The 56,382-nt window shown below is 44.4% G+C and carries 60 protein-coding genes and 1 pseudogene (2 of these 61 running past the window's edge); 33 read left to right on the top strand and 28 right to left on the bottom strand.

Annotated features, from left to right (window positions below):
- On the bottom strand, positions 1 to 384 hold the 5' portion of the coding sequence (locus tag KO537_RS12355) for a diguanylate cyclase (protein WP_028760435.1). The gene continues 126 nt to the left of window position 1, outside the view; the window shows 384 of its 510 coding nt (coding positions 1–384); the start codon lies at positions 382 to 384; its stop codon lies beyond the left edge, outside the window.
- Positions 385 to 463: 79 nt separating this feature from the next.
- On the opposite strand from KO537_RS12355, the gene KO537_RS12350 reads away from it, so the two are divergent.
- The 5 genes from KO537_RS12350 to KO537_RS12330 all read left to right on the top strand — a co-directional run bounded on the left by KO537_RS12350 (position 464) and on the right by KO537_RS12330 (position 4,080).
- Positions 464 to 2,293, top strand: coding sequence for a DUF885 domain-containing protein (locus KO537_RS12350; RefSeq protein ID WP_173496515.1), 1,830 nt, complete (start codon positions 464 to 466; stop codon positions 2,291 to 2,293).
- 171 nt (positions 2,294 to 2,464) lie between these two features.
- On the top strand, positions 2,465 to 2,743 hold the full coding sequence (locus tag KO537_RS12345) for a peptidylprolyl isomerase (protein ID WP_028760433.1): 279 nt from the start codon (positions 2,465 to 2,467) through the stop codon (positions 2,741 to 2,743).
- Between the two features lie 83 nt (positions 2,744 to 2,826).
- The gene (locus tag KO537_RS12340) at positions 2,827 to 3,363 is read left to right on the top strand and encodes a GNAT family N-acetyltransferase (protein ID WP_173496516.1); all 537 of its coding nucleotides are present in this window, start codon (positions 2,827 to 2,829) and stop codon (positions 3,361 to 3,363) included.
- Between the two features lie 74 nt (positions 3,364 to 3,437).
- The gene (locus KO537_RS12335) at positions 3,438 to 3,668 is read left to right on the top strand and encodes an RNA-binding S4 domain-containing protein (protein ID WP_028760431.1); all 231 of its coding nucleotides are present in this window, start codon (positions 3,438 to 3,440) and stop codon (positions 3,666 to 3,668) included.
- Positions 3,669 to 3,690: 22 nt separating this feature from the next.
- Entirely contained in the window at positions 3,691 to 4,080 is a 390-nt protein-coding gene (locus tag KO537_RS12330) for a ribonuclease E inhibitor RraB (RefSeq protein WP_113938831.1), read from the top strand.
- Positions 4,081 to 4,233: 153 nt separating this feature from the next.
- Here KO537_RS12330 and KO537_RS12325 read toward each other — a convergent pair whose 3' ends face one another.
- Positions 4,234 to 5,121, bottom strand: a complete 888-nt coding sequence (locus tag KO537_RS12325; RefSeq protein WP_219234571.1) for a LysR family transcriptional regulator — start codon at positions 5,119 to 5,121, stop codon at positions 4,234 to 4,236.
- Between the two features lie 156 nt (positions 5,122 to 5,277).
- Between KO537_RS12325 and KO537_RS12320 the strand changes: the two genes are divergently transcribed.
- From KO537_RS12320 to KO537_RS12305, 4 genes are all read left to right on the top strand, one after another.
- On the top strand, positions 5,278 to 6,051 hold the full coding sequence (locus tag KO537_RS12320) for a TSUP family transporter (RefSeq protein WP_028760428.1): 774 nt from the start codon (positions 5,278 to 5,280) through the stop codon (positions 6,049 to 6,051).
- A 383-nt stretch (positions 6,052 to 6,434) separates the two neighbouring features.
- On the top strand, positions 6,435 to 7,580 hold the full coding sequence (locus tag KO537_RS12315; protein WP_173245580.1) for an exonuclease SbcCD subunit D: 1,146 nt from the start codon (positions 6,435 to 6,437) through the stop codon (positions 7,578 to 7,580).
- Positions 7,577 to 10,633 (top strand): SMC family ATPase, encoded by a 3,057-nt coding sequence (locus tag KO537_RS12310; RefSeq protein ID WP_219234570.1) that lies wholly within the window; start codon positions 7,577 to 7,579, stop codon positions 10,631 to 10,633. Before KO537_RS12315 ends, KO537_RS12310 begins: the two co-directional genes overlap by 4 nt.
- Positions 10,634 to 10,897: 264 nt before the next feature.
- Complete coding sequence (locus tag KO537_RS12305; protein ID WP_028760425.1) at positions 10,898 to 12,199, top strand: peptidoglycan DD-metalloendopeptidase family protein; 1,302 nt, start codon at positions 10,898 to 10,900, stop codon at positions 12,197 to 12,199.
- Positions 12,200 to 12,571: 372 nt separating this feature from the next.
- Here the strand turns inward: KO537_RS12305 and KO537_RS12300 are convergent, their stop codons facing one another.
- The 4 genes from KO537_RS12300 to KO537_RS12285 form a co-directional block, all read right to left on the bottom strand.
- Positions 12,572 to 13,027 (bottom strand): hypothetical protein, encoded by a 456-nt coding sequence (locus KO537_RS12300; protein WP_219234605.1) that lies wholly within the window; start codon positions 13,025 to 13,027, stop codon positions 12,572 to 12,574.
- A 90-nt stretch (positions 13,028 to 13,117) separates the two neighbouring features.
- Positions 13,118 to 13,642, bottom strand: a complete 525-nt coding sequence (locus KO537_RS12295; RefSeq protein ID WP_105252910.1) for a M48 family metallopeptidase — start codon at positions 13,640 to 13,642, stop codon at positions 13,118 to 13,120.
- Positions 13,643 to 13,690: 48 nt separating this feature from the next.
- On the bottom strand, positions 13,691 to 14,128 hold the full coding sequence (locus KO537_RS12290) for a DUF3010 family protein (RefSeq protein WP_028760422.1): 438 nt from the start codon (positions 14,126 to 14,128) through the stop codon (positions 13,691 to 13,693).
- A 203-nt stretch (positions 14,129 to 14,331) separates the two neighbouring features.
- Positions 14,332 to 15,687, bottom strand: a complete 1,356-nt coding sequence (locus KO537_RS12285) for a DEAD/DEAH box helicase (RefSeq protein WP_173496518.1) — start codon at positions 15,685 to 15,687, stop codon at positions 14,332 to 14,334.
- A gap of 250 nt (positions 15,688 to 15,937) precedes the next feature.
- Between KO537_RS12285 and rssA the strand changes: the two genes are divergently transcribed.
- Complete coding sequence (gene rssA / locus KO537_RS12280) at positions 15,938 to 16,885, top strand: patatin-like phospholipase RssA (protein WP_105252908.1); 948 nt, start codon at positions 15,938 to 15,940, stop codon at positions 16,883 to 16,885.
- 135 nt (positions 16,886 to 17,020) lie between these two features.
- Here the strand turns inward: rssA and KO537_RS12275 are convergent, their stop codons facing one another.
- Positions 17,021 to 18,031: an NADP-dependent oxidoreductase gene (locus tag KO537_RS12275; RefSeq protein WP_219234569.1), complete on the bottom strand. Its 1,011-nt coding sequence runs from the start codon at positions 18,029 to 18,031 to the stop codon at positions 17,021 to 17,023.
- 146 nt (positions 18,032 to 18,177) lie between these two features.
- Between KO537_RS12275 and KO537_RS12270 the strand changes: the two genes are divergently transcribed.
- The 7 genes from KO537_RS12270 (at position 18,178) to KO537_RS12240 (ending at position 24,784) form a co-directional block, all read left to right on the top strand.
- Positions 18,178 to 18,666: a MarR family transcriptional regulator gene (locus KO537_RS12270; RefSeq protein ID WP_105252906.1), complete on the top strand. Its 489-nt coding sequence runs from the start codon at positions 18,178 to 18,180 to the stop codon at positions 18,664 to 18,666.
- 119 nt (positions 18,667 to 18,785) lie between these two features.
- Positions 18,786 to 19,475: a hypothetical protein gene (locus tag KO537_RS12265; RefSeq protein WP_219234568.1), complete on the top strand. Its 690-nt coding sequence runs from the start codon at positions 18,786 to 18,788 to the stop codon at positions 19,473 to 19,475.
- A gap of 261 nt (positions 19,476 to 19,736) precedes the next feature.
- The gene (gene nrdD / locus KO537_RS12260; RefSeq protein ID WP_173245562.1) at positions 19,737 to 21,854 is read left to right on the top strand and encodes an anaerobic ribonucleoside-triphosphate reductase; all 2,118 of its coding nucleotides are present in this window, start codon (positions 19,737 to 19,739) and stop codon (positions 21,852 to 21,854) included.
- Positions 21,855 to 21,958: 104 nt separating this feature from the next.
- On the top strand, positions 21,959 to 22,420 hold the full coding sequence (gene nrdG / locus KO537_RS12255) for an anaerobic ribonucleoside-triphosphate reductase-activating protein (RefSeq protein WP_219234567.1): 462 nt from the start codon (positions 21,959 to 21,961) through the stop codon (positions 22,418 to 22,420).
- A 114-nt stretch (positions 22,421 to 22,534) separates the two neighbouring features.
- On the top strand, positions 22,535 to 22,891 hold the full coding sequence (locus tag KO537_RS12250) for a YibL family ribosome-associated protein (protein WP_028760414.1): 357 nt from the start codon (positions 22,535 to 22,537) through the stop codon (positions 22,889 to 22,891).
- 273 nt (positions 22,892 to 23,164) lie between these two features.
- Positions 23,165 to 23,779 (top strand): GTP cyclohydrolase II, encoded by a 615-nt coding sequence (ribA, locus tag KO537_RS12245; protein ID WP_006087423.1) that lies wholly within the window; start codon positions 23,165 to 23,167, stop codon positions 23,777 to 23,779.
- A 57-nt stretch (positions 23,780 to 23,836) separates the two neighbouring features.
- Entirely contained in the window at positions 23,837 to 24,784 is a 948-nt protein-coding gene (locus KO537_RS12240) for a hypothetical protein (RefSeq protein ID WP_219234566.1), read from the top strand.
- A gap of 52 nt (positions 24,785 to 24,836) precedes the next feature.
- On the opposite strand, the gene KO537_RS12235 is transcribed toward KO537_RS12240, so the two are convergent.
- The 5 genes from KO537_RS12235 to KO537_RS12215 all read right to left on the bottom strand — a co-directional run bounded on the left by KO537_RS12235 (position 24,837) and on the right by KO537_RS12215 (position 30,092).
- Positions 24,837 to 25,292: a FlxA-like family protein gene (locus KO537_RS12235; RefSeq protein WP_219234565.1), complete on the bottom strand. Its 456-nt coding sequence runs from the start codon at positions 25,290 to 25,292 to the stop codon at positions 24,837 to 24,839.
- Positions 25,293 to 25,461: 169 nt separating this feature from the next.
- Positions 25,462 to 25,845, bottom strand: a complete 384-nt coding sequence (locus KO537_RS12230) for a VF530 family protein (RefSeq protein WP_219234564.1) — start codon at positions 25,843 to 25,845, stop codon at positions 25,462 to 25,464.
- A gap of 182 nt (positions 25,846 to 26,027) precedes the next feature.
- Positions 26,028 to 27,488 (bottom strand): carbon starvation protein A, encoded by a 1,461-nt coding sequence (locus tag KO537_RS12225; protein ID WP_219234563.1) that lies wholly within the window; start codon positions 27,486 to 27,488, stop codon positions 26,028 to 26,030.
- A 199-nt stretch (positions 27,489 to 27,687) separates the two neighbouring features.
- A complete protein-coding gene (gene btsR / locus KO537_RS12220; RefSeq protein WP_028760409.1) occupies positions 27,688 to 28,398 on the bottom strand; it encodes a two-component system response regulator BtsR in 711 nt (236 codons plus the stop codon).
- Positions 28,395 to 30,092 (bottom strand): sensor histidine kinase, encoded by a 1,698-nt coding sequence (locus KO537_RS12215; RefSeq protein WP_028760408.1) that lies wholly within the window; start codon positions 30,090 to 30,092, stop codon positions 28,395 to 28,397. The genes btsR and KO537_RS12215 overlap by 4 nt, the downstream gene beginning before the upstream one ends.
- Positions 30,093 to 30,220: 128 nt before the next feature.
- Between KO537_RS12215 and KO537_RS12210 the strand changes: the two genes are divergently transcribed.
- On the top strand, positions 30,221 to 30,463 hold the full coding sequence (locus tag KO537_RS12210) for a YecH family metal-binding protein (RefSeq protein ID WP_028760407.1): 243 nt from the start codon (positions 30,221 to 30,223) through the stop codon (positions 30,461 to 30,463).
- Here the strand turns inward: KO537_RS12210 and KO537_RS23165 are convergent.
- The 6 genes from KO537_RS23165 to KO537_RS12185 form a co-directional block, all read right to left on the bottom strand.
- Complete coding sequence (locus KO537_RS23165) at positions 30,390 to 30,587, bottom strand: hypothetical protein (protein WP_113938982.1); 198 nt, start codon at positions 30,585 to 30,587, stop codon at positions 30,390 to 30,392. The two genes, KO537_RS12210 and KO537_RS23165, sit on opposite strands and share 74 nt — an antisense overlap.
- 239 nt (positions 30,588 to 30,826) lie before the next feature.
- Entirely contained in the window at positions 30,827 to 31,171 is a 345-nt protein-coding gene (locus KO537_RS12205; RefSeq protein WP_105252895.1) for a replication protein RepA, read from the bottom strand.
- Entirely contained in the window at positions 31,158 to 31,826 is a 669-nt protein-coding gene (locus KO537_RS12200; protein WP_028760405.1) for an AAA family ATPase, read from the bottom strand. Before KO537_RS12200 ends, KO537_RS12205 begins: the two co-directional genes overlap by 14 nt.
- A 76-nt stretch (positions 31,827 to 31,902) precedes the next feature.
- Positions 31,903 to 32,205: a PilZ domain-containing protein gene (locus KO537_RS12195; RefSeq protein WP_028760404.1), complete on the bottom strand. Its 303-nt coding sequence runs from the start codon at positions 32,203 to 32,205 to the stop codon at positions 31,903 to 31,905.
- Positions 32,206 to 32,363: 158 nt separating this feature from the next.
- On the bottom strand, positions 32,364 to 32,768 hold the full coding sequence (locus KO537_RS12190; RefSeq protein WP_028760403.1) for a phosphate-starvation-inducible PsiE family protein: 405 nt from the start codon (positions 32,766 to 32,768) through the stop codon (positions 32,364 to 32,366).
- A gap of 258 nt (positions 32,769 to 33,026) precedes the next feature.
- Positions 33,027 to 33,536, bottom strand: a complete 510-nt coding sequence (locus tag KO537_RS12185) for a DUF2062 domain-containing protein (RefSeq protein ID WP_028760402.1) — start codon at positions 33,534 to 33,536, stop codon at positions 33,027 to 33,029.
- 32 nt (positions 33,537 to 33,568) lie between these two features.
- Here KO537_RS12185 and KO537_RS12180 point away from each other — a divergent pair, with 32 nt between their 5' ends.
- From KO537_RS12180 to KO537_RS12165, 4 genes are read left to right on the top strand one after another with little or no spacing between them, the layout of a single operon-like run.
- Positions 33,569 to 35,887: a DNA internalization-related competence protein ComEC/Rec2 gene (locus tag KO537_RS12180; RefSeq protein ID WP_219234562.1), complete on the top strand. Its 2,319-nt coding sequence runs from the start codon at positions 33,569 to 33,571 to the stop codon at positions 35,885 to 35,887.
- A gap of 32 nt (positions 35,888 to 35,919) precedes the next feature.
- The gene (msbA, locus tag KO537_RS12175; protein WP_105252892.1) at positions 35,920 to 37,728 is read left to right on the top strand and encodes a lipid A export permease/ATP-binding protein MsbA; all 1,809 of its coding nucleotides are present in this window, start codon (positions 35,920 to 35,922) and stop codon (positions 37,726 to 37,728) included.
- Positions 37,729 to 38,724, top strand: coding sequence for a tetraacyldisaccharide 4'-kinase (gene lpxK, locus KO537_RS12170; protein WP_173245532.1), 996 nt, complete (start codon positions 37,729 to 37,731; stop codon positions 38,722 to 38,724).
- A 10-nt stretch (positions 38,725 to 38,734) separates the two neighbouring features.
- Complete coding sequence (locus tag KO537_RS12165; protein WP_006081200.1) at positions 38,735 to 38,914, top strand: Trm112 family protein; 180 nt, start codon at positions 38,735 to 38,737, stop codon at positions 38,912 to 38,914.
- Between the two features lie 137 nt (positions 38,915 to 39,051).
- Here KO537_RS12165 and KO537_RS12160 read toward each other — a convergent pair whose 3' ends face one another.
- Complete coding sequence (locus tag KO537_RS12160) at positions 39,052 to 39,513, bottom strand: hypothetical protein (protein WP_028760398.1); 462 nt, start codon at positions 39,511 to 39,513, stop codon at positions 39,052 to 39,054.
- A gap of 131 nt (positions 39,514 to 39,644) precedes the next feature.
- Here KO537_RS12160 and KO537_RS12155 point away from each other — a divergent pair, with 131 nt between their 5' ends.
- Positions 39,645 to 40,334 carry an energy-coupling factor ABC transporter permease gene (locus KO537_RS12155; protein ID WP_219234561.1) on the top strand — a complete coding sequence of 230 codons (690 nt, stop codon included), beginning with the start codon at positions 39,645 to 39,647 and terminating at the stop codon, positions 40,332 to 40,334.
- A gap of 161 nt (positions 40,335 to 40,495) precedes the next feature.
- On the opposite strand, the gene KO537_RS12150 is transcribed toward KO537_RS12155, so the two are convergent.
- From KO537_RS12150 to KO537_RS12140, 3 genes are all read right to left on the bottom strand, one after another.
- Entirely contained in the window at positions 40,496 to 40,852 is a 357-nt protein-coding gene (locus KO537_RS12150) for a glutathione S-transferase N-terminal domain-containing protein (RefSeq protein WP_028760396.1), read from the bottom strand.
- 302 nt (positions 40,853 to 41,154) lie between these two features.
- The gene (locus KO537_RS12145; protein WP_219234560.1) at positions 41,155 to 44,535 is read right to left on the bottom strand and encodes a DUF748 domain-containing protein; all 3,381 of its coding nucleotides are present in this window, start codon (positions 44,533 to 44,535) and stop codon (positions 41,155 to 41,157) included.
- 255 nt (positions 44,536 to 44,790) lie between these two features.
- Positions 44,791 to 45,171: a VOC family protein gene (locus KO537_RS12140; RefSeq protein WP_028760394.1), complete on the bottom strand. Its 381-nt coding sequence runs from the start codon at positions 45,169 to 45,171 to the stop codon at positions 44,791 to 44,793.
- 435 nt (positions 45,172 to 45,606) lie between these two features.
- Here KO537_RS12140 and KO537_RS12135 point away from each other — a divergent pair, with 435 nt between their 5' ends.
- From KO537_RS12135 to KO537_RS12125, 3 genes are all read left to right on the top strand, one after another.
- On the top strand, positions 45,607 to 46,311 hold the full coding sequence (locus tag KO537_RS12135) for a DUF445 domain-containing protein (RefSeq protein ID WP_105253144.1): 705 nt from the start codon (positions 45,607 to 45,609) through the stop codon (positions 46,309 to 46,311).
- Positions 46,312 to 46,413: 102 nt separating this feature from the next.
- Positions 46,414 to 46,764, top strand: coding sequence for a VOC family protein (locus KO537_RS12130; RefSeq protein ID WP_105252887.1), 351 nt, complete (start codon positions 46,414 to 46,416; stop codon positions 46,762 to 46,764).
- Positions 46,739 to 46,972 (top strand): DUF1289 domain-containing protein, encoded by a 234-nt coding sequence (locus KO537_RS12125; RefSeq protein ID WP_173497886.1) that lies wholly within the window; start codon positions 46,739 to 46,741, stop codon positions 46,970 to 46,972. The genes KO537_RS12130 and KO537_RS12125 overlap by 26 nt, the downstream gene beginning before the upstream one ends.
- Positions 46,973 to 47,097: 125 nt before the next feature.
- On the opposite strand, the gene cdd is transcribed toward KO537_RS12125, so the two are convergent.
- Both cdd and sbcB read right to left on the bottom strand, forming a co-directional pair.
- Positions 47,098 to 47,988, bottom strand: a complete 891-nt coding sequence (cdd, locus tag KO537_RS12120) for a cytidine deaminase (RefSeq protein ID WP_219234559.1) — start codon at positions 47,986 to 47,988, stop codon at positions 47,098 to 47,100.
- A 210-nt stretch (positions 47,989 to 48,198) separates the two neighbouring features.
- On the bottom strand, positions 48,199 to 49,617 hold the full coding sequence (gene sbcB, locus KO537_RS12115; RefSeq protein WP_173496525.1) for an exodeoxyribonuclease I: 1,419 nt from the start codon (positions 49,615 to 49,617) through the stop codon (positions 48,199 to 48,201).
- Between the two features lie 176 nt (positions 49,618 to 49,793).
- Between sbcB and KO537_RS12110 the strand changes: the two genes are divergently transcribed.
- The 4 genes from KO537_RS12110 to KO537_RS12100 all read left to right on the top strand — a co-directional run bounded on the left by KO537_RS12110 (position 49,794) and on the right by KO537_RS12100 (position 52,285).
- Positions 49,794 to 50,669, top strand: a complete 876-nt coding sequence (locus tag KO537_RS12110; RefSeq protein ID WP_251071094.1) for an integrase family protein — start codon at positions 49,794 to 49,796, stop codon at positions 50,667 to 50,669.
- Between the two features lie 184 nt (positions 50,670 to 50,853).
- The gene (locus KO537_RS23160; RefSeq protein ID WP_251071093.1) at positions 50,854 to 51,006 is read left to right on the top strand and encodes a hypothetical protein; all 153 of its coding nucleotides are present in this window, start codon (positions 50,854 to 50,856) and stop codon (positions 51,004 to 51,006) included.
- Between the two features lie 227 nt (positions 51,007 to 51,233).
- Positions 51,234 to 51,848, top strand: coding sequence for a hypothetical protein (locus KO537_RS12105; protein WP_173245509.1), 615 nt, complete (start codon positions 51,234 to 51,236; stop codon positions 51,846 to 51,848).
- Positions 51,849 to 52,108: 260 nt separating this feature from the next.
- On the top strand, positions 52,109 to 52,285 hold the full coding sequence (locus KO537_RS12100; RefSeq protein ID WP_173496526.1) for a hypothetical protein: 177 nt from the start codon (positions 52,109 to 52,111) through the stop codon (positions 52,283 to 52,285).
- A 70-nt stretch (positions 52,286 to 52,355) separates the two neighbouring features.
- Here KO537_RS12100 and KO537_RS12095 read toward each other — a convergent pair whose 3' ends face one another.
- Positions 52,356 to 52,571 (bottom strand): helix-turn-helix domain-containing protein, encoded by a 216-nt coding sequence (locus KO537_RS12095; protein WP_173245503.1) that lies wholly within the window; start codon positions 52,569 to 52,571, stop codon positions 52,356 to 52,358.
- Positions 52,572 to 52,865: 294 nt separating this feature from the next.
- Here KO537_RS12095 and KO537_RS12090 point away from each other — a divergent pair.
- The 3 genes and pseudogenes from KO537_RS12090 to KO537_RS12080 all read left to right on the top strand — a co-directional run.
- Positions 52,866 to 53,072, top strand: a pseudogene (locus KO537_RS12090) (integrase); the annotation flags it as partial.
- Between the two features lie 54 nt (positions 53,073 to 53,126).
- The gene (locus KO537_RS12085; RefSeq protein WP_168823718.1) at positions 53,127 to 53,342 is read left to right on the top strand and encodes a helix-turn-helix transcriptional regulator; all 216 of its coding nucleotides are present in this window, start codon (positions 53,127 to 53,129) and stop codon (positions 53,340 to 53,342) included.
- Positions 53,332 to 53,691, top strand: a complete 360-nt coding sequence (locus tag KO537_RS12080) for a hypothetical protein (RefSeq protein ID WP_173245500.1) — start codon at positions 53,332 to 53,334, stop codon at positions 53,689 to 53,691. The genes KO537_RS12085 and KO537_RS12080 overlap by 11 nt, the downstream gene beginning before the upstream one ends.
- A 196-nt stretch (positions 53,692 to 53,887) precedes the next feature.
- On the opposite strand, the gene KO537_RS12075 is transcribed toward KO537_RS12080, so the two are convergent.
- From KO537_RS12075 to KO537_RS12065, 3 genes are all read right to left on the bottom strand, one after another.
- On the bottom strand, positions 53,888 to 55,609 hold the full coding sequence (locus KO537_RS12075; protein ID WP_131524348.1) for a potassium/proton antiporter: 1,722 nt from the start codon (positions 55,607 to 55,609) through the stop codon (positions 53,888 to 53,890).
- 242 nt (positions 55,610 to 55,851) lie between these two features.
- Positions 55,852 to 56,244 (bottom strand): diguanylate cyclase, encoded by a 393-nt coding sequence (locus KO537_RS12070; protein WP_173245497.1) that lies wholly within the window; start codon positions 56,242 to 56,244, stop codon positions 55,852 to 55,854.
- Positions 56,245 to 56,336: 92 nt separating this feature from the next.
- A protein-coding gene (locus KO537_RS12065) for a hypothetical protein (protein WP_219234558.1) crosses the window boundary here: on the bottom strand, positions 56,337 to 56,382 show its 3' portion. Its footprint extends 956 nt past the window's final position; 46 of the gene's 1,002 nt are visible here — the last part of the coding sequence; its start codon lies off the right edge, out of view — the gene reads right to left on this strand; the stop codon is at positions 56,337 to 56,339.

The following is a 56,382-nucleotide window of genomic DNA, read 5'->3' as shown; positions in this document are numbered from 1 at the left end:
CAGTTTATAGTCGATTGTCAGTTTATGATGTTTACCAAAATCTTGATTAAAGTCAGATATTTGTTGTTCTATTCGTTTTAACACTACTTCCGTCCCCACCTCATCTATATTGAACAAACCCAACGCAAAGTGATTGTGATCTAGCCTAGCAATCATATCTGTTGCTCTTAATAGCGCTTCTTGCACTTGTTTAGTAAAGAATTCGAGTAAATGGGGTTGTTTGACGGTTTCATGAATGTGAGGGCACAGATACAATAGTGCCAAGCTTTGGTGGTCTCTCATGTGACGATGCCATTCTCGGTTGAATACTTCCATGAAATAGGTTTGGTTATAGACTCCAGTTTCTGGATCCCTGAAACCTGAGTTGCGGAACGAGTAGATCATAGATTAACTCCGATAGCAGACCTTGAACTAAGTATAGAAACAGTTCTGCAATAGCGGGCCAAAAAGGAGAAATATTAAAATGAAATTGGGTTTATTGGCAGGTTCGATAGCGTTAATCTTCACCCTTCAAGGTTGTTCTAAACCTGAAGTCACTGCAGTTCAAGAAAATAGCTCGGCTAATATGACAGCAGTGCAGGGCGAAACACAAACGGCCGAGCAGCGTTATTTAGCGCTTGTGGATGCTTATTTTAAAGATTACCTAAAGCTTGAGCCCATCTACGCCACTTTTGTCGGCGTTAATGACTATAACGCCGATTTCGGCGGAGATTTAACTGAGGATTACCTTAAGGCTCGTCATGATCTTAACACTCACTATTTAGCTCAGGTGCGTGCGATAGATCCAAAGCAACTGCCTGCGGATTTACAGTTGAGTTATGACCTGTTCGTCTATGACCGTGATATGGCGTTAGTGGACGAAACTTTCCCTTCACGCTTTATGCCGATAAGCCAGTTCTATAGCACTGTCATTACTATGGTGCAGCTGGGAAGTGGCGAAAGTGCACAACCTTTTAAGACTGTCCAAGATTACCGTAATTGGGAACAGAGAGTCGATGGTTTCATCAAGTGGGTCGCACTTGCTGAAAATCGTATGAATCAAGGCATTGAAAGTAAAGTGGTACTACCTCGAGTGTTGGTAGAGCGCATTATTCCTCAGTTAGATGCTATGTTAACGACAGATGCGACTCAGAGCATTTTTTACTCGCCAATCCAGCATTTTCCCGAAAGTTTTTCAGAGCAAGATAAAGCGGAATTGACCACCCGTTATCAAGCTATGATAGCCGAGCGTATCGTGCCAGCGTTAACGAACTTACGCGATTACTTTAAGCAAACCTATTTACCTAAATCGCGGGCGACTGATGGTTGGTCAGGTTTGCCTAACGGTAAAGCTTGGTATCAGCATCTGGCGAACTCACATACGACCACCACTATGTCTGTGGATGAAATTCATCAAATTGGTTTAAGTGAAGTGGCGCGAATTTTATCTGAGATGGATAAGGTGCGTGAGCAGGTCGGTTTTAAGGGCGATTTGAAGGCGTTTTTTGCGTCTTTATCTTCAGAGCCGCAGTATTTCTATAGCGATCGCCAAGGTTTGATTGATGGTTATATGGTGTTGAAAGATAAAATCAATCATGTCTTACCTAACTACTTTAATGTGATGCCAAAGGCTGATTACGTGGTTAAGCCGGTTGAAAGTTTTAGAGAACAATCAGCAGCGGGAGCCTCTTATGAAGCGCCAGCGGTGGATGGCAGCCGTCCAGGGGTGTTTTATATCAACACTTATAACCTCAAAGCACAGCCTAAGTGGGGGATGACGACTTTATCTTTGCACGAGGCCGCTCCTGGGCATCACTTCCAAATCGCGATCAAACAAGAGCTGACCGGTGTGCCTGAGTTTCAGCGTTTTAGCGGTTATACCGCTTTCGAGGAAGGTTGGGCACTTTATGCTGAATACTTAGGTATTGAGATGGGGCTATTTACCGATCCTTACCAGTATTTTGGTAAGCTTTCCGATGAAATGCTGCGTGCAATGCGCTTAGTGGTTGATACTGGCCTTCATTCTAAAGGTTGGAGTCGTGAACAGGCGATTCAGTACATGAAAGACAACTCGCCTATGGCTGAGAGTGACATAGTCGCTGAAGTGGAGCGCTATATGGCGATCCCTGGTCAAGCTTTGTCTTACAAGGTCGGTCAGTTGAAGATTTTGGCACTGCGTGCCCGCGCAGAAAAAGCCTTGGGTGATAAATTTGATTTAAAAGCATTCCACGATCAAATCCTCACCTCAGGTTCATTACCCATGGCGGTCATGGAAAACAAGATCGATCGTTGGATTGCGTCGAAACAAGCTTAGCCGTGTAAGGTGCCGTTACTTGACTTTGTTGTCAGTGACGGCATTTTAAGACTTTTTTATTCAACAGAAAGTTTTTATACTGTTGATTCAAAACCTGTTAAAACGAATGTTTTAGTGGGAACTCAATGATATTTGGGGCAAATGTCTCATGATCCTTACAGGAGTTTTACTATGGTCCAGGCAACAGCAAGACATTTGTTAGTCAGCAGTGAAGAGCAGTGTCAAGCGCTGAAACAGCAAATAATGGAAGGCGCAGATTTTGCTCAAATTGCTCGCGCGCACTCTTCTTGCCCATCAGGTGCCCAAGGCGGCGAATTGGGGTCATTTGGTCCTGGCATGATGGTCAGAGAGTTTGATGAAGTGGTTTTTAGTGCACCATTAAATGAAGTACAAGGACCCGTGAAAACGCAATTTGGCTTTCATTTACTTGAAGTGACCAGCCGCGCGTAAGTTTTGCCGCTTATCTAATACAGCTTGTTTGATACGGCAGCGTTTGCTGCCGTTTTGTTTTATATGCTCATCACGGAGTCACTATGCTGGAACTCTACACTGATAGATTGAAACTCAGGAGCTTACAAGATAGTGATTGGGAACATTTTTATGCACTGCATAATGATCCTGAGATTAATCGTTTTGTACGCGTTCCAGAGTCGCAAGAGGTGATCCGCAGTAAGTTTCAGCAGCGTTCTGATACTTGGTTCTACGGTTCTGGCGATTGGCTGACCTTAGTGATTGAGACAGTTGATACTGGGCAGTTTATCGGTTTAACGGGCCTCTATTGTCAAAGTTTCGAGGAACAGCGTGCCGAAGTGGGTTATTTACTGGCGGTAGAGGGCCATGGTAAAGGTTATGCGACTGAGAGCTTAATGGCGGTCATTGATTGGGCTTGTTTAAGTTTTAATGTACATAAATTTGTCGGTCATTGTGCTAAAGATAATCACGCATCGGCACGAGTTCTCGAAAAGTGTGGTTTTCGGCTTGAAGGTTTACTCAGGCAGCAATTCAAAATAGGTGAAAACTGGCTCGATGAATCAGCCTTTGGCCTACTCGCCGATGAAAGACGTCTCTAGCCAAATTATCTTCAGCGAATTTTGTACTGTGCTGGTATAATGTCGCAGGTTTATTTTTAGAAGGCGTGTATTAAGTGGCGCAAATTAATCAATTGGCTTTGCATTCTGGCGAAGATTTCATTGAATTGTACAAAGTATTAAAAGTGCAAGGCATGAGCAATGCAGGTGGTGAAGCCAAACATTTTATCGACGAAGGTCAAGTCACTGTGAACGGTGAAGTTGAAACTCGTAAACGTAAAAAAATTATCGCGGGCGACATCGTCAGCTTTAATGGTGAATCAGTTCAAATCATTGCGGCAGAATAAGCCTGAAACAGTGGAGCAAGAAATGCAATTTCCAGATGATGACAATGGTAAAATGCTGGCCGCAATGGCTGAAGCGGGAATCGATTTAACTAAAGAGTTAGATGTTGATTTCTTTTTGGTTTTTGATGACCAACGTGATGCTGAAACTGCGTTAGAAGAATTAACAAATTCTGACTTGGAAGGTGAGCTTGAGCTGAATCTGAATGATGAGCTTGGTAAGTGGGAAATCATTGTTTGTCTCAATATGGTGCCTGAGTACGATACATTGGTTGAACAAGAAGTCATGCTAAATGATTTTGCTGCCGAATTCGGCGGCATGACCGACGGTTGGGGTGTAATGCAACATCAAGACGGTGACGATGAGTTTATGGACGATGATGACCATGTTCACGGTGAGCATTGCAATCACTAATTCTGATGCGCTTTAAGCCTTGAATCTAATAAACCACCTTTTGGGTGGTTTTTTATTGATGTTTTTCTGCGCTCCGTTAGTGATCTCAATAGCCTCGTTTGGCACTTATAGCGTTATTGTGCCTCGCTTGAACTGAGATATGCTTAATGCAGATTAATGACGATAGGGCGCAAAAATCTCTAATAACCAGTCGATAAAAGCTTGAGCTTTTAACGGCAGGCTTGGGGATTTGGGGGTGAGTAAATAATATCGATAGGGACTGGTAAAGGGGGCGTCGAAGGGGATGACTAAGCTGCCATTTGCCAGTTGTTCTTCGATGAAGAATCGCGGAATAAGTGCTGCACCCATGCCACTCGCAGCCGCTTGACTCAACATATAAAAATGCTCGACACCAAAGGTTTGTGCTTGGGTGAGTGTTAAACCCACCTTTTCCGCCCAATACTCCCAAAGTTCGGGTCTTGTGGTGTGTTTCAGTAACGTGACGTGATTAATGTCCTCGATATTTTGCAGTTTAGGCGCTAGTGAAGGCGCGCAAACTAAGCATAAATCCTCATCCATCAGTTTGATATAATTCGCGCCCTTAGGGATGACTGTGCTACTACGGATCGCAATATCATAACGACCTTGGCTAAAATCCACGGCAAAGTCGCCAATGGATAAGTCGACATACAAGTGTGGATGGCGGGATTTAAACTGCTCCATTCTTGGAATGAGCCAATTGATGGTTAAGCTTGGCAGCACATTGATGGCTAAGGTTTGCGGCTTAGTGGGTTGACGGCGCAAGTCACTGGTAGCACTAGATAATGTTTGCAGAGCGGCTTGAACATGGGGTAAATAGCGTTTGGCTTCATCGGTTAAACCGACTTTTTTGTGTAAGCGTACAAAGAGCTCAAAACCTAAATAATCCTCCAATACTCTGATTTGTTTGCTGACTGCGCCATGGGTGACATGCAACTCCTTGCTGGCTAATGTCATGCTCTGTAAACGTGCTGCGGCTTCGAAGGCACGGAGAGAATTGAGGGGCGGTAGTTCGGTAAACATTTTATTTCCTACTGCTGGAAAATCAGAACAGGACTCGGGATTTTGTGTGAGTTTATCTCACGCTGTGGCGACAATAACTCCTTTGCGTTTATTTGGCAAACGCAGTCTAATGTTCGGCAATCACTCTCTTTTTTATCAGAAGAATAATAAATCATCATGGAATTTGAACTGACTCTACAAATCGCAGCGATACTTTTTGCCGTCGCTATGGTGGCTGGTTTTATTGACTCAATCGCCGGTGGCGGAGGCTTGCTGACCATTCCTGCACTTATGTGGGCAGGCTTGCCGCCTGCGGTTGCCTTAGGGACAAATAAGCTGCAGGCCTGTGGCGGCAGTTTTTTTGCGAGTTTGTACTTTGTCCGTAAAGGGCTGGTTGATCTTAAATCCGTTAAGTTAGCTTTGATTTGTGCATTTATCGGTGCGGCATTGGGTACGATTCTAGTTCAACTCGTCGATACTGAAGTGCTGGAGTTGATGTTACCTTTTTTGATTTTGGCTATTGGTTGTTACTTTTTATTTTCGAAAAAGATTTCTGAAGATGATAAACATCAAGTGCTGACTCCTACCGCATTTGCCTTTACTGCAGCATTGGGCGTGGGATTATACGATGGCTTTTTTGGCCCTGGCACTGGGAGTTTTTTTGCGCTGGCCTTTGTATCGCTAGCGGGGTTTGGTTTGGCGAAGGCAACTGCCCACGCAAAACTACTTAATTTCTCCACTAACATTGCTTCGCTGATCTTCTTTGCCTTGGGCGGAAAAGTGATTTGGTTATTAGGATTAGTCATGCTGGCAGGGCAAGCGATTGGCGCAACCTTGGGTTCTCGTCTCGTGGTCACTAAAGGAACAAAGATTATCAAGCCATTGGTGGTGACTATGTCCCTTGCTATGAGTTTTAAACTTTTGGCGAGCCAATATAATTTATTTTCGTAAACTCTTTGATATTTAGCATTTTATAAAACTCACTCATCAATAGACGCTCTTTAAGCTGCGCATGAGTGTATCTTAGTGGCGTCCATCTTGGCTCAAAAGTTAAGCCGAGGTGGATATCACCCAAAAGATCCGCCAAATGACGACTTAAAACGTCTCATCCTACTTTGAGTTAGGTGTACTCTTTCAAGTTTTTTGAATAGTATTACCTGTCATTTTTAATACACTTTTTAGGCTTCTTATTGTTTTGGTGTGTATTTTAAATATTGTGTACATATTTAATCCGATTGATTTAAGTGCAGTGTCTATCTTGCCAGTCTTATTTTGCATCGACGGGCGGCATGTGCGCTCGGGTTTAGCGCCACCACTTCTTTAAAAGAGCGATTATGAAATTTATCCACACCTCGGACTGGCACATAGGTCGTCAATTACACAATCAATCACTACTGGATGATCAAGCCTTTGTGCTCGAGCAAATTATTGCTCTAGCGGATGAACACAAGGTGGATGCCGTGATTGTGGCGGGGGATATTTATGACAGATCGATTCCGCCTGCGAATGCGGTTGCGCTGTTAGATGATGTGCTTAACCGCTTAGTGCATGATTTAGGCCTGCAAGTCATTATAATTGCAGGTAACCACGATGGTCACGAGCGCTTAGGTTTTGCAGCAAAACAAATGGCGGCAAGTGGGTTACATATTATTGGCCCTTTGAGTGCTGATATTTATCCCATTACTTTGTCGAGTTCAAGCGGTGATGCGGTGTTTTATGCCTTGCCCTATGCCGAACCTGCCACAGTGCGCCAAGTTTTTGAGTGTGAGGCGGCAAGCCATGAGGCCGCAATGACGCTATTGCTTGAACAAGTACGCCAGCACGATAGCCAAGGTTTGCCGAAAGTGGTGATAAGCCATTGTTTTTTGGATGGTGGTAGCGAGTCAGAATCTGAGCGACCACTGAGCATTGGTGGCGCTGATAAAATATCGCCAACGCTATTTACTGAGTTTGATTATGTCGCCCTTGGGCATTTGCACGGACCGCAATACAAAGGTGCAGAGCATGTGCGCTACTCAGGATCGATTTTGAAGTATTCCTTTAGCGAACAACATCAACATAAGTCGGTGACCTTAGTCGAACTTAGCGCGCAAACGCCGATTAAAATTAGTTTATTGCCATTAACGTCAATACGCGATGTCCGCATCTTAGAAGGGGAGTTAGCCACATTACTCGCCCAAGGTAAAACGGATATCAAGCGTGAGGACTACCTTATGGTCAGACTTCTTGATAAACATGCCATTTTAGATGCTATGGGAAAATTGAGAGCCGTTTACCCTAATGTGCTGCATTTAGAGCGGACTGGTCTGATGGCGGGGCAGCAACAAGTCACCTTGAGCCGAGATCATATCAAAAAAGGCGAGATGGACATGTTCCGTGACTTTTTCTCTCAAGTGTCCGGCGAGTCATTAACACAAGCACAGCAAGCCGTGATGGATGAACTCCTGACTAAGCTACACAATGAGGAGCGCCAAGCATGAGACCACTTAGCCTTTCCATGTCAGCCTTTGGCCCCTTTGCATCGACTCAAGAACTTGATTTTACGGCCTTAGGGACTAATCCGTTGTTTTTGATTAATGGACCCACTGGTGCGGGTAAGACGACCTTGCTCGATGGTATTTGCTTTGCCCTCTATGGCAAAACCACTGGTAATGAGCGTGAAGGCAGCCAGATGCGCTGCGATATGGCCGATGATAGTCTGCTAACAGAAGTCACTTTTAGTTTTCAGTTGGGTAATAGCAGTTATCGTATTCGCCGTGTGCCAGAACAAGACAGGGTTAAAAAAAGCGGTGACGGCTCAACGGTGCAGAAGCCCGAAGCACAGTTATATAAGATAGACGCCGCGGGTAATGAAAGTTTGCTTGTAGCGAGCAAAGTCTCTGAGGCAACCGCTGAGATTGAAGCCTTAACTGGCCTCGATGTGGAGCAGTTTCGCCAAGTGATGGTGTTGCCGCAGGGGAAATTTCGCGAATTGTTAATGGCAGACTCCAAAGCAAGAGAACTGATATTTAGTCAGCTATTTCAAACGCATATATACCGACGTATTGAAGATTCCTTAAAAAGTAAGGCTGCAGATATCCGCGCCTTAGTGAAAGATCAACGCAGCCGCCGTGATGGCATTTTACAAAGTGCGGGTTTAGCATCCGATGACGAGCTTAGCTGTGAATTAGCCAAGCTTACGCCAGAACTTGAAACAGCCCAAAGTGCGAAAGAACATGCATTACAGCAGCAACAATGGGTGATAAAAACCAGCGATGCCGCCCAGCATTTATTGGCCGAATTTGTGCAGTTTGATGCCTTAACTCAAACGGTTGCTGCGCTTGATGCACAGCAAGAAAACATGGCTGCGCAAACCTACAAACTGAATTTGGCTAAACAGGCGCAGCACTTGGCACCCATGCTTGAGGTGTTTGTGGCCCGTGAGCAGGAAGCCAAGGCGGCAAGTCTTTCCCTTGAACATGCGAAAACAGCATTAATCAATGCTAAACAAGCCTTCGATAACGCAGAGCTTAAGGCCGCTGATTTGCCCGTGTTGGAAGCGTCGTTACTCGAACAGGAACAGGTCAAACAGCAACTGAATGCCTTAGGGCCGCAGCTCAGGGAATTGGATAGGCTTAATAAAACCCTTGAACAAGAGCAAGCGCAGCTCATTAGCGCGAAAATACAACTTCAGAACAGCAAAAATGAGTTAACCACCGCAGTCCAAAAACGCCGTGAATTGGAATCCGCTCTGCCGCAACTACAGGCCAACAGCGAAACTCGCCTCTCATTGCAACAAGCGCATCAGCAGCAACAGCAGTTATTGTCTACCTATCAGCAATGGCAACAAGTGGCGGCAAGGGTATCGTCGACACAGGCAAAACTTGTTGAGGCTAAAGTCAAAGGGCGACAACTCAGTGCTCAGCATCAGCAAGCACAGGTTACATATAAAGCCTTATTGTTGACTTGGCATCAAGGACAGGCCGCTATTTTAGCGCGGCAATTACAGCAAGATGAACCTTGCCCTGTTTGTGGCAGCCAAACACATCCACAGCCAGCACAAAGCCAAGATCCACTCCCAAGTGATGAAGCGCTGCAATTAGCACTTGAGGCTGAAACGAATGCTCAAGAAATCCTGAGCAAAGCCAGAGCGGAATATCGTGGGCTACAAACGCAGTTAGAAACCTTGCAACAGCAAGCACAAGATCTCGCGGTCCAATTGGGCACTGCGGTTGATATTCCTTTAGACGAACATACACATACCTTGTCGCAATACGCTTTCTCACTCACTCAAGCGGAGCAAGCCCATCAGCAGTTACAGCTGTTACAGCAAGAGATTGCATTGTTGCACGCACAGGAAACGCATCTACAACAAAAGCTAGAGCAAGGACAAACACACGACAGTGCACTGCAATCTAAAGTGGATCTATTGCAGGGGCAGTTAGCGCACATGCAGCAAAGTGTTCCATCTGCGCTTGCAACGCTTGAGGCCTTAACTGCAGCAATCGCGCAAAATCAGCAAAGTATCAGCCAAATTAAGCAACAGATCACTAGTGTTAGGGATCTCCAACAACAGACTGGCCAATCTTTTGTTGCGGCTAAAGCGGCACTTAATGGTGCTGAAAATGCTGCTGAGGCGGCATTAGCCCAGCAAACGCGTGCACAGCAGCAACTCAATCAGCAATTAGTCGCAGCAGGTTTTGCCGATCAACAGGCCTTATTTGAGGCCATGCTGGATGAAGAACAACAGCGTGCATTAGCCAGCGAGATTGAGGCTTACCAACAGCGCAGTGCTTTGACCAAGGCACAGTGCGAGCAGTTAGCGCTTAAGCTTAAAGATAAAGTGCCACCTGATAGCATTAAGCTGGCTGCTGAGCTTGAGTTCGCGCAGCAAGCATTACACGCAGCAGAGCAGGCATGGCAGTTGCTTCACACGCGCACAGTATTACTGATGCAAACCCAAACCCAGCTGAGTATTGCCGATGCAAAAGCTAAGGTTTTGGAAGATGAATATGCGGTTATCGGCACCCTTGCAGATGTCGCTAATGGAAATACAGGTAATAAGATCAGTCTGCAACGTTTTGTGTTAAGCGTACTGCTTGACGATGTGTTGTTAGAGGCAAGCCACAGGCTACACCTAATGAGCAAAGGGCGTTATCGTTTACTACGTAAGGAAGATAGGGCCAAGGGCAACAAAGCTTCTGGGCTCGAATTAGAAGTAGAAGATGCTTATACCTCCAAAGTGCGTCCTGTGGCCACCTTAAGCGGTGGTGAAAGTTTTATGGCAGCATTATCTATGGCGTTAGGCCTATCTGATGTCGTGCAAGCCTATGCAGGTGGTATTAAACTCGATACTTTATTTATCGATGAAGGCTTTGGCAGTTTAGATCAAGATTCTTTAGAACTGGCCATTCGGACCCTGATGGATTTGCAATCCTCTGGCCGCATGATAGGGGTGATCTCGCACGTGTCGGAAATGAAAGAGCAGATAAATACCCGCATCGACATCAATAAAACCTCACATGGGAGCGAAATGACGATAGTTTTGCCTTAGTTGCTCATTCTCACAGAGTGCGATAAATAACAAATTGTTTTATAAGTGTTATTTATTGTATCTCCTGTGTGTTTAACATTCGGATAATACACACAAAGTGAGTTGGAAATGCCAACTAGCGCATGTTTTTCATTAATGGTACAACAAAAGAGTGAAATAGCGTTTGTCATAATCGGTTTTTTGATATAAGTTGGAAAAAATTCGGGCTTCCCTCAAAGGGACTGGTCAAAAATAGAACGCAAAGTTAACGAAAGGTGAAAAGCGTTGCAAACAGGCAAACCCAACTTTATCAACTTATCGCAAACCCGTTTGCAGAACTTATCATCGACCCAAAAGAACATTCTATTAATGGGTAGTTTGTTGATGGGTGCTGCGATGTTGATGCCGAATAATAACCATGTTACGCCAACTGCTCAGCGTATCCCTGTTGTTCTCGATATTGAAAATATTCTCCCTCAAGTTTCTGAACCTGAAGTCCTAGATCAAGCTGCACTCATTAATAATGCTCCCCAGTTTGAGCGAATTATCGTTTCCGGTGATACCTTAAGTGGGTTATTTTCCAAGGCGGGTGTTGATCAGCAGACTATGTATAAGGTTTTAGAAGCTGATTTAAACATTTTGGCACTTGATACCTTGTTACCTGGTAACAGAATGCAATTTTGGCTTGATAGTGAAGGTCAGTTACAAAAATTAGAACTTTATTTTAACGCTGCCCGCCAAGTGGTTTTTACGCGTTATGAAGACGGTAGTTTTAATGTTGAAGAAGTGAACGTTGAAGGTGTTTGGCAAAATCGAATTTTGACTGGCGATATTAAAGGTTCTTTCTACGTTTCAGCCCAAAAAATGGGCTTAGCCGCTGCAGATATTCAGCGAATTGAAGATTTACTCAAAGAAAAATTGAATTTTGCCCGTGATTTACGAGCTGGCGACAAATTCTCAGTTTTGGTAAATGATCAATATGTTGAAGGTGAACCGACGGGAAGTAGCCAAATTTTAGGCGTCAGTATTAAAAGTGGTCGTTCTGAAATTAGTGCATATCAATATTCTGATGGTAGTTATTATGATGCTAAAGGTCAGAGTTTAGTTCGGGCATTCCAACGTTATCCGTTAGCTAAACAACCGCGTATGAGTTCACGTTTTAACAGCCATCGCAAACACCCAATCACAGGGCGTATTTCTCCCCATAATGGAACAGATTTTTCTGTGCCGATCGGGACTAAAGTTGTTGCACCTGGTGATGGAATTGTCAGTTTAGTGACGGACCATCAGTTTGCTGGTAAGTATATTGTGATTGAACATGGTGGTAAGTACCGTACCCGTTACCTACATTTGTCTAAGGCGTTAGTGCGTAAAGGTCAACGTGTAACTCGCGGTCAAGTGATTGCTTTATCTGGTAATACAGGTCGTTCGACTGGCCCGCATTTGCATTATGAATTCCATATCAATGGTAAACCTGTTGATCCGTTGAAAGCCGATATTCCTATGTCGAGCAAGTTAGCGAATCAAGATTTACGCACATTCACTAATATGGTGAAGAGTCGTGAAGCTATAATGAACTTAGGTTAGCCAAACCTAAGCTAATAGAATTTATAGTATCAAAGTTTGAATAAACAATAGCACTGGCTTTCTAGAAGAGTTTATCAATGCCGATGAAATGAAAGTTTCATCGGCATTTTTGTTTCCAAAATGCTTATTGTGGTAGACATTTTCCTGCTATCACGAGTACTGTTCGAGTTGTATAAAAGCTTAAAATTTGTTCGACTCGAAGTCGTGGCGATAAAACATAAGGGGATAAAATAGATAGGATCTTCAGTTAGAAGTGTTATAGCGAGTCATTCAAAAGGTTGTGAAGAGGAAAATTGTGCGGCTGAAGAGCTTATAACGTTTTTTATTAAGGACTGAACAGAGAACCAAATATGCAGTGCTAAATCGTGCCTATCAGCTTGCGTGGCGCCTTTGCATCACTTTTAATGCGCACTTGCACAATTTACCTTTTAATGCGGGACAGCCACCACAGGGTGATTTTTTAAAGGGACGTAATGCAAAGCTGTGTTCCGTGGGTAAAGGAGAAAGTCGAGTAATAATAGTCGATGAAAATGTCGCATCATTTGCGGCAATAAACTTAGCTTTCGCGAGTTTTAATTGTTTTTTGAGTGTTGATTTATTGTTATGGGCAAATTCTTGCAGAGCAATATGCTTAGAGAGTAATTGGGTGAGGTGCTTTCGTTGAGCCTTTTTATTCGTCAAAGATTTATCAGTCAGGGTGTTCAGACGAGATAAGGATGGAATCACTTTTCCTGAACTTGAAACAGATTTCGCCTGTGTTTTGAGTAACTTTTTAGCTTGTTTTTTACACCATTTGCTCAAAAGTTTATCGATATTCTGTTTCGTCATTGTCATTACTGAGTTCTCCTGCGTGAGATACTTCAGCATTCTAAATGAAAACTATTATCAGTCAAGTTTTGGGCGAAAAATATACGAAGGTTAGGTATCGACTTTATCTGTAGAATAAGGGGATATGTTAGCGTCGATGCAAGTCAATAATAAGCGCAAATCAAATTCAAACTGGTGATAATCCGGCTCCATGTGGGTACACAAATTATAGAAAGCTTTGTTGTGATCTTTTTCTTTTAAATGGGCTAATTCATGTACTACGACCATACGCAACAAAGGTTCTGGCACACGCTTTAAACGCGAAGAAATGCGAATTTCGTTCTTCGCTTTGATTTTATTGCCTTGAACTCGTGCTACGTAAGAATGCAAGCCAAGTGCATGATGGCTAATATTAATTTTGTCATCAAATATCACTTTTGAGAGCGGGGAGGACTGGCGTAAAAATTGATTTTTAATCGTCTGAGTATAGTCGTACAGCGCTTTATCGCTACGAACGCTATGTATGACAGGATGACGTTTCAGCAATAGCTTGGGTAATGTGCCAGCATCGAGATGTTGCTGTACCTGCTGTTGAATATCAAGGCTGTAACCGTTTAAGTACTTTAATGGATTCATAGAGGATTTAGCTCCGAATGACTTCGGAGCCTGAGTTCATCACATTACTTATACTTTGCCAAAAATTCGGCGATTTTGATGGGCATAAGCGGCTTCGAAAGCTAACTGCTGTACTTTTTTAAGATCTAAACTATCGAAATCAACTTGGGGTGGATTGCGCTTGTTTTGCTCTTTGATAGTGACAGGAGACAATAGACTGACAGGTAATTCCCCTAATTGAATGGCTGCTTCAAGTTTAAAGCTTGTCGCTGAACCCGCGAGTTTACCTTTTTGCTCACGTTCTATGATGACAACTTCATCAACGCGATAATCTTGCATAAGCTTATGAAAAGCGAAGTGAAACTCACGAATAGCTTCTGTGGTAGCAGATTGGGAAACGGTGAAAGACACCTTACGGCATTCTGGCACATTGAAGGTTTCACCTTCATAGCTCAATAAACTGATAATGGCTTCGCCACCTTTTAATTCAACACCACAAACTCTCATGTTACACCTTCAAAATATCGATAATAGCGCTATTGTAGCTGGAAATGACATGAGGATCAGTGTTTACCATGCGCTTTTGATTCGCTTGGCGACAGACTGATAATTTTAGTATGTCAATTTCCAGTATTAGATCATGCCTATGTGATTTGTATCAGAGATAATATCTGATGTTAAATCCACCGGCCTTTATGCATAAATTAGTTTTAAACTTCTTCAGTATCATTATCTTGCAGTAATTGTGCCGCAGCAGGTTTTCTACGCATAGGAGCATCGCCGACATCCACGCCCGTGATGAAACGCTTATCCCGCGACGGTGCTGGTGTGGTTGCTTTGGTTCTTTTGCTCTTACCTTTAGCAAGCTCCGCTTTAGCAACACGTTTTACTGGCGTTTGTTTAGCTTTGCTTTTTAGACCACTAAATTTAGCTTCTAGGCCTGGAATTGTGCTGATCTCAAAGGTTTTTCTGAGGAAGACTTGGACTTTCTTAAAGTTGTCCCAATCTTTTGGCCCGACGAGCGATATCGCATCACCTTTTGCGCCTGCACGACCAGTACGGCCGATACGATGCACGTATTCTTCGGCAAATTTAGGCATGTCGAAGTTAACGACCAAGGACACATTGAGCAAATCCAGGCCGCGAGAGGCGACATCGGTTGTCACTAGTACTTGTTGTTGGCCACGGGCAAATTGGTCCATGATTTGGTTTCGTGCGGCCTGCTTTAAATCACCGCTGAGTGCGGCGGTTGCAAAACCTTGCGTGGTTAATTTAGCGGCTAAGCGCTCAGTATCTGGACGCGTCGCGGTAAAAATAATCACTTGTTTATGGGTTTCATCTTTGAGCAAACGGGCTAATAACGCTTCTTTATGGTCTAAGTGGTCACATAAAAAGATACGTTGATGAATATCGTTATGCTCAGAGTGAGCCGCGCCAATCGCCACGTGCGCTGGATTTTTTAGTAATGTTGCTGCGATATCATTGATTTCGTCGTGATCTAACGTGGCAGAAAACATCAGAGTTTGACGGCGTTTATGATCGGCTGCATCGTTGATGGCTTTTAACTGCGGGGCAAAGCCTAAATCTAACATGCGGTCGGCTTCATCGAGGACTAATAACTCTAAGCCATTGAGAAAAAGATGCTTCTGTTCTAAATGATCGGCGATACGGCCTGGAGTCGCGACAATAAAATGCGGTTCTTTCGCTAAGGCTTTGGCTTGGTCATTAAAGTTTTCACCGCCCAGTACGCTGATGGCCTTGTATTGGGTGTTGGCGACAAGGAGGCGAAGCTGACTATAAACCTGATGTGCTAGTTCGCGAGTCGGTAATAAAATCAAGACTCTAGGATCACGTTTCGACAGTGAGCGGGTAGAAATGACTCTTTGCAATGCGGGTAACAAAAACGCTAAGGTTTTACCTGAGCCCGTTTTTGATGACGCCATTAAATCTTTACCTGCCAATGCGATAGGCAGTGCTTGTTCCTGGATGGCGGTGGGTTCTGTGATCCCCATATGTTTTATGCTTTGAAGCAGACGCTGGTCCAGAGAAAAATCGGTAAATTGCAAAGGTATATCCCCTAAATCTTAGTAAGGGCAGATTATAGCCTTAATCGCCCTTGCTCAGCTATCCACATCGGTGATTATCTCTGCTTCATGCACGGATTGATGTAGAAAGTGTGCCATTTATGCTCTGTTGATTGTATTTATTTACATTGGTATTACAACCTCTTAATTGTGTCGTTTTTACCGATTGACAGTGGATATGGCAGGATTTTACGTTATCGTGTACTGCATTGAGTTACAGGAGAAATGATTTATGGCTAACGGAACAACCCCTTCGGTAGGTATTGCCTTGGGCAGTGGGGCGGCGAAAGGTTGGGCACATATAGGTGTATTGAATGGTTTAGCTGCCATGGGTATTAAGCCCGATAAAGTGGCTGGATGTTCGGTGGGGGCTTTAGTGGGTGCCGCTTACGCCCATGATCATTTACCCGAGTTAGAAAAATGGGTGCGCGGTTTTTCTAGTTGGGACGTGCTTGGCTTGATGGATATTCGATGGCGTAAGGGCGGGCTTATCGGCGGAGACAAGGTGTTCGATGTGCTGCATGCACGTATAGGAGATGTGAATATTGAGAATCTCAATCGTCCCTTTGCAGCCGTCGCGACTGACTTATACTCTGGTCAGGAAATTTGGTTTACTGAAGGGGATTTACGGCAAGCGGTACGGGCCTCTTGCTCCATGCCGGGGATTTTAGCCCCTGTCAGACAAGGAGAACGCTGGTTAGTCGATGGCGCTGTGGTGAATCCTGTTCCTGTTTCGGTTAGCCGTGCCATGGGCGTTGATGTAGTGATTGCAGTGGATTTATATGGTTATCATTCTGGGCGTATCCAAGTGTTACCCGTGAATATGACCAGCCAAAGGACTGTCCAAGCTGAAATGGATATGCCAGCGCGACAAGAAACGGGCTTTATGGATTTATTTGCCCGTGGCCGAGATTATGTCAGTAACCTAACCGATAAGTTTTCGCTCGGCACTAAATCGAATCCGGGGATGATTGCTGTGATGTCGCAATCTATGGGTATTTTAGAGCAAAGACATAAGCGGGCGCGGTTGATGGGCGATCCACCAGATATTTGTATTGTGCCAGAGGTGGGAAATATCGGCACTATGGAGTTTCACCGTGCTGATGAGGCGATTGCCGCCGGCGAAGCTGCGGTGGAGAAAGTCGCCCACTTGATTGAAGCTGCGCTCTGGAAAGGCTGATGATGCAAAATGTAGAGTCAAAAGCTTTCATATAGATAGCGTTTGATTGCAAGATAAACAAAAGTCGGTATCACTTTCGCGATACCGACTATTTGCTATCTCATATTGAGATGTTTATACCGCTTTGTTGGTGACTTAGGCTAGTTTTACCAACATTTTACCGCGATTCTTACCTTCAAATAGACCGATAAAAGCATCAGGTGCTTGTTCAAGCCCTTGATAAATTGTTTGTTCTGCTTTGACTTTGTCTTCCGCTAACCATTGAGTCATTTTTGCGGTGAACTCAGGATAATGCGCCCAATGTTCGGATACGATAAAACCTTCTAACTTGAGTTTTCGCATTACAATTAGGGCTAAGTTGTCAGGGCCAGGCGTTGGAGTTGTGTTGTTATATTGCGAAATCATACCGCAAACAGCGATACGTCCATGATCTTTCATATTGCTCAGCGCTGCGGCTAAATGCTCGCCACCGACGTTCTCAAAATACACGTCAATTCTTTCTGGGGCGGCTTTTGTCAACGCTTGGGTGAGATTGCCACAAGTCTTGTAATTGATGACCGCATCAACACCATAACTTTTTAATAATTCAGCTTTTTCATCTGAACCGACAGAGGCTATTACACGAGCACCTATTAGTTTACCAATTTGGCAGGCTACGCTACCTACTGCGCCAGAGGCTGCGGAAACGAACAGTGTCTCACCCGCTTTTAAATCTGTAATGCGAGTCAGTCCTGTCCAAGCTGTCATGCCTGGCATTCCGAGTACGCCGAGGAAATGTGAATTATCAAGCGTAGTTAGTGGTAAAGCTGTCAGTCCTGCGGTATCTGTGACTGCGTGTTCACGCCAACCTAGCATGCTGCTGACTTTAGTACCAACCGGGAACTCGGTGTTTTTTGACGCGATAACTTCACCAATCGCACCGCCTTCTAAGACTTGATTTAAGGCGAAGGGCGGAACATAACTCTTGCGATCAACCATGCGCCCGCGCATGTAAGGGTCAACCGACATCCATAGATTTTTAATCAGCACTTGTCCATCAGCGAGCGGTGCTAACGCTTTATTTACTAAAGTAAAGTTCTGTGCTGTAGGCATGCCTTCTGGGCGACTAGCTAGATGGATTTCACGGGTTTCAGTCATACTCTTCATAAAAACTCACCTTTTGTTTGTGCGCAAACTAATGATGTTAACTCTACGTGGCTTTAAGATCGAATGCAAATAGTTTGCGCGCAAACTAGATGAGGTGGGACAGATCGGATAAGATAGCGTTATGTTTAAATGACAGGCGCTTAAACGTGCAGAATTGCTTACCTCAACCTGAGCTAGACGCTACAAAACAGACTCATAGCCAAGCTTCTAGCGATCCACTCTGTTTATCCGATAATGTTTGTTTCGCGTTATATTCTGCGAGCAATGCATTAGTGCGTGCTTATCGGCCTCTACTCGAGGCATACGAGTTAACTTTCCCTCAATATTTAGTGATGCAAACCCTGTGGCGTCAAAACGGCTGCAGCCAAACCCAGCTATCAATGGCGACTAAACTCGATATGGGAACCCTAACGCCAATCGTCAAGCGGTTAGAGTTGAAGGGGTTGATTACGCGATTAGCCTGCGTTGAAGATGAGCGGAAAAAGCTGATCACTCTGACAAGTCAAGGAGAGGGTATCAGGCACGAAGCTCTTGCCTTGAAGCAAACCTTACTAGATAAAGTGCAGATGGACGCTGAGGCACTCGATTTACTAAGGCGGCAATGTCTTGCCTTGATCGAAGACATACAGTCCTAGATATAAGTTAGTTTATGCATAGTGATGCTATTAACTCAGGGGTTGCACTGATTAATACTTGATTGGCTTAGTTTTTGCTTTAAAACCGTCATTGAGTCTTAGACGCCGAATTTTTGACGATGAATTCTATTTTAAATGCCTTTAATCTTAATCGCAGCAGTGCCAGTATCGCCGATGCTTATGGTGCCAATAGCCAAAAGACGAGCACGGCTAAAACCGATACTACGACAGAAACAAATAAAACGCAGACGGATGCTACCAAACCCGATAAAGGTAAAACCGATGAGATAGCGCTGTCGCCACGGGCGCAACGCGCACAGAAAATTCAATCGATGGCGAAGGATTTTTTTGCCGATGGTCAATTTGGCGTCGCCGATATTCCCGCATTGGTGTCGCGCTTACAAAAAGATGGCATTTTATCGGATGTGCAACTCGAGCGTTTATCGAAAAACGGTATTACAGTGCCGAGCACAACAACGCCGACTAAACAATCGTTGCAAGATTTTTTAGATGATGAAATCAAGTCATTAGCTAAAAAATCACCTAATAATCCTCTTATCAATACCTTAGTAGATGCTAAGAACGTCTTAACCAATATGGATGATGCTCAGTCGCCGGTGTTAGCCCAGAAGGCCACGAAAGTCCTTAGCCAATTGACGGATTATTTGAATTCTGAACCTCCGCTTACGGATGCTCAAAAGCAGCAGTGGCAGGGGCTAAAATCTATGATGCAACTCGCTTCATCTATGGGGTCACATCAATCTGCATCGGGCCAACTCAGTAGTTATCTTGCGCTTGCTAAACGTTAATTCACATCCATAGTGCGTGATAAACACAAATTGTCACGCATTTAACTAGCTGGGTTTAATCAGCAGGTCAAGGCGCAATTTTCAGATAATTGGGCCTAGCTGCAGTTCTTGTTTGTTCTTTTATTTCATCCTAAAAACTATGATCTGGATCATGGACTCCTTACCGTCATTGTAGCCTAATGCTCTACATATTGTGTTTTATGCTTTCAAAATCACTAGATGTAGTGTTAATTTTTAGGCGAGATGGAGAGGAACTGAACAATGCCAGTCGTAATTAAGCGTGATGGTTGCCGCACACCTTTTGATGAAACAAGGATAAGGGATGCAGTGAATGCCGCTGCAAACTCAGTTGGAATAGAGGATGGCGACTATGCAGCGACAGTGGCAGCGTGTATCAGTCAGAGCGTCGCGCCATTAGCTGAAGTCGATATCCACCATCTACAAGATGCGGTTGAGAATTTACTGATGGAAGGGCCGTACAAGTCCCTGGCGCGGGTGTATATCGAATACCGCCACGACAGAGATGTGTGCCGTGAAGCGACCAGTAAACTCAACCTCGAAATCCGTGGTTTAGTTGAGCAAAGCAATGCGGCTTTGCTCAATGAAAATGCTAATAAAGATTCAAAAGTCATTCCTACTCAGCGGGATTTACTCGCGGGCATAGTCGCCAAACATTACGCCAAGAGTCATATTTTGCCAAAGGATGTGGTCGCTGCCCATGAAGCGGGCGAGATCCATTACCACGACCTAGATTACTCTCCGTTTTTCCCGATGTTTAACTGCATGTTGATTGATTTAGCTGGCATGTTGACCCACGGCTTTAAAATGGGTAATGCCGAAATTGAAACCCCTAAGTCTATTTCAACAGCGACAGCGGTGACCGCGCAGATTATTGCCCAAGTGGCGAGTCATATCTATGGCGGAACTACTATCAACCGTATCGATGAAGTGTTAGCGCCATTTGTCGCTAAGAGCTACGACAAGCATTACCAAATTGCCCTGAATTGGAAGATTACCGACGCCAAAGCCTTTGCCACGGCGCAAACTGAAAAAGAATGTCACGATGCATTCCAGTCTTTGGAATATGAGGTCAATACCTTACACACTGCCAATGGCCAAACACCGTTCGTGACCTTTGGGTTTGGTTTAGGTACGTCGTGGGAATCACGCTTAATTCAGCAATCTATGCTCAAAGTGCGGATGGCGGGATTGGGTAAAAATCGCAAGACTGCAGTATTCCCTAAGCTAGTGTTTGCGATTCGCGATGGTATTAATCATAAAGCGGGCGATTGCAATTACGATGTAAAACAGATGGCGCTCAAATGCGCAACAATGCGCATGTATCCCGACATCCTCAACTACGAGCAAGTCGAGAAAGTTACCGGTTCATTTAAAACCCCAATGGGCTGCCGTAGCTTTTTAGGCACCTATGAAGAAAATGGCGAGCTTGTGCATGAAGGGCGCAATAATTTGGGAGTGGTCAGTTTAAACCTGCCGCGGATTGCCTTAGAAGCCAATGGCGATGAGACTGAGTTTTATCGTATTTTAGATGACAGATTAGTATTAGCCCGTAAAGCGCTGGATACCCGTATTGAGCGACTGAATGGTGTTAAAGCCCGTGTGGCACCTATCCTTTATATGGAAGGCGCCTGTGGTGTACGCTTGCGCGCTGATGATGATGTGGCGCAAATCTTTAAAAATGGCCGCGCTTCGATTTCACTCGGTTACATTGGCCTGCATGAAACCATGAATGCACTCTATGGCACCCAAACCCATGTATTTGACGATGCACAATTGAGGGAAAAAGCCGTCGCTATTGTAGCCTATCTTAAAGCGGCCACGGATGCATGGAAGGCCGAAACAGGTTATGGCTTTAGTCTGTATAGCACGCCAAGTGAGAGTCTCTGCAGCCGTTTTTGTAAACTGGATGCGAAGCAATTTGGGCTAGTCACAGGGGTGACGGACAAGGGCTATTACACTAATAGTTTCCACCTCGATGTGGAAAAAAGTGTTAACCCTTACGATAAAATTGATTTTGAACAGCCATATCCCGCTATCGCGAACGGCGGCTTTATTTGTTATGGCGAATATCCCAATATGCAGCATAACCTCGAAGCGCTGGAAAACGTCTGGGATTATAGCTACAGCCGCGTGCCTTACTATGGCACTAACACGCCAATTGATGAATGCTACGACTGTGGTTTTACCGGTGAATTTAGTTGTACCAGTAAAGGGTTCACTTGCCCTAAGTGTGGCAATCATGAGCCTAGTCGGGTTTCTGTGACGCGCCGTGTGTGCGGTTACTTAGGCAGTCCTGATGCGCGGCCCTTTAATTATGGCAAGCAAGAAGAAGTAAAACGCAGGATCAAACACTTGTAACACTATTACCTTATTCTGCCTGTTAGACTTATTCCGTGGCATCAAATAGTGCCACGGGATGAGTGTCAGTGTTAAAAGATGAAATGCACTATGAGTGACCATCAATGAATTACCATCAATATTTCCCTATCGATGTGGTCAATGGCCCAGGTACCCGTGCGACCTTGTTTGTCTCTGGCTGTGAGCACCAGTGCCGCGGTTGTTACAACCAAAGCACGTGGGATCCCCGTTCTGGGCATGTGTTTGATAGGACGATGGAAGATAGGATTATTGCCGATCTCAATGATCAGCGGATTGTGCGCCGTGGTTTATCGCTTTCGGGCGGAGATCCTTTATTGCCTGTCAATCTCAGTGCCATTTTGACGCTCGTCAAACGAGTCAAGGCTGAGTGTAAGGGGAAGGATATTTGGCTGTGGACAGGTTATGTGCTCGATGAGTTGAGTGATGAACAGCGCGTCGTGTTGGCTTATATTGATGTGCTGGTGGACGGAAAATTTGAACAAAGTCTTGCCGATCCGAGTCTTGTCTTTCGCGGTAGCAGCAATCAGATCATTCGTTTGTTATAAAAGCGGTAACGAGGATCTGTAACTTGCTGCTATAATCTCAGGCCTTGACACAGACGCTAGCATAATCAGGCTAAGATTTTACTGTGGCTAACTTAGGTAATTTAAGGTAACAGAATGAATTTAAAGCAAGAACTGCAGCAGCTTAACGATAAATTAGATAAATTTCGTCGTAAACTTGCTGCGGCTGAACAAAGAGGCGATGACGTCATTATTGCCCAGTTCAAACGCGAAATCGCTGCGGTCACTAAGCAAATCGGCAGTGTGAAAGGGCAACAAACCCGCTTATTGAATAAGCAAGGGTCAGATATTAAAGGTTTGCCTTTCCATCGTGCTTTGACAAAAGCGGAACAAGCAGACATGGGCAAACTGAAAAAGTCTGTCAAAGGGCTTGTGGTAATCCACCCTATGACGGCTATCGGCCGTGAAATGGGGCTAACGGAAGTTACTGGATACGCTCCCGCAAAATTTTAATGTGGGATAGGATGTCACTGGCACGGGATCGAGTGTCGATCACGTGTTTGTGCTCCTTGTATTTAATGCACTGCTTCGTTTTAATCCATTCCTTCGTGCTGCCCATCGAAAAGACATTCATGTTTGGTTTAGTTGATTAAAACACTAAAGTATTTCTGGATTGTTCGAAAACACTTTAGAATGGTGCGCTTAGTTGGCTAAGTGCCTAATCCTCGTTTTGTTTCTAGGGATCTTATTCGTCTCATGGAATGAGAGTTGTCGTTAAGGTTAAGTATGTCGATAAAATATGTCGCGACGTCAAAGTTACCCACTCCTTGGGGCGTGTTTGCCATGCATGGTTTTGAAGATACCGAATCAGGTAAAGAGCATGTTGCGCTCACATTCGGTACGCTCAGTGCGGATGAACCTGTGTTGGGCCGTATTCATTCCGAGTGTTTAACCGGCGATGCTTTATTTAGCTTGCGTTGTGACTGTGGTTTTCAGTTACAAGCAGCCATGCAAAATATTGCGGAAACGGGCAGTGGCTTTATCCTCTATTTACGCCAAGAAGGCCGTGGCATTGGTTTGCTGAATAAAATTCGCGCCTATGAGCTGCAAGATAAAGGCGCTAACACGGTTGAAGCCAACGAGCAACTCGGTTTCGAAGCGGATATGCGTAAATACGACATGATCAAGCCTATGCTGGAACAGATAGGGGTGAAGCATGTGCGTTTGATGACCAATAATCCGCGTAAAGTGAAAGCGATGAAGGAGTTTGGCATCGAAGTGGTTGAGCGCGTACCACTGCAAGTTGGTAAAAATCGTTATAACGAAGCGTACTTAAAAACTAAATCCACTGAGCTTGGACACATGATGTCTGAATATCATTTTATGGATGAAAATAAGTAGTTTTGTCATAATGATGAGTCGACCGATTGAGTTAAAAATGAGGAAGGTTTAAGTCAATTGAGCCATTGTTTCAGTCGGTTGCTATTAAGCTTGTCGCTAATGTGCTTGGTATTACTGAGCGTTATTCCTACCACCTTTGCCGATAGTATTTCCGCTACAAATACATTCATATCTGCATCTCAAGCGGATGATCCCGGCTTTTCTATCAATCATGCATCTAATAGTAATGCTAATGGTAGTAATCCGATAGAAACTAGCGCTAATCCAAATTCTGTTTACGCCTTTGGTAGTTATCTTGGCACTGGCGTTTACCGCGCTGCAAACCAAAATGCGACCGTCGTTAGTATTCCGTTAACTTTTGATTTGAAGAAAGATAGCGGTAGCCAAACTTGGTTACGTTTACCTATCTCCTTTGGCTTTTTTGATTATTTAGCCAAAGATATCACTGAAGGCGAGTTACCGTCGTCGATAGGTACTATGACAGTTACCCCAGGTTTTGAGCATCATTGGCAGGCGAGCGAAAATACTCGAATGGAAGGGTATTTAGATATCGGTTTTGGCACTAACTTCGATAAAAACGATAACGTTGCTATTATCGCCTCAGGGATCAGTAGCTTGTATGACTTTACCTTAGCAGGGCAGGATGCTGTGTGGGTATCGAGATTACGCTTTGCAGGGTACAGCGAGCACTATGGTAAGTTTTCGGATCAATTTGCAGTACTACAAACAGGTGTTGATTTAGGGTTAGCACCACGCTGGCAATGGTGGGATCTGCAGGTGCAACCAAGGATCTTTGCTGTAGGCTATTGGTATTTCAATGAACTTAGATTTATTAGCGAGATAGAGCAAGATACCATAGTTTCAGGCAGTTATGAGGCCGGTTTTTCCCTCGCGTTTTCTAAGCCGTTAGGCGGTGAATTATTGAGTGTTGATCGCATCGGATTTAGTTATCGTCGTGGCGATGGGCTCAATGTTTGGCGTTTAATGTTTAGCTTTCCTATCTAGGTTATCATCCATTACGGGCTGTATTACAAAGACTATTGGTAAGTTATCTTGTCTAAGCTGACTTTTGCGCGTCGCGCATCTTCTTATCAGTCAAGGTTGCTATTTGACTACTTAGCTGCATTATCTGTTCTTGGATTAACTTACGTTGTTGCTCCGCAACCTCAGAGTCATCTCCTTTAAGTTTGGCCAGCATTTTTTGTAGTGCTTTGATCTGCTCTTTTATTTTCTGGATCTGTTGGTCGATTAACGTCATGGGCTCTTCTGACGCATCATTTTCTATTCCATCTTTTTTGGCTGCAGCATTGTCTCTTAAAGGGGCACCTACATCTGCGGACAATGCGGCGCGGCCGGCTGAAGAAATGGAGACTGTGTCTTGAGTATCCTGCGTATCTGCAGTCGATTCATTAGTCGCCGTTTTTGTTGTGGCAGGAGTTGCTGCGATATATGCGCCTGATACCGGAGTGAAAGCTGAGCCGATTGTGGCACTGTTTATTCCATTAATGCTCATTCCATACTCCATTAGATACAAACTGTGTTGATACTCAAATCGCTATCGGCCATTAATTGAAAAACTGAAGCTAATTTTTGGCTTATTTGGCAAAAAGCGCGATATTGCTGATGACAATACAGCCCTTAAGTGAGGGCTGTTCACGTTTTATGGCTGCAGAGGGCGAAGATTAACTGTTACCCCAAATATGGCTATTTATTTTGTCATCTGTGCTAGGTTTATCGCTTTTAACAGACTTGTCAGGGGGAGTTTGATTGGTTTTCTTCGTCGCAATTTTTGCCGCAGGCTTCTTAGCCGCTTGACTAGAGTCTGCTTTGGGTGGCGGCAAGGGTAATTTATTGGCTCTTAAATAAAGATATTCGACTTTATCCCGCGCCCACTCTGTTTTTCTCAAAAAACGTAAACTGGATTTGATGCTGGGATCGTGGGTAAAACAGCGGATATTAATTCTTTCACCTAATTCTTCCCAGCCGTATTTCTCGACTAAATAAGTGATGATCGTTTCCAGTTTAATGCCGTGGAGCGGGTTATTCGATTGATTCATATTATGCATGTTGCAGTGTGCTATGGCGGGAGTATAGCAGTTTTGTATGCCTGATACAGTGTGGAATGGTATCGAGTCAAGCTTGAATACCTTGCTAGCTTAAACCTGTGATAGCTGTTATTGGTGGAGCAGTATGATCAAAACAGGCGCAATAAAGCGCCTGTTTTAGGTTGGTCATTTGGACTGTTTGACTAGTCTTTGACTGGCTCTTTAAGCTCAGTTTCAACCGGCAAATCAATTTCGCCTTTACCTTTGGTTTTCACAATCAAGAGTGCTGTAATCACTAAGGTTGTGACTATGCCCGCTATGGTTGATACCGTCATAGGTAAACCTGCGCCTAAGGTTGACGAGTTCAGTAGGAAGGTGATAACCACAGTGGTCATAAACATCGCTGGAATTGTCGCAATCCAATGTAGTTTGTTATGTCGTAGCAGGTAAGCCGAAGCCGTCCACAGCATTAATACTGCAGTGGCTTGGTTTGCTACACCGAAGTAGCGCCAAATCACACCAAAGTCCACTTGGGTCAATATGCCGCCGATAACAAACAGTGGGAGAGCTAACACTAAGCGCTTTGGTAGTGAGATTTGTGGCATCTTGAAAAATTCAGCCAGAATCAAACGCGCAGAACGAAAAGCCGTATCGCCTGAGGTAATCGGTAGAATAATCACTCCTAGGATAGCCATAAAGCCACCAATAGCGCCTAACAGACCGGTAGAGGCCTCATAGACGACGTTGGCAGGGTTACCTGACATGCCCGCACTTAACCCTTCAACTCCGCCAAAGTAAGACAACGCGATGGCACACCAAAGCAATGCGATAATGCCTTCGCCAATCATGGCGCCAAAGAAGACGAAGCGACCATTAGTCTCGTTTTCAACGCAGCGGGCCATTAACGGTGATTGAGTAGCATGGAAACCCGATACCGCGCCACAGGCAATAGTGATGAATAGGGCAGGCCAAAGTGGCATGTCGTTCGGATTTAAGTTTTGGAAGAAATCGCCCGCTTGTACGTTAGGCAGTAAGGTGTGCTCGCTTGATAGCATAATTGCGAAAGCTAAACCAAACGACATGAAGAACAATAAAGCGCCAAAGAAGGGGTACAAACGACCGATAATTTTATCGATAGGTACCACAGTTGCAATCAGATAATAGACGAAGATTATACCAACGAAGATACTGACATCCCAACCGATAAGCTTGCCAAGTAAGCCTGCAGGCGCAGAGATAAAGACCACACCGACGAGCAGTAACAGCACAATAGCAAACACGTTCATGAAGTGCTTGGCGGTCTTACCTAAATACTTACCCGCAAGGTTTGGCACGGATTGACCGCCATTGCGCACTGACAACATACCGGAGAAGTAGTCATGCACTGCACCTGCAAAGATACAGCCAACCACAATCCACAACATAGCTGCAGGACCATAGAGTGCACCTAAGATAGGACCAAAGATTGGGCCTACACCTGCAATGTTTAATAATTGAATTAAATAGACTTTGCCTTTAGACATAGGCACAAAGTCGACGCCATCAGTTTGACTGAAAGCGGGTGTTTGACGATTAGCGTTAATGCCGAAGACTTTCTCGACAAAGGCGCCGTAGATAAAGTAGCCGCCGATCAGTAGACCGACACAGAGTAGGAACCACATCATTTTTGTTATCTCCCCATTTGAGTTCTGGCGAGTGTAAATAAGTTGTTGATATAAAACTTTGTAATCTCAATGAGTGGTCGAAAATGCAGTGTGAGCGGCAATAGGCGAGCTTAAGTGGTTACCATTCTATGTTAACGGTGAGTGTTGTTGGCCATCTTATGGCTAAAAATACGTCGCTAAGATGACTTTTGGATTGTGTTTATTGAAAGCCAAATAGCTGTTTAAGGCTTTTAAGATAGCGGCGTGATACGGGTACTTTATCGCCTAAATGAGTGGTGACTTCAGCCCCTGTATCTAACAGCTCAATTTCAGCAATCGCCTTAGGTGAAATCAAATACTGCCGATGGCAGCGCACCAGTGGGGTTTTTTCTTCGAACACTTTCAAGGTCAACTGGGTATGGACTTTGCCTTTCGTGCTGGCCACATGGATGCCGCTTAAGTCACTGAACACATATTCCACATCTTGGATTGCAATGACTTTGAGTTTATTGCCGCTGTAGCAGGGAATATGTTCAAGACTCTTTGGGGTAATGGAGTCCATAGCCTGAGGCGTTAGATTTTTACGCACACGAGTGAGGGTTTTACTGAGTCTGTCGGCATCTATGGGTTTGAGTAAATAATCGAAGGCATGATTGTCGAAGGCTTTGACGGCAAATTCGTCGTAGGCGGTGACAAACACGATTTTCGGCATGTCATCGGGGTCGAGCATTGCAATAAGTTCCATGCCCGAAATGCGTGGCATTTGGATATCAAGAAAGATTAACTGAGGTTTTTCTTTGGTTATGCTCTGTAATGCCTCAATAGCATTGGCGCATTGACCGACGATTTGGATGTCGTGTTCTTGCCCCAAAAGGTCAGCTAATTCTTCACGAGCAAACAGCTCATCATCGACAATTAAACAAGTGATCACGTGCGGTTATCCATATTTGATGTTTCAGGGCTTTCTATGGGCAATCTTATGGTGACACGAGTCAATTGATCGGGCTCGCACTCCACTGTCACGCCGTATTGTTCGCCAAAAATATTTTGAATTCGCTTATGCACTAAGTTCATCCCTAGGCCTTCTGATCCCTCAATGGGCTGATACAACCCGGCATTGTCTGTGACTTCTAGCTCCAACACATCATTTTCGAGCTTGCCAGTCACTTTAATCTGCCCTTGTTCAATCATGTGCGAAGTGCCGTGCTTTACGGCATTCTCAATAATTGGCTGCAGGGTAAAGGCGGGGACTTTACAGTGGTAGAGTGATTCAGGTATCGCGATACTGACTTGTAATTTATCAATAAAACGCGCTTTTTCAATGGTGAGATACGACGCTATGTGATCTAGCTCATCCCCAAGCGTCACTAAGCCTGTCGTTCGCTTTAAATTGATCCGTAAAAATTGCGATAACTGCTGCAGTAGCTGCTTAGACATATCAGGATCACGTTTGATAATCGCGCTAATGGTATTCAGTGCATTAAATAAAAAGTGCGGATTGACCTGAGCCTGTAGTAATTTAAGTTCGGCTTGAGTCAGCAGATTTTGCTGTTGCTCAAAACGCCCATAAAGAATTTGGTTCGATAACAGGCGGGCAATACCTTCACCTAAAGTACGGTTGATATTCAAAAAAAGTTTATTCTTAGGCTCATAGAGTTTAATCGTGCCAATGACCTCGGTATCACTGCGCAGCGGGATCACTAGACTCGACCCTAGACGGCAATGAGAAGAAATAGAGCATGCATAGGGCGTTTCAACGCCATCGGCGAACATGACCTTATTTTGATTGATGGCTTCTAAGGTGATTTTGGATGAAATCGGTGTACCAGGGAGATGGTGATCGGCGCCTATGCCAATAAAGGCTAACAGTTTTTCTCTGTCCGTGATGGCCACTGCACCCACATTGGTTTCTTCGATGACGATTTGGGCGACGTGACTACTACTTTCTTCGTTAAATCCTTTGGATAGTAATCCGACACTGCGTTCGGCAATTTTTAATGCCTTAGTCGAAAAGCTCGATGAGAGTTTATCAAACATGGTTTTTTGGTCACGGATCATGCTCATAAAGAGTGCCGCTCCCACGGAATTGACTAATAACATGGGCGGCGCGATTTGACGTACTAATTCCCATGCATCATCGAAGGGGCGTGCAACCAAAAGTATGATGCTCATTTGCATCATTTCAGCATAAAAAGTCACTAGGCAAACGAGTAATGGATTGTAGATGAGCTCACTTTTATCTGCGCGTCTTAAGTAGAAGCTTATCATCCCAGCGGATAAGCCTTCTAAGGTGGTGGAGATGGCGCAGGCTATATCAGTAAAACCGCCCATACTGTAGCGGTGTAGCCCACCAGTCAGCCCCACCAGAAAACCAGTAACTGGTCCTCCTAATAATCCGCCTAAAACTGCGCCCATAGCACGAGTGTTGGCAATCGCTCCCGAGGTTTGCTCACCAAAATAAGTGGCCATGATGCAGAAACTCGAAAAAATCAGATACATAAAAATCTTATGTGGCAGACGAGGAGACGTTTCGGCAAACAGTTTAAACAGCGGTGTTTTACTGACTAAGTAAACTATCACTAAGTACAGCGACATCTGTTGGGTCAGTAATAGGATCAAAGACATAATGGCTCACATTATCGTCACAGATGTCGGCGCAGTCGTCCCCATTTGAAAGTTTGTGCGCGAGATCAGGGTTCGAATTTAACCGTTAGGATATAAAGAACAATAATATTGCATCTTTAGGAGGACATATGTCCAATTCTGTTCACGGTCATGATGTTATGGCGCTGATGGTAGCTCAAGGGGCCGCTATTATAAAGCCTGAATTAATTTCCATGATGGAGCAAAAGTTTGGCTCGGCGGCTCGATACCATACTTGTAGTGCAACTGATTTGAGTGCCGAAGCATTAATTGAGTTACTCATAGGTAAAGGTAAGTTTTACGAAACGTCCCAAGGTATTCAACTTGTAGCTGGGCGAAAGTGTGAGCATTAATACCCATCGTATTAAATATCTGTTCATTCAGCGGGAATTTAACTAGCTTTAGACAAGGCGAAGGCTTGAAGGCATAGCGGTGCTCTGTCAAAAGCCTTAAACGCAGTATAAAGCGCGATGCCATTAACATCAGCCGCCTTCGGGAGCCACACAGGCATCCCACTCCGGTGTTGCATTGACTTAAAAGGGAATGACCATTTCTGCATCAATGCGCCTTGGATTGAGATGCCAGTGAGGCTCTGAACTGACTAACTATTTAATATTATTGGTATAATACACAGTGCCATAGCGTACTCATTTTATTTTGTTGTATTTTATTGATTGGTTTTTAGCCGCTTAGACGTGTAATCGTTTTGTTGAATCTCAGGTTTCATCGTGGCGCTTATTTGCAATTTGCTCCTGCTGTGCGGGGGTGAGTTGGGTAAATTCATTGATCAAAATACGCAGTAATCGAGATTTTGCAATATTGGTGGATTTCGATAGGGCATCAAGCTGAGAAATACTGTTTTCAGTGAGGGTAAAGGTCGCGTGGCGATAAATCTTAGTCGATTTTTTATCTAAGCCCTTAACTATGGTGTGTGTGGTGGGCGCAGCTAATAAACTCGCCTTACCTAAGGCGTAGTTATTGGCATCTTCAATGAAATCATCGACAGAAACCGGCTTGATGATTTGCTTAGGTTTCTTACGTTTAAGATCAGTTAAGCTCATAGCTATTTTCTGGTGGCATTGCGAATAACTCATCCGCTATGGCGCGGATCTCATCAGCTGCTTTCCCATCGGGTTCTATTTCGACGACTGAAGAGCCTCTTTCTTCACTGTCATCATAAATATTTCGACAAAATGTAACTGAATTTAGCACCCTTAGTCCAAAGGATTGCACCACATCTTTGGCTTCTAAAATGCGTTTAAACTGTGTGGGAAGCGCTGGACATTGGGTGAGCACTATAGTCGCGATCATTTTAGGATTCACCATCTTACAAGTACTTAGCATGTCTTCCATGTGGGGTAATGTTTTGAGATCGCGTCTTTTGGGTCTGAGGGGGATCACAACATAAGTCGCTACCGACATAGCTGCGCGCATGGCTAAGTTATCTTGACCACCACAATCTACAATTACGTAGTCAAAACGCTCATTGAGGCTGAGTAAATCATTACGAATCTTGCCGTAAAGTTGGATGCAATTAATACTTGGGAGGCTTGGATCATTATTTCTTGCTTGGATCCAATCTGAAGTCGTGCGTTGGGGATCACAATCGACCATGAGGACGTTTGCCTGAAATTTTTGCTTAATATAAACGGCAAGATTTTGAGCGAGACAACTTTTTCCGCTACCACCTTTTTCACCACCTACCAGCAAGATCATACTGACGCCCCTTAATGAATTGTTCAATTCATTGAGTGTAGAACAGAGCCATTAAAGCTGCGAAATTTAAGTTAAATTAAAGCAGTTGCATAGCAATATGGTAGCTTTGGTCATGGCATCTCGCGCAACGGCAGACTTGTCCTTTAACGGTATTTTGTTGGGATGAATTGGGATTAAAGGTCACTTCGATGAGTTCGCCCAGTGCAAACGGATTTTTATAATCGAATAAAATGCCGCGTCTTGCTAAGTCGATACACACACCTTCATCTGTTTGCTTCATGCCTTGAGTGTCGATCCAATTTAAGACCACGCGCTCTGCTTCCATATCGACTCGCAGTGATGTGCGTTTTTCTTCAAAACCAGTAGTATGGTCACCCATAACTCAATTGCCCCGTAAATTATTGATCTCAGTAAAACTAGCATAATTGCTTTTTGGCAGAATACCAATGTGAAAGCTAGGTCTTTGATAATAGTTTTAAAACGAGAACAGCAGGTGCCATTGATTTAGGTTTCAATAGCACCAACTCAGGTATTTGATTAATTGTCGTATTCTTGATTTTTTGGATAAGGCATTTTTAATTGGCCCCAACGAATCACAATCACGGTTGCCGCTAAAATTAGCGTCGATAATGATATTGCTGCGATACGCCAGTCTTCCATGCTCTTCATATCTAAGATTAGGTAACGGGCCAAGGCGACAATCGCAATATAAAGCGGCATACGTACTGGTAACTTACCGGATTCATAGTAGTTAGCCACCATGGCTAACACTTCTAAGAAAATAAATAACAAGAGTAAATCGGCCAGTGCGACCATACGTACAGAGATGATATGCACAATTTCTTGGCCTATTGCGACAACGGTGGCAATGGCAATAATAAATAGGACTAAGTGTTCAACGGCTTTAAGGCTTTTAGAACCATATTGATGATAAAAAGGCATGGATATTCCCTACTTGATGTTTTTATAAATAGTAACAGCAAAAATCTGTTTTTAGGGAAAAGCTAGGCGCCGCTGTGTGATTTAATTCACAGATATGTACGATCTTAAATTCGGCGCAAAGTGGAGTTAACGTGGTTGTATTGTAAAAGGTGATTCACATGATGAACAAAAGGGAAGCGAGAGCGAATGTGTTAATCCGCTTATGCTGTTACCTTGACTCAATCGTTGTACCAACATAAGCGGTTTGAATATAAAAGATTATTTATTCTTGCGTTTCTGCCACTTAAACATAATTGAATATTTCCACAGATTATTAATCAGCAAATAACCGACAGCGGAAAAAACCACTCCTAGCACGAGACACCCGAGTAAGAATGCCGGACCTATAGTCGCAAGCGATGCTTCAATCCATTGCCAACTTGCTTCGAAGGCAAAATCTTGCGGAGCATGGCCGAGTATTTTAGCTCCGAGCAAATACGCCCCATAAAACATCACTGGCATAGTTAAGGGATTGGTTATCCATACTAATGCAACTGAAACAGGAATATTAACGTTAAATAGAATGGCAAAAGCCGCTGCAACAACCATCTGAAATGGCATTGGGATCCAAGCGACAAATAACCCTACGGCAAATGCGCCTGGGGCGGATTTTCGATTAAGTGCCCATAGATTGGGATTGTGTAACAAGCGTCCGAACATGCGTAAGTGTTTATGCTCACGCAAGGTTTCAGGCTTAGGCATAAATCTTTTAATTAATTTTTTTGGCATATGCTGAAATTGCTGTCTTAACTTAATTCACTATGAATCGATTCATGTTTGGCTTTAGTGCCATCTTATTATCAGCGATGTTATGGCCTTCGCTGCCGCCAGTCAGTTACATACCCTACCTTGTTGTTGGGGCGTTAATCTTACACCGAAAAATCCCTGTCTGTGCAGGTGGGCTCTTTGCGGTAGCATGGCTAACTGGTTTTTGCTTAGGATTATCTAGGCAGGATTTGCCAGTGTTACAACAACCTATACAGGTAAGGGGCGAAATCATATCACTAGTTAGTCGAAACAGCGACTGGCTAAGTTTGGATATATCGCTCATTAAACCAAATTTAATCTTAGGGCCAAACGCAAAATTGCGACTCACGTGGAAAGATCCGCCAGAAGTCGATGTGGGTCAGGTTTGGCTGTTTACCTTGACACCTAAGAGCATTGCTAGCGTGCTAAATCAAGGCGGCTACAACGAACAAAAACAATTAATCAGTCAACATGTGGTCGGTAAAGGGCGAGTGATTGAGGCGCAGTTACTTGCGGTTTCGCCTTCATTGCGTAATGACCTCATAAGCGCATTGACACCTGAATTAGCCTCTTTACCTCAAGGTGACATTTTACTCGCCTTGCTTTTGGGGGATAAGCATTTGATCTCACAAGCTCGTTGGCAAGCACTAAGGCAGACTGGCACTGGCCATTTAGTGGCGATTTCCGGTTTGCACCTCTCCGTTGTCGCGGCATGGGTATACGCTTGCCTTTTGTTTGGATTGAGTCGTTTGGTGTCACATCAGAGTCGACGTAATATGACTTTTGCGTTAGTCGCGGCAGGTATAGGCGCAGCATTTTATGCCTATCTTGCAGGTTTTGGTGTATCGACTCAGCGTGCACTCGTGATGATTTTACTGTTAATGCTACTGAGTTTATTAAAGCGATTTTCTACTGCGTGGGAGCGCTTGCTGTTTGCATTGTTTGTCGTATTGTTACTCGACCCGCTTGCTTGTTTAAGTGCGGGATTTTGGCTGTCGTTTTGTGCTTTAGGGGTGATTTTATATACCTTAGTCATCCAGCCCAAAGAGTTTACGGCTGTGTCGACTCGAAGGACGCGTGTAGGCGCGGGGCTTTTACAATTTTGGGCCATCCAGTGGCGCTTGAGCCTTGGGCTTGGATTACTGCAAGGAGCACTCTTTGGTGGTGTGAGTTTACACAGCTTGTGGATGAATATCCTAGCTGTGCCATGGTTTAGTTTTGTTGTTATCCCATTAGCTATGGCGGGATTTATATGCTGGTGGGTTGGTACTGCGTTTGGGTTCTCTTGGTTAGGACTGCTTCGCCTAAGTGATTGGAGTTTATCACCCTATGCACAGTTGCTAGACATAAGCCAGCAATTGCCAGCCCATTGGTTAGCGCTTTCAGATACGATATTAGCCTTGGGGTTATCTGCGTTCATCGGTGGTGTGTTATGGCGCTATGTGCCTAAAAATAAAAATTATACTGCTTGGTTAAGCCTGCTGAGTTTACTGTTTATTCCCGCTTTGCTTTTCTGTATTACGCTGTGGTCACCCGTTCAAAATAATCGATGGGCTATGCATTTACTGGATGTGGGCCAAGGTTTAGCTGTGGTTATTGAAAAGAATGGTAGAGGGCTGGTCTACGACACAGGTGCCGCCTTTGGTGATGACTTCAGTTATGCGGAGCGGGTGATATTACCTTTCCTAAAAGCCAAAGGCATTCAAGATATTGATTATATTGTTATCAGCCATAGCGATAACGATCATGCAGGTGGTGCCCCTGTTTTGATTAAGGCTTACCCTAAGGCTTTAGTGATCACAGACATGGCTGGCTTTAGTGGCCAAGATTGCCGCCCAAGGCAGATTCAATGGCAAGGGCTGAGCTTGAATTTGCTTTCTCCGCCTCAAGCGTTAGTGGGTAATAATGGTTCCTGTGTTATACGCATTGATGATGACAGGCAGAGTCTACTGCTTACGGGGGATATCGAAAAGCAAATCGAAACTTCGTTATTAAGTCGTGCCTTAAGTGGTGAGTATGAGTTACAAAGTGAAGTGCTCGTTGCGCCCCACCACGGCAGTAAAACCTCGTCAACTGAAGCCTTTATTGATGCTGTGGCCCCCAAGTTAGTCTTGTTTCCTGCTGGTTTTGCTAATCGCTGGGGGTTTCCAAAATCCACAGTGGTTGAACGGTATCAGCAACGGGAGATTATGGGCCTAACTACAGGTATAGAAGGGCAGATTAGTGTGATTTTTCAGCAGTCTGAGCGAGAGGTTAAGACCTATCGTGGTGATTTAGCGCCATTTTGGTACAACTCTCTGTTTAGATTTGGTGACTTGATTAATCCAGAGTAGAATGCCTACTTTGCCATAATTTAGTGTTATCAATGACAACATCTCCTAAAGACGAAATGTGGACAGTTTTCAAACGATTACTGGGCTATATAAAACAGATGAAAGGCATGTTTATGCTTTCAGTTGCGGGATTAATTATTTATGGTCTCGTCGATGCCGCCTTTATCGCTTTCATCGGCCCCTTTATTGATAAGGGTTTCTCCGGCGGCGCACCTGCTGCGGTGACCAACGGCATCGCATTGCCAACCAGTGAAGGTTTCCACGCGAACAACGACGTGCTAATGATGGCGCCGCTTGTGGTTATCGTCATGTTTTCCCTGCGCGGTTTTGCCAACTTTGTCTCGACCTACGGCATTTCATACATGAGTGCGCGTTTGATCATGGACATGCGTCAGCAAGTGTTTGAGCATTATCTGAGCCTGCCTGTCAGTTATATGGATAAGGAAAATACCGGTAACTTGATCTCAAAAGTGACTTTTGATACTGAGCAAATCGCTCGAGCATCGGGAAGTGCTTTGATTTCAATCGTCCGCGATAGTGTGACTGTGTTTGGTATGCTGGTGCTGATGTTCTATAACTCTTGGAAGCTATCCCTCTGTATTCTTGTGATTGGTCCTATCATGGGCATGGTCATTGCGGTGGTTAGTCGTCGTTTCCGTAAGGTCTCTAAGCAAATTCAAACAGCCATGGGCGGGGTGAGTGCGACTACGGAGCAAATGATTAAAGGCCATAAAAACGTATTGGCCTTTGGTGGACAGGAAACAGAAGCAACCCGTTTTGCTAAAGTAAACGATCAAAACCGCCATCAAAATATGAAGTTAGCTGTGGCACAAGCCATTAGTCAGCCTCTGATCATGATTATTGGTTCATTCGCCTTAGCCTTTGTACTTTATGCGGCAAGCTTAGACAGCATGAAAGCCGATCTTACCGCGGGTACCTTCGCGACGATTCTTGGCGCTATGATGGCCATGTTACAGCCAATCAAAAACTTAACCCGAGTGAATGCCGAATTTCAACGGGGTATTGCGGCTTGTACCACAGTGTTTGAATTACTGGATACGCTGCCAGAGTCCGATACGGGAACTTATACTGTCGAGCGTGCTAAGGGTCATCTACGTTTTGATAATGTGTGTTTTACCTATGACAGCCAAGATCGTCGTGCACTTGAGAATGTCGATTTTGAAGTCAAACCCGGGCAAACCTTAGCCTTAGTTGGACGTTCTGGCTCAGGTAAGTCGACTATTGCGAGTTTAGTGACCCGTTTTTATACGGGCCTTGAATCCGGCGATATTCTGCTTGATGACGTCAGCATCTACGATTACTCGCTAAAATCGCTGCGTAATCAAGTGGCACTGGTATCGCAACAGGTGACCTTGTTCAATGACACGATAGCCAATAACATCGCTTACGCCTATCCCGGTGAGGCGACTCGTGAGCAGATCATTGAAGCTGCGACCTTGGCCTATGCGATGGAGTTTATTGATCAGCTGCCCCAAGGCCTTGATACCCAAGTGGGTGAGAATGGCGTGTTATTGTCCGGTGGTCAAAGACAGCGGATTGCGATTGCACGCGCTATGTTGCGTGATGCGCCTGTGTTGATCCTCGATGAAGCGACCTCAGCACTGGATACTGAGTCAGAAAAAGCCATTCAAAAAGGGTTAGATAACCTCAGACAAAACCGCACATCTGTAGTGATCGCCCACAGGTTGTCGACCATCGAGAGTGCCGATCAGATTTTAGTAGTCGATCAGGGGCGTATCGTCGAGCGCGGGACGCACCAATCACTATTGGAATTAGATGGCATGTACGCCAAATTATACCAAATGCAATTTGGTAGTTAGATGCAGGCCTTAGTGAATAAAATCTGGTATCAGGGCCATCCACTGCGATGGCTCTTGTTACCTTTATCGGGCTTATTCGCGGTTATCACTTATGTGCGCCGCGCTTTGTTTCACCTCGGGATGAAATCACAAACTGCAATGCCTGTACCTATCATCGTCGTCGGTAATATTACCGTCGGTGGCAGCGGTAAGACGCCAACTGTGATTTATCTGATTGAATTACTGCGCCAACATGGATTTCACCCCGGTGTGATCAGTCGTGGTTACGGTGTTGATATTCAAGGCGTTAAATCGGTTTGCTTAGGTGCAAGTGCGGCAGAGGTGGGTGATGAACCTGCCATGATAGTGGCGCGTACTCAAGTGCCCATGGTGGTTGGCGCTAAACGGGTCGATGCGGCTAATGCGCTTATTGCTGAGTTTGGTGTCGATGTCATCATCTGTGACGATGGCCTACAGCATTATGCTCTGGCACGCGATATTGAGCTGGTGGTGATTGATGGTCAGCGCGGTTTAGGCAATGGCTTGCTATTGCCAGCAGGTCCATTGCGTGAAGGCGCGTGGCGTCTCGATACCGTGGATTTTATCGTCAGTAATGGCGGCCCAGCGGCAAAAGGGCAGTTCGAAATGCAACTGACACCTACGGCAGTGAAGCCTGTTAAATGTGATGCGACGTCTGGTGAATATACTTTCGATAAGTCTCAGCCGCTCGTTGCGATGGCGGGCATAGGTAATCCAGCGCGTTTCTTTGAATCGTTGCGCGCACAAGGCTATCAACTGGCCTTCTGCCATGGTTTTGATGACCATCAGGCCTACGATAAAACCCAGTTAGGTGATTTAGCCCAAGGCTTGCCACTGTTGATGACAGAAAAAGATGCGGTTAAATGTCGCGATTTTGCACAAGAAAACTGGTGGTATTTGGCGGTCGATGCCAAGCTATCCCCACAATTTGATGAACAGCTGCTCGCACGTCTTCGTGAAGTGGCTGCAGCTAAATAAGGAAACTTCCATGGCATTCGATAAAAAATTGTTAGATATAGTGGCTTGCCCTGTGTGTAAGGGAAAACTTGAGTACGATAAAACGACGCAGCAGTTGATTTGTAAGGCAGATAAACTTGCTTATCCGATCACTGAAGGTATCCCTGTGTTATTGGAAAATCGTGCTGTGCCACTGACCGAATCAGTTTAGTGTGACGTGAATGCGCGTATTGTCTCATACGCGCATGCTTGTTTTTTATTCTGCTTATTATCGTTTTAGCTATTTTTAGCCGATTTAAGTTTTTTGTATTGGTAACTGTGCACGTTTCTTCATTACTTTGAGTTTAGTTAATAGCTCATAAATTTTTGTTTATCAGCATTGGTTGCACCCTCTTGGCACTCACCGCGGATTTCTCCTCGACCAGGCTCGATAATTCGGCTTAATTCAATATAACCTTCGCGGCAATAACCCGTCATTTCAAGGGTTTTGATTAAACCCAAATCAACCTGTCTCCCCCAAATTTCTAATGAGTCCTGTAGATCTTGCATCGCGCGACGTTGCTCACGGGGATCTTGCATATTACGTATGCGTGCCTCGTGTGGAAAAGGGCGCTCTGTATCATTCATTGTCGACTTTTCATCGACCAGCCGCGCTTTGTAGCTGAAGAGTTTAAGGCCATCGCTTTTAATATCCGTCGTTAACTTATCCCGTAATTTTCCGGCGAGTTCACTCGGGTCAATTGGCGCACTGCTGCAGGCGATGAGCGAGAAACAACTTAAGATGGCAAGGCTGAGATATCGAAACGGCATAATCAAATTTAACTCTTAGTTATTAACTGACAGAAGAATACCTTAATATGGCCCTAAAGTTCATGGATTTATGGCATTCTCATAGGCTGAGTACGCGCCGATAGGTGTAATGGATTAAGGATGGGCGAGTAATGTTGGCGTTTTGGTCGAATAAATGGGCGCAAATCGAATGGGATATGAGCCTGACTCAAGGTATATGCCTTATGTTCTTGGCGTTATGGATCTACGCCATATGGCCAAAAGAAGAGTTAGTGCAGCTCCGGCGGGATAAACATCTCCAATTACGTTTGTTGCTGACGTTGGTGGGGATCAATGCGCTGTGGTCGTTAAATGCCAGTATTCAAACTGGGTTACATCTGCATTTTCTGGGAATTGTCACTTGTATGCTGATGTTCGGCTGGCGTCTTGCGACCTTAGTGTTGCTATTGCCGAGTGCTTTTTTTAGCCTTTTTGTATTAAAGCAGCCCGCTGATTTTGGTGCTTTTAGTTTGTTCGCTATGGCCGTGCCGCTGTTTCTGTGTTTTATCCTATACAGTCGCAGTTACCATTTATTTCCTAAGCATATTTTTGTATTCATCTTCGTCGGTGGTTTTATCAATGCGGGCCTCTCAACGGTGTTTCATCAATTGAGTTGGGCTATGTGGTTGTGGTCTGCAGCGGATTACGATTGGAATGTGTTAGTAGACGACTACCTGATGCTAATCCCTTTGCTGGCATTCCCAGAGGCATTGCTTAATGGCATGGCGGTAACGCTATTGGTGGTGTATCAGCCCCAGTGGTTATTTGATTATTCTGACCGTGAATATTTGTGGCGTAAGTAAATGTGATAAAAGAATGTGGTAAAACAACGCAATAAAAGAACTGCGCCCTAAACCTCGTCATTCCAACGTAAAGCCCTTTGTAAGGAGCCCATTGAACAGACGATTGAAAAGGTTATTGGACGCACTTATTTGTATATTTGCGCTGACCGTTGCGCCGTGATTTAGGCGAAGCGTTGGTCTAAGTAGTTAATGATTTCTTTTGATTCATATAACCACTGTACTTGACCGTTTTCTTCAATCCGCAGACAAGGCACTTGCTGTTTGCCGCCTTGAGCGATGAGTTCATCTTTATGCGGTGCTTTTTTAGCGTCGTGGGTCACTATGTTGAGTCCTTGGCGACGCATTGCACGGCGGACTTTTACACAAAATGGGCATGCAGGATATTGATACAGGGCTAATGCTTGAGTTTGAGCATCAATTTTTTGTTGCTCAGCCAGTGGACGTTGGCGCTTCTTAGGGCTAAATACGAAATTTAAAAACAGAATAATCCTGCCTAAAATCCAGCGAATGATAAACATGTTATTGACCTTAATGATAATTTTTGTGGAAGAACATTTGTGCGTTATGGCGCCACAGAAAGTGTGCGGCGAGTCTGGGATCCAGTCGTTTAAAAACTGTGATCTCAGTTGTATAAAGGTCGCAGAGTGTAACCTATGGCATCAAGCACGGCCAACATTTTAGAGTGAATTAACAGATAGATGATTTGATTGTAGAAGAATGGTTTTTTGATTGGTTATGACGGTTAGCCATAAGGTAAAAGCCCGCTAAAGTCGAACGTTAGCGGGCTTAGTTTTATATAAAAAGCAGTTAATTGGCTAAGTTATTGAGCATCAATGGTAAGGCTCACTTGGGCTGCATTCTGGGTTAAACTCACTCGGCTTTCGAGCAAGAAGATCCGCTCTGGGGCTATTTCTTTCACGTCCACAAGGTAAGCTTTAACGGCTTTGGCTCTTTCTTGGGCCAAATTACCCAACATGCCATCGTTAACATTCTGCGCTTTTACCGACAGATTATATAAAGCGATATGCCAGCGGGTGGTGATTTCGTCATCTGAAAGCTGCGCGTCTTTGGCCTCTGCGATAACAGTGTCTTTGATTTGGGCAGGATCGGCTTTAACTTCTTGTTCATAAAGCTTTACTAGCGCATCGGCAAGCGGCCCTTGGGTCGGGAATTGGCTCGGACTTAAATCATCAGGTAACGCACTAAATTCAATATTGGCTAATTTAGCCAATTTACGCTTCATGATGCGCTCAGCAATGGCTTGGCTGTCATTGATGGCATCGACTTCCCCTTCAACGCTAAGCTTGAGCATAGGTCTGTCGAGTAAGGCGCTAGCGAGTTTGTCTAAACTTTTTTGCTCATCTTCACTTAGGCTGAATTTGCCTGCGGCAAAGCTTATCTTATCTAAGGTTTCGTCAGAACCTATGAGTCCAGCTAAGAAAGTGAAGGGCGCAGTGACGGCTTTAGTGATCACATTGGTAATCGCCGTCATTATGATGCTGCCGACACTAAAGCTCGGTGAGTCTAAATCGCCTGAGACCTCCATACCTAAATCAATCACGCCGTTACGGTCCTGCAGCAGGGCAATCGCGAGCGTGATGGGTAAGCTAGTGGCAAGGTCACTGTCACTGGGTTTACCAAGTTTCAGTTGGTCTATGACCAGATGGTTACTGCCCTTGAGCTTGTTCTTATCGAGTTGATAGTTCAGCGATAACGATAGCTGCCCTTTATCTATGTAGTAACCCGCATAGGTGCCTGAGTAAGGATTGACTGAGGTTAACTCAACGCTCTTAAAGACTAAGTCGAGATCTAAATATGGCATATCTAGCAAAGGGTTAATATCGCCTTTTAGAGTTACAGGCGCATACTTGTCTATCTTACCTTTGATATCGACCGAGGCCTTAGTCCCTGGCGTTGACGACAAGTGAGTGATATTACCTTCAAGTAACTCAATCCCTGAGGCAAAGTTTGGTGTCAGTGAGTTATCGGCAAAGTAAGCTGAGCCTTGGCTAAAGCTAATTTTTTGAATATCGAGGCTTAACTCAGGCGTTGTCTTGCTTGCCGTTTGCAGCTCGGTTTGCTTAGCACTGGCTGTGGTTGTGTTTTTAGTTGTCTTGCTATTTGCAGCCGGAGCCTCAACGATAAGATCGCTGATATTAGTGGTTCTATCTTTGGCTATCACCACTTTGGCGTAGGGTTGATTAAAGGCTAAGTGATCAATTTTGATTTGATTTTTCTGTTGGTCAAAATCCAGTTGATTGATATTCATCTTTTGCCATTTGACCAGTGGAGCATTACGCAATTTGTCATGAATAGCTAAATCATCGAGCTCAACACTGCCACCGTAAATGGCTTTGCCTTTAGCATCGGCGGTCAGCTTGCCTGCTGAGTTTAATAGACCGCTCTTGAGCTGGATATTCACGTAGGGCGCTAAATAGGGCTGAAATTGGGTTAATGCCAGCTTATCGAGTTGGATATTGGCATCTATGGTTTCGCCCGTCACATCGACTTGGCCTTGAGAGCTCAAAGTACCTTGATCATTGAGGCTGAGTTGTAGCTCATATTCAATCGGAGCGGTTAAGGTACTCGTTATGACCTTAGTTGAAAAATTAAGTGGATACACTCGCCATTGCTGCGGTGTGGCCGTTAGCTTTTGTTCCGATAGATTAAGGTCATAGTTTTCAATATTGAGCGCATCGAGTTGCACTAACCAAGTGTCTTTTGAAGGTGTCTTAGGCGCTTGCTTGACTGGCTGTTGAGGATTTGCCTCTGAAGCGATGTCTGCAGCGGTTTCTTTAGTGGCATTAGTGGTGACATGTGCAGTCGCTTCTGTCTTTTGTTCTGTTTTATCACTCTCGTTAGTTGCGGTTAATTCGCTTTCTGTTGCTTTGTTTGCGCTATCGCTTGCATCATTGGCAGTCTCTGCTATTTGACGTTTTTCTTCCACTTGCGCAACTTGTACGCGTTCTAGCGATTTAGCATCGGTTGGTTTAGCAACCGGCTGCGTAGTCGTTGTGGAGGCGCTTAACGATTTAGGCATGAATAAGCCAACAAGATCGAGCCCGTCTTGGTTCAAAATGGCACTCATTGTTAGGCCATCGCTGTGGAGTTTGTTGATATGCACTTTCTGCTGCTTCAAGTTGGCTGAAATGCCGTCGAGGGCAAACATGGGGAGCTTGACCACTGAGCGATCTTTGTCGTTAACGTTAAGTTTTTCAACAATAAACTGGCCATTGTTGCTGATGACTTGTAACTCGCCATTCTCGGCAAGATCCACTTGATACTGAGTTTTAATACTGAGCTCGCCATCCGTGAGGACGGGATTAAATTGATCGTCGATAAATCGCCATAGTGGTGTCAGTTTCAGTTTGGCGACTTGGATGTCACCCGCAACTTTTAGCGGGAACAATTGGAATTGCCCCTGCAAACTGATTTCACCAGCATGATCATCACTGAGTTGTATCGCATAGTGATTGTGCTTGATAGGCACAATGGGTGAGTCAGACGTTGATTGGGCGTTTGGTGTCGTATTATCAACTTTGTTTACTTTTATGGCTGGTGTTATCGATGCCGATGATGCCGCCATCAAATATTCAGTATCAAGGGAACTGAGTTTTAGATTGATATTGGGGTAGTTCACTTGAGCATGGGTAATTTTGTCATCGAAGTTAAATTGTCCCGCATCCAACACAAATTGGCTGAGCAGGACACGAATGGGTGAGCTGGCTTCTGTGGGGGCTGTTTCTGTGCTCGTGGATGAATGCCCGTTCAGGGTCTGCAGAATATCGTCGAAGTTGAATCCAGCTTTCCCTTTTTTCTCCACGCGAATGATATGTGCGTAGGGCGCTTGTATGTGTATGTTTTCGATAACGGCGGCGCGATTAAAAACAGATCGCCAAAAGTGTATTTCGAATTGGACTTGTGCAATACCAGCAAAAGGTTTGTCGTCTTTTTCTTTAATGGCCAGTTGGTCGATTTCGACTCTGAAATTAAAGGGGTTAATGCGTATATCACCGAGGGTGACGGGACGACCGAGCAGAGTTGAGAGTTTTTCTGGTGCCAGCGTGGTTATCGCATAGGGGAGGATTAAACCTAATGTGCAGACATAGCTAAGGTAGACTGCGGTGAGGTAAATAATCACTCGCAGGTATCTTGGGAGGGCAAAAAAAGAGTGTCTGAATTGCGATAACTGGGTCAGCATTAATATCAAGGCTCCAATGCATAAGACAGGGAAAAACTTCCATAAGTACGGACATTCTAGCGAATAATGCTAATGTTTCCAGAAATTATTTATATTTTTACCAATGAAATCTTGGTATTACACAGACAATAACGTCTTCTGATCTAAGACGTTCCTGAGTGGTAACCTATCATCTACATTGATAACTACATGTGTTTCAGCCTATGGCTAATGATTTGAGTCGTCAATACTCACCATGTTGGAAGCTATTTTTGATCAGCGATTTAAATAACTAATCGCTGCAATAATGGCGCCTTGTGGATCTTTTATCCAACAAAAACGGCCTACTTCGGGTATATCTTCAGGACCAAACAGAATATCCCCGCCAAGTTTTTTTGCGCTGATAGCGACTTGATCGACATCGTTAACGGTAATGTAGCCAGTCCAATGTGAGGGAAGCATTGGGAGCAAACTATCGGTGATCCCCCCAATGCTGACGCCCTGATTTTCAATAATATGATAATTGCCGTGGGGCATTTTGACGGTTTTAAAGTGCCAGCCAAAAATCTCAGCATAGAAGTGCATAGCTTCTTCGGTATTATTGGTTGTCAATTCATGCCAACTTAACGCCCCTGCAGTGTTAAAAGCCGATTCCATAAGCGCATCCTTTATTCTATTTTGGGTAAATTTTGTGTATTGAGCCGAGGTTAACTGTCAGTGTTCAGTACCGTCTGTATTTTGAGCCATATTTTTTGTACGTTATCTTGATTGAGTGTAGTTGAGGCAAGTTGATAATTCACAGACGGTAAATTAAAATTTTTGCGTTTTTTAGGTCGGCAAACATTAAATTAACTTAATGTTCTACAAGGAGATTCACTTTATTTGGTGCTGGCTAATCAGCTTCTTGTGGCTCAGTGGCGCTGCGGCTTAGTTGATGGGCTTCATCTTGCCCCTCGCGCCAAGACTTAGCACTGAAAACAGATTTTAAAACGGGTTTGTTTACTGTGGTTTGAGTGTTAGACCTGACTCCCGTTAACTTGTTAATATAGGCGAGTTTTGCATCTTATCGATGCCACCTTAGGGGATATGAGATTGAATAAGAGTTTAGTGACGAATTTATTGGCGGCTGCTTTGGTCGTTGTGGGTTACCTGATGAATTCGGCAATTGTCCTGAATGTCGGATTATTTGCTTTATCGGGTGCAATTACCAACTGGGTTGCAGTTTATATGTTGTTTGAGAAAGTCCCCGGACTCTATGGTTCGGGAGTTGTGCCTTCTCGTTTTGAAGAGTTTAAGGCGGGTATTGCTCATTTGATGATGAAACAGTTTTTTACCACTGAAAATATCGACCGATTCCTATCTGAAAAAGAAGGGCTGAGTAAAATAGACTTGGCGCCAGTGATTGAAAAGGTTGATTTAGCGCCTTCTTTTGATGCGTTAATTAGCACAGTCGCCCAATCTTCCTTTGGCGGCATGTTGTCTATGTTTGGTGGCACAGATGCCTTATTGCCGTTAAAAGAGCCGTTTATTGTGAAGATGAAAGCTTCTTTAGTTGAAATGGCACAAAGCGATGCATTTCACGAGTTGCTGAAACAAGAAATTGAACAGCCAAATGTGATGGCCGATCTGCAAACTAAAATTGCTAACATAGTGGAGCAAAGATTAAACGAGTTAACACCGCAAATGGTGAAACAAATCGTTCAGGACATGATCCAAACGCACTTAGGTTGGTTAGTGATTTGGGGCGGCGTGTTTGGCGGTCTGATTGGACTTGCCGCAGCCTTAATCCAAGGTTAACCTGAGTTAAAGCCGCGAATAGAATGGGAGCTTTGGCTCCCATTTTTAATGACGCATTTTATGTCCATCATTTTGTGTCCTGATTAAATAGCAAGGAAGTCTATGAACCGTCACCACAGTATCAATTATTTGGAAATCCCAAGTCGCGACATTGCGAGTTCTAAGGCTTTTTTTAGCCAAGTTTTTGGATGGACCTATGTCGATTATGGCCCTGAATACAGTTGCTTTATGGATGTCGGCATTACTGGGGGATTCTATCAAGCCGATGTGAATTTCACCCTCGCAAAAGGTTGCCCGCTGATTGTGATCTACAGCCAGAACTTAGAATTGACTCTGACGGCTGTCGTAACAGCTGGTGGCATTATCACAGCTGACATCTTTAGTTTTCCGGGAGGCCGTCGATTCCATTTTGTTGAACCTTGTGGCAATGAATATGCCGTCTGGTCAGAATGATCCTAATGTCACTCCTTGTATTCGAAATTGTTGTTTAGATCAGCAAGATATTTGTTTAGGTTGTTTCAGGCATCTTGATGAAATTTTAGCGTGGCGCGTTATGTCGGAAGTGGAGCGGCAAGCTTGTTTTATCAGGATGGAGGAGCGTAAGGGGGAGTATCTGGCTAAGTTCAATGACGCGGTTAGTAGAAGACCGGATGGAGTATGATTAGCCGTCAGAATTGCTTACGATAATTGATTTTTAAGCTTTAAGTGGATAATCGAACGGCGAAATACGCATTAACGTATTTCGCCGTTGGCATTTTGAAGCACCTTGGCATCTTGAAGCAGACGTTACACTGGATCTACCACTATGTGCTCAAGTTCGATGGCGGCAACGGTATGGAGCGCATCCATAGTCGCGCCAACTAAGCTGATTTTTCCTTGAGATGACTCAATTAAAACCGCACGGCTGATATCGCTAAATTCACGATTGTGGCGCGCCAGATTTGATAAGGCCATCTGCATAGGCAGCATAGAAGGATTGAATGCCGCATTTTCTGCGTAGCGACCACAATAGGTTGCGCCATCATGGGTTTCTAATACCACAGCGGCAAAACTTTGGGTGTAAGGTGCATAGCTTAAACCTGCATGATCTAAGCCTTCTATGATCATAGGATCGGCACTGTCTAGTGCAAATTCAGTTTGTTGCTTGGCCATTAAGGGCGAAGTGACATTTAAGTCTTTTGGCCCAAAAGCATAGGGTAAATAATAGGCCAGAGGATGGCTTTCCTGTGCGGGTAGATGAATGCAGATCTTGCTCCCTTCAACCAGTTCATTCATAAACTGACGACAATGACCGCAAGGACTGGCATTAACTATGATATCAACAATTTGGCTTTCACCACTGAGCCATGCGTGGCTGATAGTGCTTTGTTCTGCATGGACAGAATGAAATAACGCTTCACCGGGTAATTCTAAGTTGGCCCCCATGTAGATATCGCCACTTTTACCTTTGGCTATCGCGCCGACATAAAACTCACTGATAGGCGGTTTGGCCAATGCTGCTGCTATCGGCAGTAATGCTAATAACACTTCTGCTTCGGTCATTTTGCTTGCACTTGTTAGCGTAGCAAGTTGCTGCGCATCAATGTGTCCAGCAAAATTCTGGTGCAACATTGGGATAAGTGCATCGGCTAACGGCGTTGGCAGTTGGGTTATGCTACGAATGAATCTATCTTGCATTTCCCTATTCCTTATTTGTTAAGTTCATGGAAGAACATTCTAGTAATTTTGTTACAGCATAAATGCGAGTTAGCTCGCGTTTATACGCTGTCAATGTCAGTGCTATCGAGAGTGATAAACTTATGTTACTCACGTATAGAGTGAGTCTATTGGTGCACACAAATAAGCTTAAGACTATAAAAAAAAGACTTAAGCTTGAATTTACACAATTTAAAGTTCACGCAAATAATGACAAAGGGCAGCAAGTAGCTTTTGCTTAGTCTCATCCGCTTGTGTTTCTTGTAGCAAATTTTCTAATTTAAGTACGTAGTCTTGATCGGCTAAGCGACTTTGACAGAATTCACGCCAGCGCTGCGACTCTGCATCATCGAGTAGTTCAGGGTAATTACGGGCGCGGTAACGAAACAGCATTTCAGGAATACGTGGATCGTCAAACTGCAAATCTAACGCCGCTAGATTTTGCGGTAGGGTATGACGGATGATTTCCATTTTTGCTTTATCAGCTTGGCTAAAGAACCCACCAGAATACAGCATCAAATCGGGATCTGTGGTTACTCTGCTGTCATCATGCTCAAATAATAGCGCCAGTTTTTCGCGTAATTCTGGGTGACGTTTTAGGCGTTTATACTGCTCTCTGGCAAATTCTTTATCTATGCCTAAACGAGTGGCATGCTCATCACTGAGGATTTTTGCCGAGGTGATAAAAGGGCACTTATTAAGATGAATTTGTTTTACTGCGATAGGTAATTCATCTTCGGCAAGATCAGCCCTTGACGTATACATGCGCGTTTTAATTTGCTCGACATCTAGCTCGAATAGCGGCGTTAAATCCATGGCTAAATTAACGCAAATAACGGCATTTTTGTTAGTAGGATGGTGCGCTACGGGTGAGATCAACGTTGCACAACCATTGCGCGCACTAATTTTAGAGCTCACGTGAACCAAAGGCTGCATATTGAGCACATCGATTTGATCGCTAACCGCTTGCTTACGGCGCAGGTCAAAATAGTACTGATATAACTTAGGCTGTTTCTCGCGAATGAGTTTTGCCATAGCGATGGTCGCATACACATCAGACATAGCATCATGGGCTTTCTCATGGCTTAAACCATTCGCTTGGGTCAGATGTTCTAGCTTAAAACTCGGAGAGCCATCTTCCTTTGTCGGCCAGTTAATACCTTCGGGCCTAAATGCATAACAAGCGCGCACTAAATCAATGATATCCCAACGAGAGTTGCCATTTTGCCATTCACGGGCATAGGGATCGATAAAGTTCCGATAAAAGCCATAACGGGTCACTTCATCGTCAAAACGCAGTGAGTTATAACCTGCAACACAAGTGTTTGGTTGGCTAAATAGCGCTTGAATTCGTCCCATAAACTCAGTTTCAGGGATGCCTTTTAAATTAGCTAACTGTGGAGTGATCCCTGTGATTAGTATTGCTTCCGGAGACGGCAAATAATCAGTGGCTTGCTTACAATAGAATGTCTCAGGCTCGCCGATGATATTGAGATCTAAATCCGTGCGAATGCCTGCAAATTGCGAGGGTCTGTCTTTCGCTGGGTTCGCTCCAAATGTTTCGTAGTCGTGCCAAAAAATCGACCCTGCTTTATCGTCTTTCATCTTCATTTATTTTCGTTCTCTAAAGCATGTAACTTCATGTTATCAGTAGTTAAATTGCTTTAATTGGATTCGTTGTCATTCACATCAATTTAGTATGCAGCTCTTCGATGTGAGTACATAATCTGTATATATTGGGTTCTGCGTCAGATTAGCTAAAATCACATGTACACAGGGTAATTAAAATGTCTTTATCTGACAATTGGTTACGTGCAATAAACGGCAATCCATATTTAGAGAAACCAGAGCTTGCAGACCGCGACGGCTTAAGCGTTCGTATTACCCCTGCAGGGACTATAACATGGCAGTATCGATTTAGGATTGATAATCAACATGGACGCTTAACCCTTGGTCGTTATCCTGATTTGAAACTAGCTGACGCAAGGAAACTGATCTCTGAGTTACGGAACTCAGTGGCAAATAATATAGATCCACGTGTGTTTTGGAAACAGTGCAACACATTTGTGGGCCAGACAACACTGAGGGATTGCTGTGAACAGTTTTTATCGGCGCGAAGTGCAGCACTTAAGCCGGGCACTGTTGCTACGTACCAATCCTGCTTTAGAGCACATCTCTATGATGCCTTTGCTGATCGTAAAGTCGAAAGTATCACACTCGGCGAGTGGATAGATTTTTTCGATAAAAAGGCAATTCATAGTCGAGTCACCGCAGGCGCGATACTCAAACAGTTAAAGACGGTACTTAGCTGGTCCGTTCGCCGGCAAATGATATCGCTTGTTGATGTCCTTCAATTACGAGTCAGTGATGTGGGTTCTGCGCCCGAAGTCGGTTCGCGAGTACTCACCATTCTAGAGTGTGGCAAAATCATCCGTGAGCTTGATAAATGCCGCGCGACCAAAGCCGTAACCAATGCCATCAAGGCATGTTTACTAACAGGGGCGCGGATATCAGAAATATTAAAATCCAAACGGGCTGATTTTGATCTTGAGTCGATGGTCTGGACCTTCCCGATAAATAATAGCAAAACTAATTTGCCAATCCGAAGGCCAATCAGTCCCGCCTTACTCGAACATATTGCAAGAACAGTGGAACCTCTATAACTCACTATGGAGTTTTCCCGCAGCAAACGATCTTAAGCGCCCAGGCAACATCGCTTCAGAAAATAAGCTGATCCGCGAGATCAAACTAAGACTAGAAATCCCTGACTGACGTATTCAGGATTTTAGACGCACATTATCGACCAGAATGTTAGAAGCTGGGGTGTTGCCCCAGGTGACAGAGAAGATGTTAGGCTATCTATTAGGCGGGGTGATGGCGGTGTACAACAAACATGATTGGTTAGATGATCAAGCTGAGGCCTATGAAAAATGGACAAATAAGCTGAGATTGGAAGCTCTGGGTGATAGCAAAATAGTCGTGTTAGAAAGAAGGGGTTAGGCATGTTTGTCGCTGACAGCAGAAAATGGTGAGCTTATTCAGTATGTAAATCAGTTGCGTTGCAGTGCAGCAGAAACACCTCTTTGTAATTAGGTGCATTGGAGCTCAATTCGGCACAAGGTAAACTGTTATCTATTCAATATCAGCTTTATTTATGGTTTAGTCATTTCAACTCAATTAATCATACACTTGGCACAGTGTTCGGATTAACGTTAAGCAAGGACGTCATGGAACTAAAATTTTTAATCACGCGGGAACAATTAATCACAATCGCGGAAAGAATAGATTCAGCACGCATTGCAAACCATGCGCGATTAGCTAAGCGGATGCATGCCTTTATCGTGCGTGCATTACTCCTATGGATCCCGTTATTATCCCCGTTGCTATTGTTTTATTTTTTCGCAGAAAGTCACACCCCAGAGACATATATCGCAATCGCAATATGTGCAATTGCTTACCTTATTGTGTGGCAATTAGTATTAAAAAACATCGCCGAAAATCAAGCTAACAAATTTGCAGGCAAGATAACCACTCTGGATCGAACGATTGAAAACACAACCTTACAGAGCCTTGCGAGCCTAGAAGGGTGCCATACAGTGACCGCCACAGCCTCGACGCTAACGTTTGTGCCCCCTAGCGGTAAATCCATCACCATACCGTGGAAAAAGTTTTGTGCTTTCAAGCAAGACGATGATTTTTATTATCTAACCGTCTGTAAGCTGATGATGTTTAAAGCCACTTATTTAGTCGCCAAAAACGGTGACACAACAGAAACCGCAGGCTATCAAGCAGGTTTAGAGTACATAACGTCTCGGCTGCAGCCCGATAGAATGGGACGGTAAAACATCAAAATATCGCATGAATGATTCAATCAGTTCACTATTGCCACTAACGCGATTGTTGTTGAACATCCAGCGAAGTGAGCCTTTGTTAAAAGTCACATTTGAACTAACCTTAAAAATGATGAACTGATCGCTACAGCCTTCTTTTAGGGGCTGCTAGATGCAGTTTTTCAGCTCATTAAAACGCTATGTTATCAATGACGATGTATAGCTTTGTTAGAAACGTCAGTGGCCTAAGCTGGTTTGGAGCCATAGTCGCGGTGGTATCATTCATCGCGACAGTCGTCGCATGGATATCAACCGATGGTGTCTTGTTAATTGCCCAAATAGTACTGGTCGGCACAGGACTCGCCGCTATCATCGCTGATGCTGTAGCAGTAGGCACTAACTGCGGTAGTAAAGGCTGTAATGTCGAAGGCGATGAGTTTATGGCCTAATAGTCAATCGATAAAGGTCTAAAAATAAAGCCCCAAAAATGGGGCTTTATCTTAAGGCTTAAAAATTAATTCAAGCAGCTACTTGCTGTTTTTCATCCCACTTATCGAGCGACGCTTTTAAGTAATGGCGGCCATTATGGATAGGAGCAGGGAAACCGTCGTTTCTTCGCCACTTCCAAAGCGTTGCTGATGAGCTAATCCGGTAGCGTGTCATGACTTCCTTAGTGGTAAGAAAGAGCGGCACTTGCATTTGCTGATCCACGGTCGGTTGGGTCGAAATCATCATTTACCTTCCTTTGCCAATTCCTCGGCGAGTCGTTTTAAAAATTGTTGGCAGCTGCCGACTTGTTTGCGGGCAGGGTATAACACTGGCGTAAAGCGTCTTTGATGACTGCAGATTGCTTCATGCCGATTTCTCCTTGGTGCTGTTAAACGCCGTGAAGGTGAGAGCAGGGCGCAGTGATAACAGTCGCTGTTTAAAGGCTTCGGCCTTAGCATTGTGCTGCGCAATGTCAGCTTGCTTTTGTGAATAGCCCGCCGCGTTGCAATAAAACGCCTCGCCGATGCAGATCACCGCTTCAATGTCCGTCGTATGAGCGTTTTATTCCCTTACGATGTAGGGCCGGTGAGCATTCGCACTGCGCAATATTGGAGTGAAACGATTCGGTTTAAGGCATTTACCTCCCACACACACTTAATTACACTGGGGTTTGATGATGTGGCGCCCGAGATTATGCGCCAATCGACCACTGAGACGGACGAGCCAATGTTAGTGGGATGGTTATGACAATGACAATAACAAATAGCACAACTGGGTTATGGACTTCACGCAGGAGGATTTATGGCTAGTCGCGCCGCGGATTTACTGAAAGTAGGGCGCCGTTTACGGGGCATGACCCAAGACGAAGTGGCTGAGATTTACGGCATCAGTCGCAGCACTTATCAACGTTGGGAAAATGGCCGCACTAATGCGCCCTATGACGATGTGACATCGATATGCATTGATGTGTTTAAGCTTTCGGTTAAGAAGATAAATGAGGTGGCTAATGGCCTTTAGCGATGAACCCGAGCAGAGGATGAACATTAAGGCGTTACGGTTAGGGTTATATCGCTGGGGCTGTTATTGGGTGTACCAAGAATTGGGCAAGGGTTTTTCAAACCGCTACGCCTGCGACCGTTTAGGCGAAGCCTTGGGCGGTGGCAACTTAAAGCATGAACTCAACGTGCCTGCCCATGTCGCACACTATGACCACCTCGTTGAGCAGTTATCCATTAACTGCAAACGTGCCATCCGCGCCCATTACTTGTGTAAAGAGCAGTGGGCCTTAATGGGATTTGACAGTAAAAAGTCCTACATCTTCTGGCTAAGAAAAGCCGAAATGGCACTGCTAGATAGGATTAATTAGAAGTAGCGCCCTCTTAAGAGGGCTGGCGGGTTAGCCGGTTGTCCACCAAGACTGCTCACCCGTTGACAGGATTTTATCAAAGGTTCGGACAGATACCTATGCGAAATCATTAGCCATCAAATGATGCGCTGAGCTTAGGTGTGATCTCTATATTGACCACAATGAAACTATGCTTTTACAAATTATTGTTTTGGTATCAGTTTTCATTGGCTGAGTTCGGTACGATACCCACTGTCGCAATCCTCGAACCCACCATCTCACGAACATGCAATATTACTTCACCAAAATCTTTACTTGCACCCAAGGTCGGCTCGTCAGTCAAGCTCTGACGTAGCACTTCATCTAATGACAAATTATCATTAGCAGAGAGTTCAATACCGTAGGAGTGCTTTAAATCTGCTACTTTGGTGTAGCCTTTCAACTTCAATTCACCCGTAGGTAATTCATAATGATTGGCTTCTGCAACACCAGAGCAAACCAGATCAACAAACTCACGCACATCGGGTTTCATCACAATAAATAAATGATCGCCAGCATACAGGAAGGTTGATCCCCTAGGTGGAATTACATTGTTTCCTCTGGTTATCATCGCTACTACTGTACCGTCAGGTAAAGCCATTTGGGATAAACGGCGACCAGAAGCGCGTGAGGTATCGCCCAATTGATACTCGACAATGTCAGCATCCACATCGCCTAAAGCAGTAATTTCCAGTGTCGCTGCAGGTGTCGCAGGAGGCGGTTCCGTGAGTCCTAAAGCGCGTGCAACCCAGGGTAATGTTGACCCCTGTATTGTCGCTGAAATTAACACGACGAAAAACACCACGCTAAAAATAAGACTGGCACCAGGCAGACCATAAATCAGCGGATATATAGCCAGAATAATAGGCACCGAACCACGTAACCCAACCCAGGATACTAGGGTAATTTCACGCGCATTAAAGCCAAAAATCTTCAGTACAGGGATTACCGACAAGGGGCGTGCGATTAAGGTCAGGACGATTGCAATCATCAGTCCTTCCTGCCAGACATCCAGCAAAGACGAAGGATTAATCAGCAAGCCTAAAAACACAAACATAACAATCTGGCCTAACCATGCCAAACCATCGTGAAATAAAAAGGTACTGCGCTGAAAAACAAAACGACTATTCCCTATCACCACACCAGCGATAAAAATAGCTAAAAAGCCGCTGCCGCCAAGATTAGCTGCTACGCCAAAGGACAGTAAACCAAATGCCGCGACCATCACAGGATATAATCCAGAGGTCGTCAGATGGATACGATTAATAATACGTACTGATAACCAGCCTGCCGCTAAACCCACTGCGGAGCCGATACCCATTTGCTGGATAAACAGCATCAATAATCCAGTCCCTGGTTCAAGCCCTTTGACCATGACCTCCAATAAGCCAACTGTTAAAAAAATTGCCATAGGATCGTTAGTCGCACTTTCAATTTCTAATGTGGCTTTAAGGCGTGGGTTGATATGAATACCTGCATTACGCAGTAATGAGAAAACGGCGGCGGCATCGGTTGAACCAACAATGGCACCAATCAGTAAACCGTAAAGTAAGGAAACATCTAGAATATAAGCAGCTGCAGCACCAGTGATCATGGCAGTCACCAATACGCCTAAAGTCGCCAACACAGAAGCAGGCTTCCACACTTGCTTAATCGACGCGATGGGTGTTTGCAAACCACCATCAAACAAAATAATGGCTAAAGCTAAAGACCCAAGCGCGTGAGCAATTTGTGCATTATCAAAAACAATACCTCCAGGGCCATCCTCACCAGCTAACATGCCCACCATGAGAAAGAGCACCAGTACGGGTAAACCCAATCTCGCAGACAATTTACTGGATAAAATACCAAGAATAATCAAAATCGCGGCGAGGAGAATAATTTGATCGATCACAAACATAAATAGTTTCTCTTTAATTAATGTAGGGAAATTAAACCATTACAGAGCTTTCAATGACTGCGCCAGCTCTAAAAAGATACTTCACTAAGCCTAATTGTCAGTTAGAAATCGTCAAATGCGTGATGCATTTTGGTCTTGTAGTCAATGATTCCATTTATCCAAATGCTACGCGACCCACTTCACATTTCAATTTTGATAATTTCAAAAAATCAAAATTTACGATTGGCACTCAATAATGGTGTTTACCGTAGCAAGCTGGCCCTGCTGACTTGATTACGTCCATGCTTTTTAGCTAAGTATGATTGCTTATCTGCGGATTCAATAAGCGTTTGCCATTTCAAATGCCGATGAGGTTGAATACTCGCAACGCCAGTTAATGGTGACCGCTTGGAAACTAGAGTAAATGTAAAGCGAGCACTGCGTTGACGATGAGGTATGTTCATCGCGCCTAAATGCTGAGTATCCGGTAATAGACAAATAAATTTCTCACCACCATAGTGCGCAACCAAATCGTTCGGGCGGTGTATCGCTGTGCGTAGTGCTTTTGTGACGAGACATATACATTGATCATCACTACTGATGGTCACAAGGATCGCTGAAAAGTTTAATTCATTTAAATCAATTTTTTGCAACATTTACAAAATTTAACATTACACTCTTGGCGCGTTGGGCAAATTTAGCTAAATAGGAACGCCGTACCACACGGCGTTCTCTGACACTTTGCTCCTTAGAGAGGGAAGTAGAACGCAATCAGCAAGGCAAATACGCCGTAC

This window comes from Shewanella sp. NKUCC01_JLK, assembly GCF_019345615.1.
In the GTDB taxonomy this organism is placed as follows: Bacteria; Pseudomonadota; Gammaproteobacteria; order Enterobacterales; family Shewanellaceae; genus Shewanella; species Shewanella oncorhynchi.
The sequence above is the reverse complement of the archived record's forward strand: the minus strand, read 5'-3'. Positions and strand labels throughout refer to the sequence as shown.

Excerpts from the sequence above, each read along its gene's own strand:
- KO537_RS12200 (WP_028760405.1), bottom strand. The coding sequence starts at position 31,826 with ATGATCTTGCTGGTAGGTGGTGAAAAAGGTGGTAGCGGAAAAAGTTGT.
- KO537_RS12300 (WP_219234605.1), bottom strand. The coding sequence starts at position 13,027 with ATGACGAAACAGAATATCGATAAACTTTTGAGCAAATGGTGTAAAAAA.
- KO537_RS12080 (WP_173245500.1), top strand. The coding sequence starts at position 53,332 with ATGGCCTTTAGCGATGAACCCGAGCAGAGGATGAACATTAAGGCGTTA.
- KO537_RS12130 (WP_105252887.1), top strand. The coding sequence starts at position 46,414 with ATGAACCGTCACCACAGTATCAATTATTTGGAAATCCCAAGTCGCGAC.
- KO537_RS12160 (WP_028760398.1), bottom strand. The coding sequence starts at position 39,513 with ATGCCGTTTCGATATCTCAGCCTTGCCATCTTAAGTTGTTTCTCGCTC.
- KO537_RS12095 (WP_173245503.1), bottom strand. The coding sequence starts at position 52,571 with ATGATGATTTCGACCCAACCGACCGTGGATCAGCAAATGCAAGTGCCG.
- nrdG (WP_219234567.1), top strand. The coding sequence starts at position 21,959 with ATGAATTACCATCAATATTTCCCTATCGATGTGGTCAATGGCCCAGGT.
- KO537_RS12265 (WP_219234568.1), top strand. The coding sequence starts at position 18,786 with ATGAATTCTATTTTAAATGCCTTTAATCTTAATCGCAGCAGTGCCAGT.
- ribA (WP_006087423.1), top strand. The coding sequence starts at position 23,165 with ATGTCGATAAAATATGTCGCGACGTCAAAGTTACCCACTCCTTGGGGC.
- KO537_RS12105 (WP_173245509.1), top strand. The coding sequence starts at position 51,234 with ATGGAACTAAAATTTTTAATCACGCGGGAACAATTAATCACAATCGCG.
- sbcB (WP_173496525.1), bottom strand. The coding sequence starts at position 49,617 with ATGAAGATGAAAGACGATAAAGCAGGGTCGATTTTTTGGCACGACTAC.
- KO537_RS12125 (WP_173497886.1), top strand. The coding sequence starts at position 46,739 with ATGAATATGCCGTCTGGTCAGAATGATCCTAATGTCACTCCTTGTATT.
- KO537_RS23165 (WP_113938982.1), bottom strand. The coding sequence starts at position 30,587 with ATGGCATCGCGCTTTATACTGCGTTTAAGGCTTTTGACAGAGCACCGC.
- KO537_RS12140 (WP_028760394.1), bottom strand. The coding sequence starts at position 45,171 with ATGGAATCGGCTTTTAACACTGCAGGGGCGTTAAGTTGGCATGAATTG.
- KO537_RS12290 (WP_028760422.1), bottom strand. The coding sequence starts at position 14,128 with ATGAGAGTTTGTGGTGTTGAATTAAAAGGTGGCGAAGCCATTATCAGT.
- KO537_RS12205 (WP_105252895.1), bottom strand. The coding sequence starts at position 31,171 with ATGAGCTTAACTGATCTTAAACGTAAGAAACCTAAGCAAATCATCAAG.
- KO537_RS12145 (WP_219234560.1), bottom strand. The coding sequence starts at position 44,535 with ATGCTGACCCAGTTATCGCAATTCAGACACTCTTTTTTTGCCCTCCCA.
- KO537_RS12340 (WP_173496516.1), top strand. The coding sequence starts at position 2,827 with ATGCTGGAACTCTACACTGATAGATTGAAACTCAGGAGCTTACAAGAT.
- KO537_RS12110 (WP_251071094.1), top strand. The coding sequence starts at position 49,794 with ATGTCTTTATCTGACAATTGGTTACGTGCAATAAACGGCAATCCATAT.
- KO537_RS12155 (WP_219234561.1), top strand. The coding sequence starts at position 39,645 with ATGTTGGCGTTTTGGTCGAATAAATGGGCGCAAATCGAATGGGATATG.
- KO537_RS12325 (WP_219234571.1), bottom strand. The coding sequence starts at position 5,121 with ATGTTTACCGAACTACCGCCCCTCAATTCTCTCCGTGCCTTCGAAGCC.
- KO537_RS12350 (WP_173496515.1), top strand. The coding sequence starts at position 464 with ATGAAATTGGGTTTATTGGCAGGTTCGATAGCGTTAATCTTCACCCTT.
- KO537_RS12315 (WP_173245580.1), top strand. The coding sequence starts at position 6,435 with ATGAAATTTATCCACACCTCGGACTGGCACATAGGTCGTCAATTACAC.
- lpxK (WP_173245532.1), top strand. The coding sequence starts at position 37,729 with ATGCAGGCCTTAGTGAATAAAATCTGGTATCAGGGCCATCCACTGCGA.
- KO537_RS12215 (WP_028760408.1), bottom strand. The coding sequence starts at position 30,092 with ATGTCTTTGATCCTATTACTGACCCAACAGATGTCGCTGTACTTAGTG.
- KO537_RS12150 (WP_028760396.1), bottom strand. The coding sequence starts at position 40,852 with ATGTTTATCATTCGCTGGATTTTAGGCAGGATTATTCTGTTTTTAAAT.
- KO537_RS12165 (WP_006081200.1), top strand. The coding sequence starts at position 38,735 with ATGGCATTCGATAAAAAATTGTTAGATATAGTGGCTTGCCCTGTGTGT.
- KO537_RS23160 (WP_251071093.1), top strand. The coding sequence starts at position 50,854 with ATGTTAGGCTATCTATTAGGCGGGGTGATGGCGGTGTACAACAAACAT.
- KO537_RS12275 (WP_219234569.1), bottom strand. The coding sequence starts at position 18,031 with ATGAAGAGTATGACTGAAACCCGTGAAATCCATCTAGCTAGTCGCCCA.
- rssA (WP_105252908.1), top strand. The coding sequence starts at position 15,938 with ATGGCTAACGGAACAACCCCTTCGGTAGGTATTGCCTTGGGCAGTGGG.
- KO537_RS12250 (WP_028760414.1), top strand. The coding sequence starts at position 22,535 with ATGAATTTAAAGCAAGAACTGCAGCAGCTTAACGATAAATTAGATAAA.
- KO537_RS12225 (WP_219234563.1), bottom strand. The coding sequence starts at position 27,488 with ATGATGTGGTTCCTACTCTGTGTCGGTCTACTGATCGGCGGCTACTTT.
- KO537_RS12230 (WP_219234564.1), bottom strand. The coding sequence starts at position 25,845 with ATGCATAATATGAATCAATCGAATAACCCGCTCCACGGCATTAAACTG.
- KO537_RS12310 (WP_219234570.1), top strand. The coding sequence starts at position 7,577 with ATGAGACCACTTAGCCTTTCCATGTCAGCCTTTGGCCCCTTTGCATCG.
- KO537_RS12235 (WP_219234565.1), bottom strand. The coding sequence starts at position 25,292 with ATGAGCATTAATGGAATAAACAGTGCCACAATCGGCTCAGCTTTCACT.
- cdd (WP_219234559.1), bottom strand. The coding sequence starts at position 47,988 with ATGCAAGATAGATTCATTCGTAGCATAACCCAACTGCCAACGCCGTTA.
- KO537_RS12190 (WP_028760403.1), bottom strand. The coding sequence starts at position 32,768 with ATGCCTTTTTATCATCAATATGGTTCTAAAAGCCTTAAAGCCGTTGAA.
- KO537_RS12180 (WP_219234562.1), top strand. The coding sequence starts at position 33,569 with ATGAATCGATTCATGTTTGGCTTTAGTGCCATCTTATTATCAGCGATG.
- KO537_RS12070 (WP_173245497.1), bottom strand. The coding sequence starts at position 56,244 with ATGTTGCAAAAAATTGATTTAAATGAATTAAACTTTTCAGCGATCCTT.
- KO537_RS12185 (WP_028760402.1), bottom strand. The coding sequence starts at position 33,536 with ATGCCAAAAAAATTAATTAAAAGATTTATGCCTAAGCCTGAAACCTTG.
- KO537_RS12330 (WP_113938831.1), top strand. The coding sequence starts at position 3,691 with ATGCAATTTCCAGATGATGACAATGGTAAAATGCTGGCCGCAATGGCT.
- KO537_RS12295 (WP_105252910.1), bottom strand. The coding sequence starts at position 13,642 with ATGAATCCATTAAAGTACTTAAACGGTTACAGCCTTGATATTCAACAG.
- KO537_RS12320 (WP_028760428.1), top strand. The coding sequence starts at position 5,278 with ATGGAATTTGAACTGACTCTACAAATCGCAGCGATACTTTTTGCCGTC.
- KO537_RS12075 (WP_131524348.1), bottom strand. The coding sequence starts at position 55,609 with ATGTTTGTGATCGATCAAATTATTCTCCTCGCCGCGATTTTGATTATT.
- KO537_RS12210 (WP_028760407.1), top strand. The coding sequence starts at position 30,221 with ATGTCCAATTCTGTTCACGGTCATGATGTTATGGCGCTGATGGTAGCT.
- msbA (WP_105252892.1), top strand. The coding sequence starts at position 35,920 with ATGACAACATCTCCTAAAGACGAAATGTGGACAGTTTTCAAACGATTA.
- KO537_RS12085 (WP_168823718.1), top strand. The coding sequence starts at position 53,127 with ATGGCTAGTCGCGCCGCGGATTTACTGAAAGTAGGGCGCCGTTTACGG.
- KO537_RS12195 (WP_028760404.1), bottom strand. The coding sequence starts at position 32,205 with ATGGGTGACCATACTACTGGTTTTGAAGAAAAACGCACATCACTGCGA.
- nrdD (WP_173245562.1), top strand. The coding sequence starts at position 19,737 with ATGCCAGTCGTAATTAAGCGTGATGGTTGCCGCACACCTTTTGATGAA.
- KO537_RS12345 (WP_028760433.1), top strand. The coding sequence starts at position 2,465 with ATGGTCCAGGCAACAGCAAGACATTTGTTAGTCAGCAGTGAAGAGCAG.